Here is a 57,288-nt window from a genome sequence, read left to right on the forward strand (position 1 = left end):
GACCATCGACCGTACGCCGCGGGCCCGGGCCCGGGGGGGGGGGGGCCACCCACGGAGAATCTAGGACGATCACGCGCGGTAAGGAACTTGCCGTTACGCCACGTTGACGGACTGAACCGGGCAGGGCGTGCTTGCCCTCAGCCGCGCACCACGTCCCTGAGGGAACGGAGCGTCGGCTCGTCCTTGACGCCCGCGAGGAGCAGCGTGGTGACGGGGCTGTCGCGCCAGAGCTGGAGGCGCTCCTTGATCCGGCCGATCGGGCCGAGCAGCGCGATGGAGTCGGCCAGCTCGCTGGGGACGGCGGCGATGGCCTCGGCGCGGCGTCCGGCCAGGAAGAGCTCCTGGACGCGGGTGGCCTGCTCGGCATAGCCCAGCCGGCCGATCAGGTCGAGATGGAAGTTGCGGTCCTTGGCGCCCATCCCGCCGATGTAGAACGCCAGCGGGATCTTGGCGAACTCCAGCGCGGCCTCGACGTCGTCGGTGACGATCGTGGTGACCGTGGCGGCGATCTCGAAGTCGTCGGGGCGGCCGGCCAGGGATTCGCCGAACAGCGGCTCGATCTGGGACGGGTCCACGAACAGGGGGAGCCAGCCCTGGGTCCGCTCGGCGGCCAGCGCGATGTTCTTGGGGCCCTCGGCGCCCAGGTAGATCGGGATCTCCGGCCGTACCGGATGCACGATCGACTTCAGCGGCTTGCCGAGGCCCGCGCCGCCCGGGTAGGGCAGCGGGTAGTGCGGCCCGTCGTTGGTCACCGGCTCCTCACGGGCCCACACCTTGCGCACGATGTCGAGGTACTCGCGGGTCCGGGCGAGCGGCTTGGGGAACGGCTGGCCGTACCAGCCCTCGACCACCTGCGGCCCGGACGCGCCGAGCCCGAGGATCACCCGGCCGCCGGACAGTGCGTCGAGGGTGAGCGCGTGCATCGCCGTCGCGGCGGGCGTGCGCGCCGACAGCTGCACCACGGCGGTGCCCAGCTTGATCCTGGACGTACGGGCCGCGTACCAGGTCAGCGGGGTGAACGCGTCGGAGCCGTAGGCCTCGGCCGTGAACACGCAGTCGTAGCCGAGCCGTTCGGCGGCCAGCACCGTCTCGGTCTGGTCCTCCGGATCGCGCTGCCAGTATCCGGTGTTGATGCCCAGCTTGAGTTCCGCGGTCATCGCTCGCCCCTCCGCTCGTCGACGCCGTGCTGTTCGTAGGCGCTGTGCTTGTTCATGGGCGCCTGCTGTTCATCGGCGCTGTTCCTAGGCGCTGTCGTGCCTAGGCACTGTTCGTTCCTGAGCACTGTGCCCAGCAGGCATCGCGATACTAGAACACGTTCTAGTTCGGGGGAAGGGCGGGAAGGGTGGGAAGGACGAAGGCCGCGGCGTGTCCGCCGCGGCCTTCTGGATGCGTCCCCGCCTTGGTGTCCGTCAGATGCGCTTGAGGGTCACCAGGAGACTCCGCCACTCGGTCGGCGTGAACATCAGCGCCGGACCGTGCGGGTCCTTGGAGTCACGTACGGCCCGGTGCTCGGCGTTGAGCGCCGCGACTTCGACGCACTGGTTGCCGCTCCCGCTGTAGGAGGACGTCCGCCAGCGGGCTTGGGTGAGGTCGCGATCGGGGTGGTTCACGGGCTGCTCCTTGCTGCCTCGGCGATGAGGTGCGCGGAATCCTCGGGGGGAAGGGCGGCCGCCGCGACGCGGTCGAAGCGGTCCCCATGTGTTGCTATTTCCTCGGCGCTTTCGAGATAAACGTCGCCCATGGTGCCCTCTACGTAGGCGATATCAGGGTCTGCGGGGTTCGGAAACGAAAGTATCGTGAAACGTCCGTCAAGTCCGGCATGTGCCCCTGTGTCATACGGGAGTACCTGAATGTCGATCCGCGGCCGGGCGGCGAACTCGGCCAGCGCGGCCAGCTGGGCCCGCATCACCGGCCATCCCCCGATCGGGCGGTGCAGCACGCCCTCGTCCACGATGAGGTGCACCCGGGGCGCCTCGGCCCGGTCCAGCAGCGCCTGCCGGGCCTTGCGGGCGTCGATCCGTCGTTCGATCTCGGTCGGCCCCGGCAGCATCCGGCCCGCGGTGATCACCGCACGGGAGTAGTCCTCGGTCTGCAGCAGCCCGTGGACGAGCTGGGTGTCCCAGGCGCGGATCTGGGACGCCTCGTCCTCCAGTGCCACGTAGCTGCCGGTGAACACGTCCGCGTAGGCCGTCCACCAGCCGCGCTGGCCCGCCTCCCGGGCCAGGTTGATCAGGGCGTCCCGCCCGGGGCTGGGGAAGCCGTACAGGTCGAGAAGGTCGGCGATATCGCCGGGTTTGGGACGGGTCTGCCCGGTCTCCAGCCGGGAGACGGTGGCCCGGGACCAGTCGAGCCGGTCCGCCACCTCCTGCAGGGTCAGTCCCTGCGTCTCGCGCAGCCTGCGCAGTTCCCGGGCCAGCCGGCGTCCACGGACGGTGGGGCGATACGTCATGAGCCGAGAGTCTCCCGATTCGGTCGGTTCCGTTCAAGGCATATGACCATGCCGGTAACGGCAATCTCGCAAAGCGTGTTGCAAGGATGAGAATCTCACGCGAAGGTGGATTCATGTGACCGCTCGGAGACATTGCGTTACCCACCAGACGCGTGCAGTTCCACCACCGGGTGACGGGGCAGTTCGCAACCGCGCACCATGGACAGCCACGCGGGAGGATCCCGTGCAGACCTCGCCAGAGACGGCAGGCGGAGCCGAGGGCTTCGCCGCCGCCGACCACGCTTCCGACCGGACACCCGCCTACCTGGGCACCGCGGTGTCCGCTCCACCGGCACCGTGCGCTCCACCGACACCGTCCGCTCCACCGGCATCGTCCACGCCGGCCACCCCGTGTACCGGTACGCCGGCCGCGTTCACGTCCGGCTTCGTACCCCGGGGCCTGGCCTGGACGCTGCCCGCGGGCCCGGGCTGCGCGAGCCACGCCCGAAGGGTCCTGGCCGAGGCGCTGGCCGAGGCGGGCGTGGACCGGTCGGTCATCGGTGACGCCCAGCTGATGGCGAGCGAGCTCGCCACCAACGCCCACCAGCACGCCCGCGACCACGGCCCGCATGAGCTCTGGCTCTACACCGGGCCGCCCGGTGAGACCCGGTGCGCGGTCTTCGACCGGCATGTGTCGGCCCGGCTGACGGGCTACTCGTGGACGTCGGGCGACTTCGGCCGCGGGCTGAGCATCGTCCAGGAGCTCTCCGAAGGGCGCTGGGGGATGCTGCGGGCGCTGTCGCGGCGTACTCCCAGAGTGCAGGGCAAGGCGGTGTGGTTCACCATCCCGGGCCAGGTCCGGCTTCCGGTGCACCTGCTCGGCCGCCCCGCCGGCTGAACCTCACACGCTTCCGGCGTCGGTCCTGGCCTGCCGGGCGACCTCAGGCCGGGCGACCTCAGGCTGGGCGATCTCAGGCTGGGCCTCCTCGACCCGCGCCTGCTCAGGCTGGGCCTGCTCGGTCCGGGCCTGCTCTACGGCGGGGGCGATGTCGGTGAGGAGCGTCAGGAGCGAGCGGGCCAGCAGCGTGTGCACCTGGCCGCGGTCGAGGGTGCTCTCCTGCAGCCACTGCCGGGTGGCGGCGTCCGCCAGGCCGGAGTACGAGCGCAGTACGGCGCGGACCGTGTCGTTCGGGTGCGTCACCCGCAGCACGGTGAGCATGTGCTCGACGGTGAGGTCGCGGGCGCGGTGGATGATGTGCAGCAGTTGCGGGTCGCGGCCGAAGCCCTCGGCGTCCACGGCGGCGAACCAGGTGGTGGCGTTGGCCTCGGCGGCGTCCAGGAAGAGCCCGACGCACATGTCGACGGCGTCCGCCAGCGGCTGCGACTCGTCCGGCGGCGGGGCCTGCACCGCGATCGAGTGCGACAGGCCGCGGACGACCTCCAGGAACAGCTCCCGCTTGGTGCCGAAGTAGTAGTGCAGCAGCCCGCGCCGTACACCGGCCTCCTCCGCGATGGCGGACGTGGAGACGTCGGCGTACGGGAGTTCGGTGAACATCCGCCGCGCCACGCCGAGGATCTGGTCGCGTCGCTCGTCTCGGGGCAGCCGCTGGTAGCGGGGGGTCCGGTCGGGACGGGGGAGGGACGGGGCCACCTGTACAGCCTATGCCGCGGTACGGCGCGCACGGCACCGCTGTGCAGAGCCCGCAGGCCGCCTCGTGCATTGTCCCTCGCTGCGCTGTCACCCTGCCGCGACTTGGGCGGTCCCAGGCGATATGCCATTCTGTGCAGGCGACGGAAGCGGAGGAACCCGGTGCGAATCCGGGGCTGTCCCGCAACTGTGACCATGGGGAGCTTCCCCTCGCGTTCGGCCACGGCGTCCCGTACGGGACGCTGGAAGGCCGAGGGGGAGTGGCGATCCGGGAGCCAGGAGACTCCGGCCGTCGCGGGGGACGCGGGTGACCGCCGGCTCGAGACGGCTCGGGTTCGTCCCTCTGCAGGACCGCCACGGGCGTGGATACCCGAGGGAAGGACGATGAGGCATGCCCTGTCTGATGGGCCGATGAGCCGCGCGCGAGGCGCCGCGGCGCGCTACCCCTTTTCCGCCGTCGTCGGGATGGACGACCTCAAGCTGGCATTGCTGATCAACGCGGTGTCGCCGGGTGTCGGCGGCGTGCTGGTCCGGGGCGAGAAGGGCACCGCGAAGTCGACGATCGTCCGCGCGCTGGCCGATCTGCTCCCCTCGGTCCAGGTCGTGGCGGGCTGCCGCTTCGGCTGCGCGCCGCGCGATCCCGACCCCGGCTGCCCGGACGGCCCGCACCCGGTCTTCGACGACGATGACGACGAGGTCGAGGGCGAACGGCCCGAGGGTGAACGGGCCGGGGGTGCACGGGGCGAGAGTGCACGGGGCAAGAGCGCGCGGGCGCAGCCGGTCGAACGGCCCGGGGCCGAGGAGCGGCCGGCCCGCCTGGTGGAACTGCCCGTCGGGGCCTCCGAGGACCGGCTCACCGGCTCCCTGGACATCGAGCGGGCGCTCACCGAGGGCGTGAAGGCGTACGAGCCCGGCCTGCTGGCCGCCGCCCACCGCGGGGTGCTCTACGTCGACGAGGTCAACCTGCTGCACGACCACCTGGTCGACCTGCTGCTGGACGCGGCCGCGATGGGCGAGTCGTACGTGGAGCGCGAGGGCGTGTCGATCCGGCATGCCGCGCGCTTCCTGCTGGTCGGCACCATGAACCCGGAGGAGGGCGAGCTGCGGCCGCAGCTGCTCGACCGGTTCGGGCTGACCGTCGAGGTGGCGGCCACCCGCGACCCGGCGGAGCGGGCCGAGGTCGTCCGGCGGCGGCTGGACTTCGAGGAGGACCCGGTCCGGTTCGCGTCGGGCTGGGCGGTCGCCGAGGCCGAGCTGGCGGCCCGGATCTCCGCCGCTCAGTCCCGGCTCGCGCGGGTGGAGCTCGGCGACGCCGCGCTCCGGCAGATCACCGCGGTCTGCGCCGCGTTCGAGGTGGACGGCCTGCGCGCCGACCTGGTCACGGCGCGGGCCTCGATCGCGCTGGCCGCCTGGCACCGGCGCACCGTGGTCACGGCCGAGGACGTACGGACGGCGGCCCGGCTGGCGCTGCCGCACCGCCGCCGCCGCGACCCGTTCGACGCGCCCGGCCTGGACGAGGACCGCCTGGACGAGATCCTCCAGGAGCACGCCGGCCCCGGGGACGGCGGTCCTTCGGAGCCTGAGCGGCCCGAGGAGCCCGAGCCGCCGCAGGACGATGACGGACCCGATGACGACGGCCCCGGCGACGGCGGCGGGGACGGCGACGGCCCGGGTGGCGGCAAGCCCGACGGCCCCGGCGGCGACGCGGTGCTCAGCGTGCTCGACGCGCTGCTGAGCGGGCGGCCGGTGACCGACTCCGATGGCGCCCGTCCCGCCGACGAGCGCCACACTCCGGCGGATCCCAGTGATCCCAGTGATCCCAAGGAAGGCAAGGAAGGCAAGGAAGGCAAGGAAGGCAACGAGCCCGCCGAGAGCGAGCCCGCGCCGGCGGACGCCGCGTTCAAGCCTCGCCTCTTCACCGTGCCCGGGATGGGTGCGGGCGCGCCCGGCCGCAGGTCCAAGGCCCGCAGCCCGTACGGGCGGGTCTCCGGGGCCCGGCCCGGCTCGCGCGGCCTGCACCTGAACGCGACGCTGTACGCCGCGGCCCCGCACCAGCACGCGCGCGGCCGTACCGGTCCCGGGATCGTCGTCGCGCCGCCCGACCTGCGGGAGGCGGTACGGGACGGGCGCGAGGGCAACCTGGTGCTGTTCGTCGTCGACGCCAGCGGCTCGATGGCCGCCCGGCGGCGGATGCGCGCGGTGAAGGGCGCGGTGCTCAGCCTGCTGCTGGACGCCTACCAGCGCCGCGACAAGATCGGGCTGATCACGTTCCGGGGCACCGGCGCGGAGCTGGCGCTGCCGCCGACGTCGTCGGTCGAGGCCGGCGCGCGGCGGCTGGAACGGCTGCCCACCGGCGGCCGTACGCCGCTGACCGCCGGCCTGCTGCGCGCCGCCGAGACGCTGCGGGTCGAGCGGATGCGCGATCCGGCCCGCCGGCCGCTGCTGGTCGTGGTCACCGACGGCCGCGCCACGCACGGCCCCGATCCCAGCGCGGCGGCCGGGCTGCTGGCCGATGTGGCGTCGGTCGTCGTCGACTGCGAGTCGGGTCCGGTACGGCTCGGGCTGGCGGCCGAACTGGGCGTACGGCTCGGTGCCGAGACCGTACGGCTGGAGGATCTCGGCTCTGACGAACTGGCCGGGGTCGTCCGGGCCTCCAGGAAGGTGGCGTAGCGATGCCGCAGGGCAAGCCGGAGTACGTGCCCGAGGACGGGCTGACGACCAGGCAGCGCCGCAACCGGCCGCTGGTGATCGTCCACACGGGTCCGGGCAAGGGGAAGTCGACCGCCGCGTTCGGGCTGGCGCTGCGCGCCTGGAACCAGGGCTGGGCGGTCGGGGTGTTCCAGTTCGTCAAGTCCGCCAAGTGGCGGATCGGCGAGGAGCGGGCGCTGCGCGTGCTCGGCGAGAGCGCCGAGGGCGGCTCGGTGACCTGGAACAAGATGGGCGAGGGCTGGTCGTGGATCCAGCGTCCGGGCACCGAGGCCGACCATGAGGCCGACGCCCGCGAGGGCTGGGAGCAGATCAAGCGCGATCTGGCCGCCGAGGCGTACCGCTTCTACGTCCTGGACGAGTTCACGTACCCGATGAAGTGGGGCTGGATCGACGTCGAGGACGTCATCGCGGCGCTCAAGGACCGGCCCGGCGACCAGCATGTGGTGATCACCGGCCGGGACGCCGATCCGCGGCTGGTGGAGTTCGCCGACCTGGTCACCGAGATGGGCAAGGTGAAGCACCCGATGGACGGGGGCCAGAAGGGTCAGAAGGGCATCGAGTGGTGAGCGGTCCACGGATCGCCGCTCCCCGGCTGGTGGTGGCCGCGCCCGCCTCGGGCAGCGGCAAGACGACCGTCGCGACCGGCCTGATGGCGGCGCTCACCGCGCGCGGGACGGCCGTGTCGCCGCACAAGGTCGGGCCCGACTACATCGATCCCGGCTACCACGCACTGGCCACCGGCCGCCCGGGCCGCAACCTGGACCCGTGGCTGACGTCCCCGGAGCTGATCGTTCCGCTGTTCCTGCACGGGTTCCAGCAGGGGCCGGTGGGCGCGGGCGTGGCGGTGGTCGAGGGCGTGATGGGCCTGTACGACGGCGCGGCCGAGCAGGGCGAGTTCGCCTCGACCGCGCATGTCGCCAAGCTCCTGGACGCGCCCGTCGTTCTGGTGGTCGACGCGTCGGCGGCGGGACGTTCGGTGGCGGCGACCGTCCACGGGTTCCGTACGTACGGCGACATTCGCCTCGGCGGGGTGGTCCTCAACCGGATCGGCTCGGACGGGCACGAGCGGATGTGCCGCGAGGCCGTCGAGGAACTGGGCGTTCCGGTGCTGGGCGCGCTGCGGCGCCGCGACGACATCGAGACGCCGTCCCGGCACCTCGGGCTGGTCCCGGCGGCGGAGCGCAGCGCCGAGGCCGTCGCCACGGTCGAACGGCTGGGCGCGCTCGTCGCCGCCTCGTGCGACCTCGACGCCCTGATGGCGCTGGCCCGTACCGCTCCCGACCTGTACGCCGAGCCCTGGGACCCGCGCGAGCAGGTCGTCCCCGTTCCGGAGCGGCCGCGGATCGCGGTGGCGGGCGGACCGGCGTTCACGTTCGGGTACGCGGAGAACGAGGAACTTCTCGCGGCGGCCGGCGCCGAGGTCGTCCGGTTCGATCCGCTGCGCGACGAGCGGCTGCCGGACGGGACGCGCGGCGTCGTCATCGGCGGCGGTTTCCCCGAGATGTACGCCTCCGGCCTGTCGGCGAACGAGCCGCTGCGCCGCGACCTCGCCGCGTTCGCCACCGCCGGTGGCCCTGGCGGAGGCGGCGGGCCGGTGTACGCGGAGTGCGCCGGCCTCCTCTACCTCGCGAGCGAGCTGGACGGCAAGCCGATGTGCGGTGTCCTGAAGGATGTGACGGCGACCATGGCCCCGCGCCTGACCTTGGGCTACCGGTCCGCCGTGGCCGTCTCCGACTCGATCGTCGCCCGTACCGGGGAACGGGTGCGGGGCCACGAGTTCCACCGCACCGTGACCGAGCCGGGCCACGGCGACACGGCCGCCTGGCAATGGACGACCTCCGGCCCCCAAGGTTTCGTGCAGGGCCGTTGCGTCGCCTCCTACCTGCATCTTCACTGGGCGGGGGAACCCGCGTTCGCCGAGCGGTTGACCCGGGGAGCGGCCACATGACCGGCCATGTGACAGGCCGGACGCCCGGCTTCGAGGGGTCCGGCTTCGACCAGCGGCTGAGCCTGGCGGGCGAGCGCGTGGCGCTGCGCCCGTTCCGGCCGGACGACGCGGGCGTGCTCGGCACGGCGATGGCGGCCGGCGAGGAGTTCCTGCCGCCGATCGTCCCGCCGCCCGGCGAGGCCATGGACTGGTGGCTGCGCACGGGGGTCCACGACATCGCCCGTTCGGGCATGGGCCTGCACAGCGTGGTCGAGGACGCCGCGACCGGCGAGCTGAGCGGCGCGATCGGGATCTTCCGCGTCGACGCGCCCGCGCGGGCGGCCGAGGCCGGGTACGGGATCCGGCCCGGCGCGCGCGGCCGCGGCCTGGCCACCGACGCGCTCCGCACGCTCGCGGGCTGGGCGCTGCGCGACGGCGGCCTCAACCGGATCGAGCTGCGTATCGACGTCACCAACCACCCCTCGATCCGGGTCGCGGAGAAGGCCGGGTTCCAGCGGGAGGGGATCCTGCGCGCTGCCGGGAGCACAGCCGAGGGCGAGGCGGCGATCGACCAGCACGTGTTCAGCCTCCTGGCCTCCGACCTGGAGGAACGCGAGCGCGGCACGCCGGCGAAGCGGCTGGTCGGCGTCGGTGTCGGGCCCGGCGATCCGGAGCTGGTGACCGTTCAGGGCATACGAGCCCTGCAGGAGGCCGACGTCGTGCTGGTGCCGGTGATGGCGCTGGACGAGGAAGGCCGCGCCGAATCGGTCGTCCGCGCGTACACCGGCAAGGCCGAACGGGTCGTGTTCGCCCTCAACGACCGGGGCGGCGTCACGTCCCGGCGCGCCAAGGCCTGGGACGCCGCAGCCGAACGTGTCGTACGCGCCTTCGACGAGGGTGCCGGGACCGTCGCGTTCGCGACCATCGGCGACCCCAACGTCTACTCGACGTTCACCTACCTGGCGCAGACCGTACGAGAGCTGCGGCCGGAGACCGAGATCGCGACCGTGCCCGGCATCACCGCCATGCAGGACCTGGCCGCCCGTTCGGGCACCGTGCTCGCCGAGGGCTCGGAGTCGATCGGGCTGGTCCCGCTGACCGGCGGCGTCGAGGCGTTCCGGACCGCGCTGGAGACCGGCGACACCGTCGTGGCGTACAAGTTCGGCTCTGTCGCGGGCGAGGTGATCGAGGTGCTCAAGGAGGCCGGACGGCTCGACGGTGCCTGCTACGGCGCGCGGCTCGGCCTGCCCGGCGAGGAGATCCGGCCCGCGCGCGAGCTCGCCGGGCCCGTTCCGCACCTGTCCACCCTGCCGTACCTGTCGACATTGATCGTGCCGGGCCGCCGTACGGCTCGTGGAGGGAGACTCTGATGGGCCCTCAGAAAACGGGCAGGGTGCTGTTCGTGGGCGCCGGGCCGGGGGCGGCCGACCTGCTGACGTTCCGTGCGGCTCGCGCGATCGCCGCCGCCGATGTCGTGATCTGGGCGGCGAGCCTGGTCCATCCGGACGTGCTCGAGCACGCCCGCGCGGACGCCGAGATCGTCGACTCGGCGCGGCTTCCGATGGAGGGCGTCCTCCCGTACTACGAGCGGGCGGTCGCCGAAGGGCTGACCATCGCCCGCATCCACTCGGGCGATCCCGCGCTGTGGGGCGCGCTGCAGGAGCAGCTCGACCGCTGCAAGGAGATGGGCCTGGAGACCGAGGTCGTCCCGGGCGTCTCCGCCTTCAGCGCGGTCGCGGCCGTGGTGGAACGCGAGCTGACCATTCCCGAGGTGGCGCAGTCGGTCGTGCTGACCCGGCTCGGCGGCGGCAAGACGCCGATGCCTCCGGGGGAGGAGGTACGGGAGTTCGCGCGGCACGGGACGACGATGGCGCTGTTCCTGTCGGCGGCCCGTTCCGGCCAGCTGCAGGAGGAGTTGCTGGCGGGCGGCTACCCCGAGGACACCCCGTGCGTCGTCGCGTACCAGGCCACCTGGCCGGACGAGCTGATCGTACGGTGCTCGCTGGGCGAGCTGTCGGCCACGATCAAGGCGCACAAGCTGTGGAAGCACACGCTCGTGCTGGTCGGCCCGGCGCTGGCGGCGGGCGGTACCCGTTCGCACCTCTACCATCCGGGGCACTTCCATGGTCACCGGCGTGCCGAGCGGTCGGCACGGCAGCGGCTTCGGGAGGCTCGACGCCCATGAGCGAAGATGCGGACTCGATGAGCGAAGAGCACGGGACACGGGTGCTGCACGGCGGCGGTCCGCTGGGACGTGCCGCGCCCAAGATGCTGCCCAAGCTGCCCGCCGCCTGCTTCGTCCAGGCCACCGACCTCAAGGACGCGGTACGGCAGGCGGCCGAGGACGGCGTCATCCAGCTGATCCTTTTCGCCACGGCGGAGTCGCTGGATCAAGCCGACGTGCAGGCCCCGCTGGCCGAGATCACCACGGACATGGGCGGCAGTCCCCTACGAGCAGCGGAGACAGGTTCGATCCGGGCCGCGTACGAGCAGTGGGACGAGGCAGGCCTCCTCGGCAAGTGCGGAAGGGAGCTGTGCCGCCGGGTGGCCGACGACCTCGAACGCACCGCCGGCGCGGCCTTCGCGGCGCAGGTGGTCCTGCTCGATCCCGCCGCCGAGCGGATGATCGGCATGTACGGGCGGCTGCGGCGATGAGCACCGCCCTGCTGACCGTCCTCGGCCATGACGGGTCGCCGCCCACCGGCGAGGCCCGCGAGCTGCTGGAACGCGCCGCGCTCGTGGTCGGCGGCGGCCGCCATCTGGCCGCCCTTCCGGTGCCCGCGAGCGCCCGTACGCTCGTCATGGGCGAGCTCCGCACCGCCCTGGACGCGATCGACGCCGAGCTGGAGAAGGACGGCCGGGTCGTGGTGGTGGCCAGCGGCGATCCCGGTTTCTTCGGCATCGTCCGGGCCCTGCGCGAGCGCGGGCACCGGCCCCGCGTCCTGCCGGCGATGTCGTCGGTGGCCACCGCGTTCGCGCGTGCCGGGCTGCCCTGGGACGACGCGCTCGTGGTGTCCGCGCACGGCCGCGAGCTGCGCCGCGCCGTCAACGCCTGCCGCGCGCATCCCAAGGTCGCGGTCCTGACGGCACCCGGTTCCGGGCCCGCCGAGCTGGCCCGCGAGCTGTTCCCGCAGACGCCGCGCACGTTCGTGGTGTGCGAGGACCTCGGCGGCCGGAACGAGCGGGTCGTGCACGTCCGTCCGGCCGAGGCCACCACCCGTCCCTGGCGCGACCCGAACGTCGTCCTCGTGCTCGACCCGCGCCGCTCCAACGGCGAGCGCGGCTGGATCGCCGGGACGAGGCCGGGCCCGGACGGCTGGGCGCTGCCCGATGCCGCGTTCCGTCCCGGCGGGATCGGGACGGCGCCCGAGGTGAGGGCGTTCGTGCTGGCCAGGCTCGCTCCCCGGGTCGGCGACATGATCTGGGACGTGGGCGCCGGCGGCGGTGAGGTCGCGATCGAGTGCGCCCGTTTCGGTGCCGCCGCCGTCGCCGTCGAACGGGACCTGGCGGCCTGTGAGCGCATCCGCGGCAACGTACGGGAGCATCGCGTCAAGGTCGCGGTCTCGCGCGGGCGGGCCCCGGCCGTACTGGATCACCTGCCCGAGCCCGACGCGGTCTACGTCGGCGGGGGCGGCCCGGACGTCGCGCGGGCGTGCGCCTCGCGCGCGCTGCGGAGCGTCGTGGTCGTGGTGCGGGAGCCCGGACGGGTCCAGGCCGCGATCGACGCGCTGGAGAGGGAGTCCCTGACCACCGGCGCCGTGCAGCTACATACGACCCCGTTTAAACAGGGCAAACAGAGCAAACAGGGCAAGCAGGACCAGCGGGAGGAGACGCCGCCCGTGTTCGTCGTCTGGGGTGACCGGGAGGCCGCGATCCCCGATACCCGCCGTAAGGGACCGTCCGGCAAGACGGTCGTGACGATCACGCAGCTCTCGTCCGGCGAAGGGAGCCTGCTGTGATCGGCGTCGTCGCGGCGACCGCGGGCGGCCGGAACGCCGCCGCGGCGCTGGCCGCCGCCTGGCCCGGCGAGGTGCTCGCGTTCACCGAGCAGAAGGCGGGCGAGGGGCTGCGCGAGGCGTGGAAGGCCTGCGACGCGATCGTCAGCTTCCTGGCGGTCGGCGCCACGGTACGGGTGCTGGCGCCGCTGCTGGAGCACAAGACCAGCGATCCGGCCGTGGTCTGCGTGGACGAGGGCATGCGGTTCGCGGTCGCGGTCCTGGGCGGCCATCACGGCGCGAACCTGCTGGCCAGGCGGCTCACCGGGGTCCTCGGCACCGAGCCGGTCGTCACCACCGCCAGCGATCGGACGGGCGTCGCCCCGCTCGACTCGTACGGCGCGGACCTCGGCTTCACCGTCCACAATCCGGACATGCTCGCCCACGTCGGCGCGGCGGTGCTCTCGGGAGAGCCGATCTCCCTGGAGGGCACCGACCACTGGCCGCTCCCGGCCCTGCCGCCGAATGTCGCCCTCGACATGAACGGCGACGCGGCGGACGCCTCGACCGGGATCTTCGTGACCGACGGCGCCGAGATCGAGTGCATGTGCCACGAGTCGTGGTTCGGCAACCGGCTCGTCTACCGGCCGCCGTCGCTCGTGGTCGGGGTGGGCTCGGCGCGCGGCGTGACGGCCGGGGAGGTCGGCCGGCTGATCGATGTGACGCTCGCCGGCGCGGGGGTCTCGCCCGAGTCGGTCCGGTGCCTGGCGACCGTGGACCTCAAGGCCGACGAGGCGGGCATCCTGCGGGCCGCCGAGGAGCGAGGCTGGGAGGTCGTCACGTTCCCGGCGGAGGTACTGGCCGGTGTCGACGTGCCCAACCCGTCCGAGGTCGTACGGGACGAGGTCGGCACGCCGAGCGTCGCCGAGGCGGCGGCACTGCACGCGGCCCGCTCGTTCGGCAAGAGCGCCGAACTGGTCGCCGAGAAGCACAAGTCGGCCAACGCCACGGCCGCCGTCGCGCGGCTCGCTCCCCGGGGGCGGCTGAGCATCGTCGGCCTGGGGCCGGGCGCCCGCGACCTGCTCACCCCGCGCGCCGTCGAGGCGCTGCGGCGGTCCTCGGTGGTGGTGGGCCTCGACCAGTACGTGGACCAGGTCCGCGACCTGCTCCGTCCCGGGACGAGGATCGTGACCAGCGGCCTGGGCCAGGAGGAGGAACGCGCCCGTACCGCCGTGCAGGAGGCGGCGGCGGGACGCGCGGTGGCGCTGGTCGGGTCGGGGGACGCGGGCGTGTACGCGATGGCGAGCCCGGCGCTGGAGTTCGCCACCGACGACGAGTTCGCCATCGACGTCGACGGGGTCCCCGGCATCACCGCCGCCGCGGCCGCGTCCAACCTGCTCGGCGCCCCCCTCGGGCACGACCACGCCTACATCTCCCTCTCGGACCTGCACACCCCCTGGGAGATCATCGAACGGCGGGTGCGCGCCGCCGCCGAGGGGGACTTCACCGTCTGCTTCTACAACCCGCGCAGCCGGGCCCGTGACTGGCAGCTGCCCGAGGCGCTGCGGATCCTGGCCGGGCACCGCCCGCCCGGCACCCCGGTCGGGCTCGTCCGCAACGCCTCCCGCCCGGACGAGACGGTCACGGTCACCACGCTGGCCGGGGTGGACCCGGGCGCGGTCGACATGTACACCGTGGTCCTGGTGGGATCGAGCCGCAGCCGTACGGTGGCCGGGCGATTTATTACTCCCAGGGGGTACCGATGGAGCTCCGAGCCGATCGAGCCGAAGGAACAGACCGAGCCGGAAGTACCGGACGAACAGAGCGAGGGGTGCCCGTGAACGCCCGCCGTCCCCACCCCATCGAGGAGCGGTCGTACCAGATCCTGCGGTCGCGCGTCGATCTCAGCCCGATGCCGCCGCTGTGGCGGGCCGTCACCGAGCGGGTGATCCACGCCAGCGCCGACCTGGAGTACGCGGTGGACCTGCAGACCCGCGAGGAGTACCTGGAACGGGGCTGGGACGCGCTGCGCGCCGGGGCCCCGATCGTCGCCGACGTCGGCATGGTCGCGGCCGGGATCACCGCCCGCGAGTCGATCTGCCATGTGAACGATCCGGCCGCGGCCCGGATGGCGCGGGCCGCGGGCATCACCCGTTCCGCCGCCGCCGTCCGGCTCTCGTACGCCGAGGTCGGTCCCGGCGCGGTCTGGGTGGTCGGCTGCGCCCCCACCGCGCTGTTCGAGATCATCAACCGCCGGGTGATGCCCGCCCTGGTCATCGGGCTGCCGGTGGGCTTCGTCGGTGCCGCCGAGTCCAAGGAGGCGCTGCGGGCCAGCGGCCTCCCGCAGCTCAGCAACGTCTCCGAGAAGGGCGGCTCGGCGGTCGCCGCGGCCGCCGCCAACGCGCTGCTCTACCTGGAGCCGCCCGGCCACGAGCCGTTCACCTACCAGCCGGCCGACCACGAGGCCGCCAACCACGGGCTGACCAACCACGGGCTGACCAACCACGGGCTGACCAACCATGAGGCCGCCAACCACGGGCCGGCCGGTCAGCAGCCGCCGGACCAGGTGCAGCCGCGCCACGAGGGGGACTACTGGTGAGCGCCCGGGCCAGACCGGCGCTGCTGGTCGCGGGGCACGGAACGCGCGACACCGACGGCGTCGCCGACTTCGGTCGGTTCATGGAACGGCTGCGCGCCCGCATGCCGGTGACCGTGGCCGGCGGGTTCATCGAGCTGTCCCCGCCCCCGCTGACCGAGGTCGTCTCGGGCCTGTACGGGGAGGGGCACCGGCATGTGGTGACCGTCCCGCTCGTCCTCGTCGCGGCCGGGCACGGCAAGGGCGACATCCCGGGCGCGATGGCGCGCGAGATCATCCGCCATCCGGGCCTGTCGTACACCTACGGGCGCCCGCTCGGGCCGCATCCCACCCTGCTCGCCCTCCTCGAAGAGCGCATGCGGGCGGCCCTCGGCTCCACTCCGGTGGACGAGACCACGGCGGTCCTGCTGGTGGGGCGCGGATCGACCGATCCCGACGCCAACGCCGAGGTGCACAAGGTCGCACGGCTGTTCTGGGAGGGACGCGGCGCCGCCGGCCCGGCCCAGGCAGGCGGGCTGATGGGCGTGGAACCGGCGTTCGTGTCCCTGGCCCACCCGAGCGTGCCCGAGGGTTTGGAACGGCTTCGTAAGCTGGGTGCTCGGCGGATCGTCGTCCTCCCGTACTTCCTGTTCCGGGGCGTCCTGCCGGACCGTGTCGCCGATGCGGCACGGTCGTACGCGGCGGACCACGCGGAGGTGGACATCCGCCGCGCCGAGGTGATCGGAGACTGCGACGGGCTCGCCGGCGTGGTGATCGAACGGTACGAGGAGGCCCTCGCGGGGGACATCCGGATGAACTGCGACACCTGCGTCTACCGGATCGCCATGCCGGGCTTCGAGCACCGCGTGGGCGCGCCGCAGACACCACACGACCATCCGGAAGACCCCGCCGACGGCCATGGACACGGCCGCGGTCATGAACATGGACACGGACACGCGCATGCACACTGACATTCCGCCCCCCGAACATCCCGCTCAGCAGTTCGACCTGCGCCATCACGGCGACGTGGAGGTCGGCGGTGGACTGATCGACTTCGCCGTCAACGTCCGTACCGGTACCCCTCCGGACTGGCTGGCCGACCGGCTGCGGGCCTCGCTCAGCGGCCTGGCCGCCTACCCCGATCCCACCCCCGCCCGCCGCGCCGTGGCCCGCCGGCACGGCCGCGCCGCCGCCGAGGTGCTGCTCACCGCCGGCGCCGCCGAGGCGTTCGTGCTGCTCGCCCGGGTGCTCACGCCGCACCGCGCGGTGGTCGTCCACCCGCAGTTCACCGAGCCCGAGGCCGCCCTGCGCGCCGCCGGCCACGACGTCGAACGGGTCGTCCTCGGCGCGGACTTCACCCTCGACCCGGCCGCCGTCCCGCAGGACGCCGACCTGGTCGTGATCGGCAACCCCACCAACCCGACCTCGGTCCTGCATCCGGCCGCCGCCGTGGCGCGGCTCGCCCGCCCCGGCCGCACGGTCGTGGTGGACGAGGCGTTCATGGACTGCGTGCCCGGCGAGCCGGAGAGCCTGGCCGGACGGCTGCCGCCCGGCGTGGTCGTCATCCGCAGCCTCACCAAGACCTGGGGGCTGGCCGGGCTGCGCGCGGGCTACATCCTGGCCGAGCCCCGCCTGATCGCCGAGCTGGCCGGGGCGCAGCCGCTGTGGGCGGTCTCCACGCCCGCGCTCGTCGCGATCGAGGAGTGCTCCGCGCCGGCCGCCGTCGCCGAGGCGGACGCCTGGGCCGCCGAGATGTCCGCCGAACGCGACCGCCTGGCCGCCGAGCTGGCCGGACGCGGGCTCTACGTCGTCCCCCAGGCGCGCGCCTCGTTCCTGTGCGTGCGGGTCCCGGACGGGCTCGGCATCAGGGCCCTGCTGCGGCAGCGCGGCTATGCCGTCCGGCGCGGCGACACGTTCCCGGGCCTCGGAACCGACTGGCTGCGGATCGCGGTACGCGACCGTACCGCCAACGACGACCTGCTGAAGGTGCTCGGTGACCTGGGCATCTGAGGCCGCAAAGGGAGACAGCGTGAGCTTCAGCGTGATCGACGAGACGATCGCCGCCATCCGGCCCCTGGACGAGGCCGCGATGCGCGACGCCCGCGAGCACCAGGCCAGGCTCACCAAGCCGCCCGGCTCGCTCGGCGTGCTGGAGGAGGTTCCGGTACGGCTCGCCGGGCTGACCGGCCAGTGCCCGCCGCCGCTGCCCGAGCCCGCCGCCGTCGCGATCTTCGCCGCCGACCACGGCGTGCACGCCCAGGGCGTCTCGCCGTGGCCGCAGGAGGTCACGGCGCAGATGGTGGCCAACTTCCTGGCCGGCGGCGCGGTGGTCAACGCGTTCGCCGGGCAGGTCGGCGCCACCGTCAGCGTCGTGGACGTGGGCGTCGCCTCCGACCTGGACGAGGCGCCCGGCCTGCGCCGCCGCAAGATCGCCTACGGTACGGCCGATCTGACCCAGGGCCCCGCGATGACCGCCGAGCAGGCCCGGGAGGCCATGACGGCGGGCATCGAGGTCGCCCGCGAGCTGGTCGCGTCCGGGGCCCGCTGCCTGCTCACCGGCGACATGGGCATCGCCAACACCACCGCCTCCGCCGCCCTGATCGCCGCGTTCACCGGCCTGCCGCCCGAGCAGGTCACCGGCCGGGGGACCGGCATCGACGACGCGACCCACGCCCGCAAGGTCGAGGTCGTACGGACCGCGCTGGCCCGCCACGGGCTCGACCGCGGGCCCGCCCGCGACGGCGCCGACCCGCTGGCCGTGCTCGCGGCCGTCGGCGGCCTGGAGCACGCCGCGCTCGCCGGATTCGTCCTGGCGGCGGCGGCGCTCCGGGTCCCCGTGATCCTGGACGGCGTGATCGCCGGAGCGGCCGCGCTGGTCGCCGCCGCGCTCGCCCCCGACGTCCTCGGCGCCTGCGTGGCCGGGCACCGTTCGGCCGAGCCCGGACACTCGGCCACCGTCGGCCACCTGGGCCTGCGCCCGCTGGTCGACCTGGAACTGCGGCTGGGCGAGGGCACCGGTGCCCTGCTGGCGTTGCCGCTGGTCCAGGGGGCGGTACGGGTCCTGCACGAGGTCGCCACGTTCGACTCGGCCGGGGTGAGCGCCAAGCCGCCGGAGCAGGATCACGGCATGATCACGGAATGAGTCACGCTCGGCTATCGACTGGGCGGAGGCCCTCTCCATGCACCCGCCGACCCGAGTACCTTTGGTCTCCACAGAAGTCTTCACAGAACTGGTTCGCAAAGACACGTGCCCGTCAACCGCCCTCGTGAACAGCCGCCCAGCGAACGACTCCGCAGCGAACGACCAGCCGGTCCCGATCGAGAGAACACCGACGTGCCCCCGTACCTCCTAGGCCTGCGACTCGGCGGGCGACGCGTGCTCGTCGTCGGCGGCGGCCGGGTCGCCCAGCGCCGCGTACCGGCGCTGCTGGCGGCCGGGGCCGACGTCGTCCTGGTCGCTCCCGAGATCACGCCCTCGCTGGAGGACCTGGCCGGTACGCACGAGATCGTCGCGGCCGGGGAGATCGCCGCGAGCGAGGCCGCCCCGCCGCGCGACCGCGCCGCCGCCGGCGGCCGGCTGACCTGGCTGCGCCGCCCGTACGAGAAGGGCGACTGCCGGGGCGCCTGGCTGGTCCAGGCCGTGACCGACGACGCCAAGGTCAACGCGGCCGTCGCCGCCGAGGCCGAGGCCGGCCGCGTCTGGTGCGTCCGGGCCGACGACGCCGACGCGTCCGCCGCCTGGACGCCCGCGACCGGCACGGTGGGCGAGACCACCGTCGGCGTGCTGGCCGGCGGCGACCCGCGCCGGGCCGCCGGGATCCGCGACGCCGTCGTCGACGGGCTGCGCGACGCCACCCTCGAAGCGCGGCACTCGCGGCACAAGCCCGTCGGGGTCGCGCTGGTCGGCGGCGGGCCCGGCGACCCCGGCCTGATCACCGTGCGGGGACGGCAGCTGCTGGCCCAGGCCGACGTGGTCGTCACCGACCGGCTGGCCCCCCGCGAGCTGCTGGACGAGCTGGCCGCCGACGTCGAGGTCGTCGACGCCGCCAAGATCCCGTACGGGCGTACGGTCACCCAGGAGCGCATCAACGACTACCTGGTCGAACACGTCCGGCAGGGCAAGTTCGTGGTCCGCCTCAAGGGCGGCGACCCGTTCGTGTTCGGGCGCGGCGCCGAAGAGGTCCTGCACTGCGCGAAGCACGGCATCCCGGTCACCGTCGTCCCCGGAATCACCAGCGCGATCGCGGCGCCGTCCGCCGTCGGCATCCCGGTGACCCACCGGGGCGTCACGCAGGAGTTCCACGTGGTCTCCGCGCACGTCGCGCCGGACAGCGCGGCCTCGACGGTCGACTGGCCGTCGCTCGGCCGCGCCCAGGGCACGCTCGTCCTGCTGATGGCGGTCGAACGGATGACCGTCATCGCCGATGCCCTCATGCGCTATGGTCGGTCCCCAGATACGCCGGTCGCCGTGGTCCAGGACGGCACCCTCCCGGGCCAGCGGGCGCTGACGGCCACCCTGGGCACGGTGGCCGACGAGATGAGCGCCGCCGGGGTCCGGCCGCCGGCGATCGTCGTCGTGGGCGACGTGGTGAACGTGGCACGAGAGATCGACATGATTCGAGCGGACATGGGACGGGATCCGTGACACCCCCGGCAGAGCAGAGTGCGGTGCACGACCAGGAGAAGGCGACGGACCGCGACGACAAGGACGGCGACGGCTCCGGCCGTGGCGGCACCGACCGTGCCGGTACGGGCCGTGGCGGCACCGGCCGTGACGGCTTGAACCGTGACGGCACGGGCCGTTCCGCGGCCGGTGGCGACTCGGGCGGCATCACGGTGCGGCAGGGCGAGCTGATCCGTGCCCTGGACGCGCTGCGCGAGCAGCTCGGCGCGTTCGAGTTCCTGCTGGACGTCCCCGGCGTCGACGAGGCCCGCGAGGCGCGGCAGGAGATCCGGAACCAGCTCGACGACTACGTGCTGCCCCGGATCCAGGCGGCCGGCACCCCGATGCTGGTGGTGCTCGGCGGTTCCACCGGCGCGGGCAAGTCCACACTGGTCAACACCCTTGTCGGGGCGCGGGTCAGCGCCACCGGCGTGCTCCGGCCGACCACCAGCAGCCCGATCCTGGTGTGCCATCCCGACTTCACCGACTGGTTCCTGACCGGGCCGATGCTGCCCGGCATGGGCCGGGTCCGCGGCCCGGCGCCGGACGCCATCGCCGGTGACCAGCTGGTCATCATCGGCAGCGACGCGCTGCCGCCCGGCCTCGCCCTGCTCGACAGCCCCGACTTCGACTCGGTCTTCGAGGACCACTACGAGTTCGCGACCAAGCTGATGGCCGCCGCCGACCTCTGGCTGTGCGTCACCACCGCCGCCCGCTACGCCGACGCCCAGGTCTGGGACATGCTGCGGCGCGCCAAGGACAACGGCGCCACGATCGGCGTCGTCCTGTCCCGCGTCCCCCTGGGGGCCCGGTCGGGGGCGGTCGACAAGGAGAGCCCGGCGGACCTGTCGGGCCCGGCCGGACCCAAGAGCGCGGGCGGCAACGAGATCGTCGCCCACTTCGGCGAGATGCTCGAGGAGCACGGCGTCGGCGACGCCCGCCGGTTCACCGTTCCCGAGACCCGCGTCGAGGACAGCCGGCTGCCTGAGGAGGCCGCCGAGGACATCCGCGACTGGCTGGTCGGCGTCGCCGAGAACGTCGAGGACCGCACGATCGTCATCGGCGACACCCTGGCCGGCGTCCTCGACAGCTTCCGTACCCGCGTCCCCGAGCTGGCCAAGCAGGTCGAGCTCCAGGTCGAGAAGCGCGCCGAGCTGGCCCGCGAGGTCGAGTCCGCGTACGGCACGGCCCTGGCCGAGCTGGACGAGGCCACCCGCAACGGCTCGCTGCTGCGCGGCGAGGTGCTGGCCCGCTGGCAGGACTTCGCCGGCACCGGCGACCTGCTGCGCTCGCTGCACGCCCAGCGCGGCCGTCCCGGCCGCCGCGCCAGCAAGCGCCACCGCAGCCCCGCCCGGGTCCGGGCGCTCAAGGCCGCGCTCCGCAGCGGGCTGGAATCGCTGATCGTCTCCTCCGCCGAGCACGGCGCCGAGCAGGTCATCGTCCGCTGGCGCGACCACCCGGCCGGCCGCCAGGTCCTGGCCGGCCCCGCCGCCGGGCTCGGCCACGCCTCGCCCGAGCTGTCCCGCCGCGTCACCCGCGCGGTCAGCTCCTGGCAGGACCACGTCCAGGAGCTGATCCGCACCGAGGGCGTCACCAAGCGCTCGGTCGCCAAGCTGGTCTCGTTCGACTCCGAGGCGGTCTCGCTGGTCCTGATGATCGGCCTGCTCGGGTACGGGACGTCCGACGTCGCCGTCGAGGGCGGCAACAGCGCCGTACCGCAGCGCCTGCTCAAGGCCCTGTTCGGCGCCGAGTCGCTGCGCGGCATGGGCGCCAAGGCCCGCGCCGACCTGCGCAGCCGGATCGGGATGCTGTTCGACGAGGAGTCGATCCGCTACGGGCAGGCCATCGACGCCGCCGGGATCCCCGACGAGACCGTTCCGGTCCAGCTCTACCAGGCCACCTACAACCTCGAGGTCGCCCGATGACCACCTCGGCCATGTCCAGACAAGCCCCGGTCGAGGGTCCCGGTGTGGCCGGGCGCCTCGACGGTCTGGAACGGCTCGTCCAGTACGGCACCGGCCGCCTGGACGCCGACCTGCTCGACGACGCCGGGACGCTCCTGCACCGGGCCGGCCAGCGGCTGCGCCTGTCGGGCGACCACACCGTCGTCACCCTCGCCGGCGGCACCGGCAGCGGCAAGTCCTCGCTGTTCAACGCCGTCTGCGGGCTGGAGCTGTCGTCCACCGGCATGCGCCGTCCGATGACCTCCAAGGCGCACGCCTGCGTCTGGGGCCTGGACGGCGCCGGCCCGCTGCTCGACTGGCTCGAGGTCGACAAGCGGCACCGCTACGCCCGCGCCAGCGCCCTCGACCTGGAGCGCGCCGACTCGTCCCTGCACGGCCTCGTCCTGCTGGACCTGCCCGACCACGACTCCATCCAGGCCGTCCACCGCGCCGAGGTGGACCGCTTCGTCACCGTCGCCGACCTGCTGGTCTGGGTCGTCGACCCGCAGAAGTACGCCGACGCGGCCCTGCACCGCAACTACATCGTCCCGTTCGCCCGGCACGCCGGCGTCACCCTGATCGTGCTCAACCAGATCGACCGGCTCCAGCCCGGCGAAGTGGACGAGTGCGTCACCGACCTGCGCCGCCTGCTGGAGGCCGAGGGCCTCACCGATCCCCGGATCGTCACCACCTCCGCGATCAGCGAGGACGGCGTCAGCGGCTTCCGCGACGTCCTGGTCGACACCGTCGCCGCCCGCCGCGCCCGCGACTCCCGGCTCGACACCGACATCGACAAGGTCGCCGAGCGCTTCGCCGACCACCGCGGCGACACCCCGCCGCCCGCCGGCATCGAGACCGGCCGCCGCGCCGACCTCGTCCAGTCCCTCACCGACGCCGCCGGGGCCCCCGCCGTCGCCGAGGCCATGGAGAGCGCCTACGAACTGCGCGCCGCCGACTTCGTCGGCTGGCCCATCAGCGCCCTGATCACCCGCCTGCGCAGCGACCCGCTGCGCCGGATGCGCCTCACCGAGCTCCGCGAGGAGCTCCGCAACGCCTTCACCGGCCCGATCGGTGCCCAGCAGGGCGACGTCGACAACGCACTCCAGGGCGTCACCGACGGCGTCACCACCGACCTCCCCGCGCCCTGGGCGCGTTCCGTCCGCGCGGCGGCCCGTACCAACGCGGGCGAGCTGCCCGAGGCCCTCGGGGTCTCCCTGATGGAGGCGCTGCCCACGTTCAACCAGGTCCCCGGCTGGTGGTGGCTGGTCAAGACCTGGCAGTACTTCCTCGTCCTGATCAGCGGTCTGGGCCTGCTCTGGATCGTCCTCCTCACCGCCTACAGCCTGCTCGACACCGCCGGCACCAACGCCCTCCTGAGCGAGGCCGGACTGATCCCGTACGTCGCGATCCTCGTCGTCTGCACGCTGGGCATGGGCGCCCTCACCGCCTCGGCCTGCCGCAACCTGGTGGCCCTGTCCTCGGCCAAGCACGGCGAGCGCATGGAGCAGCACATGCGCGAACGCATCGAGCAGGTCGCCGACGAGAAGGTCCTCCGCCCCGTGGCCGACGAGCTGGCCGTCTACACCCGCTTCCGCGACGAGGTAACAGAAGTCCTCCGCTGACCCACCGGGCGCTGGGTCGTCCACGCTGGGTCATCCACGCTGTGTTATCCACAATCTGGCGACCCCCTTCTCCGGCCGCACGCCGTGCCCGCATCGTTGAACGCATGAACGAAGCGCAGATCACCGTGATCGGCTGGATCGCCGCCGAGCCGTACTACACCGTCACCGGCAACGGCACCCCGTTCCTCTCGTTACGCGTCGGCTTCACCCCGCGCCGCTACGACCGCCAGACCGGCCAGTGGCAGGACGTCGAGACGATGTTCCTGACCGTCAACTGCTGGCGCACCCTCGCCGACAACGTCAACGCCTCCGACCTCAAGCGCGGCCAGCCCGTGGTCGTCACCGGCCGCCTCCGCATCCGCCAGTACGAGAAGGACGGCCAGTGGCGCTTCGCCGCCGAGATCGAGGCCACCACCCTGGGCCACGACCTCAACCGGGGCACCGCCGCCTTCCGTCCCATCCAGCGCGGCACCGCCCTGAGCGAGGAGGACCGCCGCGAGGCCCAGCAGGTAGCCGACCAATGGGCCCTGGGAGGCCCGCTCCCCGACGAGAACGACGAGTCCACCGAAACCGAAGCCGCCTGACCCGGGCCCGGCCGGCACCCCCGGCCGGGCACCAGCCCGATGCAATACAGGCTGAGGTAGATCCAGGGAACGCACTGGAGCGCCTACACGCACACGGCACCAGCCTGCGCGGGCCGTATGCAGGTCGCTGGGGAGGGGGAGGGGGTGGGGAAGGGGGACTGCCGGCTCTGGGCGGCCGGCAGCGGGGGCCCGGGGCGCGGGGTTTGGGGACCGCCGGGTGCTGTGGGAGCTTGGGAACGGTGGTGCTAAGGCTTGTCTCAAAGTGGCCTCGGCCACCGCGCGAGCGCGTTACCTGGCCGGTGGGGCGATGCCGGAGGCGAGCCTCACCGGGCAGATCGCGAAGCGATGTCGCGCTCGCACAGGCCCGGTCAGGTGTGAGCCGCCAGGCGAGCACCGTGGGCCGGGACTTTGAAACACTGCTCAGGTCGATCCTGGGCCCCGGGGTGGCGGGGGCGGGCGGCGCCCCCGTGCCGTCGGGGTTGCGGCTGTCTTAAATCCAGGAAACGCCGCGCATGATGTATTCCCCCTCTGGATGTGCTGACGTCAGCGATTTCGCTGGTCCTGCGGTGAGTCCTCCGCTCGGGGACCCACATGTGCGATATCGAAGGTACCGGTTTCCAGCCCACTCCGCACACGTTGCAATTATCGTGTTACACAACGTGAGGCGTAGGGGGGAAGGATGACGGCTGTGCAGTCGTCCGCCGAGGATCGCGGTGGGGAGCTGGCCCGGAGGCCCCGGCGACGGGCGGTTCCGATGCGTCCGTCCCTGCTGGCCGTCTATGTGCCGCTGGTCGTGGCCCTGCACCTGGCGCTGATCGTGGCCGGGCTGCTGAGCACCGTTCCGCGCGCAAATGATCTACTGACTTTTGCCGCGCTGGTGGCGTGCGGGGCGGTCTGCATCGAGGCGACCCGGCGGCTCGGGGTGCCCGCGGGGGTGGCCCGGGACATGCTGTCGGCCTGGTGGCTGCCGGTCGTGCTGCTGCTTCCACCGGTGTACGCCCTCCTGATGCCCGTCCCGTTGCAGGTGCTGCTGCAGTTCCGGGTACGGCGCACGCTGCTGTACCGCCGGATGCTGGTCATGTCGGCGTTGGGCGTGGCGGGGGCCTGCGCCTCGCTGGTCTTCCATCTCGTGGTGCCCGAGCCGCTGGCCCAGCCGCTGTGGGTGCTCGACGGCTACCCCGACGTTCTGGTGGGGGTGGGCTGCGCCGCTCTATTCACCGTGCTGAACGCGATCCTGGTGGCGGTCGCGGCCCATGCCGCCAACCCGGGAGGCCGCTGGCGGGACGTCCTGTGGAATCGCGAGAGCCTGCTCCTGGACGTCGTCGAGTTGTGCGTGGGCATGCTGGTCGCGATCGCGTGCACCCTGTCGCTGGGGCTGCTGCTGCTGGCGTTGCCTCCGGTCGTGCTCCTGCAGCGGAGCCTGATGCACCAGCAGTTGCAGGCGGCGGCCCGTACCGACTCCAAGACGGGGCTGCTGAACGCGGCGGCGTGGCAGCGGGAGGCCGACACCGAGCTGTCCAGGTCCCAGCGCACCCATGATCCGCTGGCGCTGCTGCTGATCGACATCGACCACTTCAAACGGGTCAACGACACCCACGGGCACCTGGTGGGTGATCAGGTCCTGGTGGGCGTGGCCAGCACGCTGTGCGGCCAGCTGCGGGACTACGACGTGGTGGGACGGTTCGGCGGCGAGGAGTTCGTGGTGCTGCTGCCCGGGGCCGACACGGTGGAGGCCTGCCGGGTGGCCGAGCGGCTGCGGGGCCGGGTACGGAGGCTGGCGGTGCCGGCCGAGGACGGCACGGTCGCGGTGACGATCTCGGTGGGGGTTGCGCTCTTCCGGATGCACGGGGAGGATCTGATCGAGCTGCTGGCCGCGGCGGATCTCGCGCTCTACCGGGCCAAGCAGTCCGGGCGTGACCGGGTCTGCCTGCCCGCCGTCGACGGGCCCAAGGCCTCGGAGGGCTGAATCCGGGCCGGGCGCCGGGCCGGGCGCCGATCCGCGCTGCAACGAATGGTGTCCGCGACCCCCTAGTCTTGACGATATGGCGGAGTACATCTTCACGTTTCAGCGCGTGCGCAAGGCGCACGGTGACAAGGTCATTCTTGACGACGTCACCCAGAGCTTCCTGCCCGGGGCGAAGATCGGTGTCCTGGGTCCGAACGGCATGGGCAAGTCGACGCTGCTGCGGATGATGGCCGGTGTGGAGCAGCCCTCCAACGGCGATGCCCGTCTCATGCCCGGCTTCACGGTGGGCCTGCTGGCGCAGGAGCCGACGCTCAACGAGGACAAGACGGTCCTCGGCAACGTCGAGGAGGGCGTCGCCGAGACCAAGGCCCTGCTCGACCGGTTCAACGCGATCGCCGAGCAGATGGCGACCGACTACTCCGACGAGCTGATGGAGGAGATGGGCAAGCTGCAGGAGCAGCTCGACCATCGCAACGCGTGGGACCTCGACAGCCAGCTGGAGCAGGCGATGGACGCCCTGCGCTGCCCGGCGGGCGAGCTTCCCGTGAAGCAGCTGTCGGGTGGTGAGCGGCGCCGGGTCGCGCTGTGCAAGCTGCTGCTCCAGCATCCCGACCTGCTGCTGCTCGACGAGCCCACCAACCACCTGGACGCCGAGAGCGTGCAGTGGCTGGAGCAGTACCTGGAGAAGTACGAGGGCACGGTCCTGGCCGTCACCCACGACCGGTACTTCCTCGACCGGGTGGCCGGCTGGATCTGCGAGGTCGACCGCGGCCGGCTGTACGGCTACGAGGGCAACTACTCGGCCTATCTGGAGAAGAAGGCCGAGCGGCTCAAGGTCGAGGGCAACAAGGACGCCAAGCGCAAGAAGCGCCTCGAGGACGAGCTGGAGTGGGTCCGGTCCAACCCCAAGGCCCGGCAGACCAAGAGCAAGGCGCGGCTGGCCCGCTACGAGGAGATGGCGTCCGAGGCGGCCAAGACCCGCAAGCTGGACTTCGAGGAGATCCAGATCCCGATGGGGCCGCGACTGGGCACCACGGTGATCCGGGCCGAGGAGCTCACCAAGGGCTTCGGCGACCGGCTCCTGATGGAGAAGCTGTCGTTCAACCTGCCGCCGAACGGCATCGTCGGCATCATCGGCCCGAACGGCGTCGGCAAGACCACGCTGTTCCGGATGATCGTCGGTGAGGAGCAGCCCGACTCCGGGGTGCTCAAGGTCGGCGATACCGTGCAGATCTCGTACGTCGACCAGGGCCGCGGCGGGATCGACCCGGCCAAGTCGGTGTGGCAGGTGGTCTCGGACGGGCTCGACCACATCAGGGTCGGCCAGGTCGAGATGCCGTCCCGGGCGTACGTGGCGGCGTTTGGGTTCAAGGGTCCCGACCAGCAGAAGGCCGCCGGGGTGCTGTCGGGCGGCGAGCGCAACCGGCTCAACCTGGCGCTGACCCTCAAGCAGGGCGGCAACGTCCTGCTGCTGGACGAGCCGACGAACGACCTGGACACCGAGACGCTGAGCTCGCTGGAGAACGCGCTGCTGGAGTTCCCGGGCTGCGCGGTCATCACCTCCCACGACCGGTGGTTCCTGGACCGCATCGCCACCCACATCCTGGCGTGGGAGGAAGGCTCGAACTGGTTCTGGTTCGAGGGCAACTTCGCGGACTACGAGAAGAACAAGATCGAGCGGCTGGGCGCCGACGCGACCCGCCCGCATCGGGTCACGCATCGCAAGCTGAAGCGCGCCTGATTCTTCTTCGGGGCGTCGCATCCGGTGTCCGGGTGCGGCGCCCGGGTAGAGGCGCCCGGTGAGGCGATCGGCCGGACGGGTACCATCGGCGCGACCCCCGAGCCCCCTGCCGTCGAACCCCCAGGCGAGGACATGACCGACAACGCCCTGCCCCCGGCCGAGTACCGCCATGTCTACGAGTTCCACCTCCGTTTCGGTGACATCGACTCCCAGGGGCACGTGAACAACGTGAAGTTCCTCGGCTACCTGGAGGACGCCCGGCTGGAGATGTTCCACGGCGACCCGGTGCGCAAGGGCGAGCAGCCGGTCCGGGGCATGGTGATCTCCCGGCACGAGATCGACTACCGGTATCCGCTACTGCCGACCGTCTACCCGATCCGGGTGGAGACCTGGGTCACCCAGGCCCGCGCCGCCTCGTTCAAGCTGGCCTACGAGGTCCGGGACGACGACCACGTCTACGCGGAGGCCATCTCGACACTGGTCGCGTTCGATGTGGAGGCCAACCGGCTGCGCCGCTTCACCCCGGAGGAGCGCGAGTTCATCGGCCGGTACGTCGCACCGTCCGGCTGACGGCGCCGGCCGCACGGCGGCGCTGGAATTGTTCGGTATTCACCGCACCGACCTGGGGTGACGATCTCCTCTTACGGGGAGTAATCAGGGAGGAACTCCCCTCAGCGAGGTGATCGATGTCCCCCTATCTCGCCGCCTGGATCCTCTGGATCATGATGTTCTTCGCCATCGAGCTGCCCGCGGTGTTCAACCGGCAGCAGGGCGACACGCTCTCCGAAGTCATCTGGAACATCTTCGCCATCCGCGGCAAGCCCGTCGGCTGGCAGCTGCGCCGGCTGGCCCTCCTGGTGGGCCTGGTCTGGCTGGTGGCCCATCTCGTCACCGGCGGCTGGGTCTGATAGCTGATCCACCGGGCGTCACGGATCGGTAACAAGCGGCACCGCTGTCCGTTTTGGCTGCACATTTCCCCCTACATTCCTCGCGAATGTGGCGATCCCACTGAAGGGGGAAAGATGCGGCGCGTCTCACGCGGAGCGATGGCGCTCGTGCTTGCCGCGGGACTGTCCGGTGCCGGCACCACGGCATGGGCGGCAGGTCCCACGGCGACGGAGGCGGCGGCGGAGGACATCGCCGCCGAGCTGAAGGCGATCCCCGGCATGAAGGTCGAGGAGAAGGCCTCGACCCTGCCGGGACAGCGGTGGTTCTGGCTGACCTACCGGCAGCCGGTCGACCACCGGCACCCGAAGGGGCAGTGGTTCGAGCAGCGGGTGCTGCTCCAGCACAAGTCGGCCGACCGGCCGATGGTGCTCTACACCAGCGGTTACAACACGCCGACGACGATGTTCAGGTCGGAGCCGACGGCACTGGTCGACGGCAACCAGATTTCGGTGGAGTACCGCTACTTCACCCCGTCCAGGCCCGAGCCCACGGACTGGACGAAGGACACGATCTGGCAGGCGGCCACCGACGAGCACCGGCTGATCGGGGTACTGAAGAAGATCTACAAGGGCCGGTGGATCTCCACCGGCGGCAGCAAGGGCGGCATGACCGCCGTCTATCACAAGCGCTTCTACCCGCGTGACGTCGACGGCAGCATCGTGTACGTGGCGCCCAACGACGTCGACAACGACGACGACAGCCGGTACGACAAGTTCTTCGCGACGGTCGGTACCGACGACGAGTGCCGGGCCCACATCAAGAGCCTGGCGCGGGAGCTCCTCAAGCGGCGCCCGGCGATGCTGGAGAGGTTCAAGGCCGCCGCCGCCGAGAACGGTTGGACGTTCTCCATCCTGAAGACCCCGGACCGGGCGTTCGAGAACTCGGTGATGGACCTCGAGTGGGGCTTCTGGCAGTACATGCTCCAGTCCGACTGCCCGACCCTGCCCGCCCTGGACGCCTCCGACGACACGCTCTACGCGACCCTGGACGCGATCGCCGGGCTGTCGTTCTACACCGACCAGGGGCTCGCGCCGTACATCCCGTACTACTACCAGGCCGGTACGCAGCTCGGCTGGGGTAAGCCACAGTTCTGGAACCTGCGGCCACTGCTGCGCTACGAGGACAGCTACCAGCCCCGGACGTACGTGCCGCGTGACATCCCCATGCGGTTCGACAACGGCAGGGCGATGCGGGACATCGACCGCTGGGTGCGCAACCACGGAAGCCGCCTGATGTTCCTGTACGGCGAGAACGACCCGTGGGGGTCCGAGCGCTTCCGCCTGGGCCGGGGGAGCAGGGACTCGGCGGTGTACGAGGCGCCGGGCATGAACCACAGCGGCAGGCTCATCGACAAGCTGCCCGCCGGCCAGCGGTCCGAGGCGATCGCTGATCTGCTCCGCTGGGCCGGCGTCGAACAGCGCGCCGGGGTGCTCTCGACGACGCCCTCGGACGCGACCGACCCGATGCTGCAGAAGCGCCCGCCGCTGTAGCCCATCGCGTCAAGCGGGCCGCGCTCCTCGCCAAGGCGATCAGGCGAGGAGCGCGGCCCTCTTGACGATCAGAGCGGCTCGCGATGGTGCTCAGCTCGGGGCGTTGACCATGCTCTTGGCGGCCATGGTGAAGTACTTCCAGAGCATCTGCTCCAGATCGGCGGGCAGGCCCAACTCTTCCACGGCCACGCGCATATGGCGCAGCCAAGCCTCGCGTTCGGGCTCGCCGATGACGAACGGAACGTGCCGCATCCGCAGGCGCGGGTGGCCGCGCTGCTGGCTGTACGTGCTGGGACCCCCCCAATATTGGACGAGGAAGAGCGTCAGCCGGTCTTCGGCCGGTCCGAGATCTTCCTCCGGATACATCGGGCGGAGCAGAGGGTCATCCGCGACGCCCTCGTAGAAGCGGTGGACCAGGCGCCGGAAGGTCTCCTCGCCGCCGACCGCTTCGTAAAAGGTCACCTGTTCAGCCATAGCGCTGTCCACCCTATGCGACGGTCCGGGGGTTTCGAGGAAGATCGTCCGCCTTGGCTGCCGGGGATCGCTCGGTCTCCGGAGATGCTCGATCCACAAGGATCATGGGGCGGCCGGGCTGGCCACCGCGACGCCCGCCTCGTCGAACGCCTTCTTGACCCGCTCGCGCAGCTCGCGGGCGACGTCGGCCTGCCGGCCCGGGGCGGTCTTCAGTACGATCCGGACGATCACGGCGCCGCCGTCCAGGGCCTGGACGCCCCAGACCGAGGGCTCCTCCAGGATGATCTCGTCCCAGGTCGGCGCCACCGCCAGCGCCTCGGCGGTCTTCTGCATGATGTCCTTGACCTTGTCGACGTCCTCGGCGATGTCGACCGGGATGTCCAGGATCGTGCGGCCCCAGTTCTGCGACTCGTTGCCGACCTTCTTGATCTCGCCGTTGGGCACGTACCAGACCACGCCGTTGATGTCGCGCATCCGGGTGACCCGCAGGGTGACCGCCTCGACGGTGCCCTTGGCGGTGCCCACGTCGATCACGTCGCCGACCCCGTACTGGTCCTCCAGCAGCATGAACAGCCCGGCCAGGAAGTCCTTGACGATGTTCTGCGCGCCGAAGCCCACCGCCATGCCGACCACGGTGGCGCTGGCCAGGACGGGGGTGAGGTTGAGGCCGATCTGCCCCAGCACGCTGAAGAACGCGATGCCCAGGATCACGATCGAGGCGATGCTGCGCAGCACCGAGCCCATCGTCTTGGCCCGCTGGGCGCGCCGCTGGTTGAGCAGCGCCGGGCTGCCGTCGAAGACGGTACGGCTGTGCTCGCGGATCCTGGCCGACATCGTGCTCTCGGCCATCCGCAGCGTGACCCTGGAGATCATCCGGTGCGCCATCGCCCGCAGGATCAGCGCGATCACCAGGATGACGACGATCCAGAACAGCGCGTTCAGCGGCCCGTCGAGCCAGTTGCGGAAGAACCGGGTGAAGCCGGTGTTGTTGGAGATGTTCCAGACCATCCGGCAGGCCACGCTGGGGTTCTTGCTCGCGCAGGCCGCCTCGGGCGTGCCCTCCTGAACCCAGGGCAGCACCTGGGCCACGGGCGGCCCCTGGACGGCGGGCAGCGCGTGCGCCCAGGTGAGCACGGGTGCAAGGGTGAGTGACATGGGGGCAGACCCTCCCCGGCCGGTTCGTGGGTGTCGCGTCGACTCGCCGTGGACCTGCGGCGGTACGAGCCCGATCGTAGGGGACGGTAACGATCGGTCCGTACACGCCCGGCGAGCGGCGACCCGGCCGGGGAGGGGCTGGTCAGGGGGCTGGGGCAGAGGGGATGCCCCGCCCACCCGGGGGGAGAGGTCAGAGGGATGCCCCGCCCGCCCGTGTCCCGGTCCCCGAACCCGCGTGGATCACCGGCCGGTCATGACCGGTGATCGGACGGGGTGGCCGAGGGCCGCCCGGGAGCACGGGCAGGTGGGACCGGTGGTCCATGGCGGACGTTCCCTCCGGAACGCCCGCCATGGGCACCGGGCGAGCGTGTCCCGTACGGCCGGCGGCTGCCGCGCCGTTCCGGCCGCGACCGCACGGGACACGCCCGGCTTCTATGAGTGGCCCGCGGGCCACTCCACCGCCGTTTCCGGCGGGCGAACATGGGTGTTTCGGGAATCCGGCCGGCGGCCGCGGCAGCCTTCCCCGTATGGAGCCTCCCTGTACGGAGCCTCTCCGTGCGGTGCTTCCCCGTACAGGGGCTGCAGCACGTGCGCGAGCTTCACGGCGGCACCGCCCGGGTCGTCCACCCGATGCATGCGCTCACCCCAGGACCACCAGTAGTAGTGGTCGTGCGACTCGGGCGCGGGGGCGCAGGTGACGTCCTCCGCGAGGCTCGCCGCGTCGGGATTGACCACCCGCAGGAAGGCCGGCCCGGAACGGGTCCTGACCACCCGGCCGACGAGCCCGCGCGTGTCGAGCTCGTGCTCCAGCTCCTCGAGATAGCCCATCCGTCTCTCGGTGACCACCTGCGCACCCCCTCCATCACGAGGAACAGTTCACGTTCCGTGCACGGCCCGCCCGGCCGCGCCCGGTCTGATGATCCAACTCTCTGGATCCACTCCGTTACACGCCGCGAGAATTGCAACTCTCACACCCTCCGGTCAAGAAGGCCTTCCGACGCCCGGTGGACGCCACCCCCTCCACGGGAAGAGGATCCCCCTCCTTGGAGGAAGAATCTCTACCCTGGTACTGCCGGGCACCCCCGGAGCACCGGCGTTTCCCGGGAATGGCTTGGCCGGTCCCGTTGTCAGAGTTACGCTGCGTGCGCAAGAGATTATCTGTCGTGGCCATCTAGAGAACCGGTCGCCGTGACCGGAAACGGGTAATTCAACCCATTTCCGGCCCCAGCGGTGAGGAGGCCGGAACCGATGTCGGACGCCCCCCGGAAAGAAACCGACATTGCGCGCGGAATACGTGCGCGGGGTCTGGCCCGAGGGCGATGTGCCGTAGAGATCGCGGAGCAGATCCACGATGAATGCGGGCCGCTCTTCGGTACGAGCAGGGTCAAGTCGCACCGGCTCTCGCATGGTGTGGCCCTGTCCGACATCGTCGCCCAGGTCAAGGCGCTGTACGAGCTCGAAGGCAAACCCCTGCCCCGGCTGGGGGAGACCCTGCTGTCGGCGTACGAGAGCGGCTACAAGAGACCAGGGCCCGAATACCTGCACTATCTGTGCTCCGTCTATCGGGTGGAGCCCGACGAGCTCGGCTACCAAAGCCCGTGCATCTGCGGCCGCGGTCATGCGGCCGGCCTGGCCGTCCCCGCAGCGGGGCGGGACCGGGCACCCGAACGGGCACCGGAGCGACCGCTCGCGCCGGTCCCGGACCAGCCCCTCGTGGGCATGGTCGTCCCGCAGCCGGACGACCGCCAATGGATCAATGTCAGTGAACTTCGGGGCCCCGACCGCGCCGGCGGCCCCGTCTCCATCGATGTGGGAGAGGAGGACATCGTGCTTCGCAGAACCCTTCTGCAGCTGCTGGCCGGAGCGGGCGTGGCGCTCGACGGCCAGTTCCTCGGTGCCGTCGACAATCTTCGCCGGAAGATGGACGACACCCTGGTCAGCGCCACGGTCTCGCCGACGATGCTGGACCAGTGGGAGGAGACGACCCTCGGCTACGGCCGGCAGTACCAGGCGACCCCGTCCTTGCGGATGCTGTGCGACGTGCTGCTGGACTTCAGCGAGGTCCGGCGGATGGCCGACAAGCGGCAGCCGGTCGAATTGCAGGAGCGGCTGTGCCGGATCGCCGCGCAGCTGTCCGGGCTGTCCGGGCTGATAATGATCAATCTGGGCGACCACCGGCTGGCCCGCTCGTTCTTCCGTACGGCCCGTACCGCCGCGGACGAGACCGGCGACCGGCACCTGCGCGCCTGGGTGACGGTGCGCGAGTCGCTGGTGCCGATGTACTACGGCGACCCGCGCGAGGCGTTGCATCTGGCGCGCAAGGCCCAGGACCTGGCCGGCCGGACCCCCGGGGTGGCGGCCGCCATGGCACCCGCGGTCGAGGCGCGCGCGCTCGGCCTGCTGGCGATGCGCGGCCGCGGTGACGCCGCGCCGAGCGCGCGCCGCGCTCTGGTGCGCGGCCGGTCGGTGTTCGACCAGCTCAGCGCCGAGCAGACCGGCGACCTGGCGTTCGGCTTCACCGACCGGCAGATGGCCTTCTACGAGGGTGACACCTTTACCAACCTCGGCGACCACCGGCATGGCGACGAGGTACTGAGCCGGGCGCTCACCCTCTACTCGCCGTCCGACCGGGTCGACCGCACGCTCGTCCGGCTCGACCGGGCGACCTGCCAGCTGCACGCCGGCAACCCCGACGCCGCCCTGCACGCGGGCCGGGACGCCATCCTCGACCTGCCGAACGAGCACCGCTCCGACATCCTCGTGCACCGCGCCCGCCAGATCGGCGCCGCCGTCAACGCCAAGCATCCCGGCTATCCGGGGCTCAAGGACTTCTACGAGGCGCTGGCCGGCCCGCACGTGCAGAGTCCCACCACCGGCCCGGCGCCGGCCGTTCCCCCGGCCGAGCAAGTCTGACCGGCATGGAACCGCGTGACGGCGCGCCCCGGAACGGGGGCGCCCCGGGGGACGCGGAGCGATCCCCGGGGTATTCGGAACGTTCCGAGCACGGCGACGGCACCCGCCAGGGCAACGGGCGCGCGGCCCGCACCCTGGTCCGGCTGTGTGCCGAGCCGCCGGCCTGGAGCTTCGGCGACCTGTACCTGCGGCGCTACCACGCCGCCGACCACGGCACCGTCCTCGAACTGCATCGGGAGGGGCTGGCCCAGGTGGGCCTGCGCCCCGGCGACGGCGTCTACTACGACCACGACTTCTTCCGGATGGAGGACATCTATCTCCGCAACGACGGCGAGTTCATCGTCGGCGAGCTGAACGGCCGGATCGTCGCGATGGGCGGGCTGCGCCGGGCCGACCTGGTCCCCGCCGGCCATGCCCGCGTCCGCGGCGGCTACGTCATGGGCGGGCCGCCGCTCGACGCCGTGGAGATGGTGCGGCTGCGCGTCCGTCCCGCCGTGCAGCGTCGCGGCTACGGCGCCGCGGTGGTCGAGGCGCTGGAGCAGCGGGCCGCCGAATACGGCTACCGCATCCTGCGCGCCGACACCACCGAGCTCCAGGGCCCCGCCCTCCAGCTCTACCGCCGCTTCGGCTGGACGGTGACCCGGCGCGAGACGATCGGCGGCATCGTCAACGTCTACCTGCAAAAACCGCTCACCTGATCTTCATGCCGGTCACCGGCACCGTGGGCCGGGACTTCAAGGTCTGGCGGCGCCGACGAACTGCATGGCGGGGTAGCGGCGCCGCCTGATGTCCCCGAGCCCTGCCGTACGGAGGAATCCGGTGATCTCGCCGTCCCCGAACAGGCGCAGCCCGGCGACGTCGGCCAGCGCCCGGCCGCCCAGCCGGCTCAGCGGCAGCGACGGGCGCCGGCTGGTCAGGATGACCAGCCGGCCTCCGGGCCTGAGCACCCGCACCATGCTGTCGAGCGCCCGCCAGGGGTCCTCGAACAGGTACAGCGCGCCGAAGCAGCAGACGGCGTCGAACGACTCGTCCCGGAACGGCAGATCCACGGCGTCGCCGCGGACGTAGCCCACCTTCGGATCGTCGGTGTCGGCCGCGGCCCGCGCGAGCATGCCCTCGGCCAGGTCGAGCCCGGCGACCAGGCCCCCCTCGCCGACCCCGGCGGCCAGCGAACGGGTGACGTTGCCGGGACCGCACGCCACGTCCAGCACGGTGGCGGCGGGCCGGTCGGCGGCACCGGGACGTCCCAGGCCGAGCCAGGACCGCGCCAGCGTGCGCTCCTGCTCGGTGCCGGGCCCGATCGGCCAGCCCTTGGCGAGGTTGAAGCCGACCGGCCGCCAGATCCGCTCGTAGATCTGCGGCAGGAACGCCGACTCCATCACCCGCTGCGCGATCGTCGGCGGCGGATCCTCGCCCGGCGGAAGCAGATCGAGGTAGCCGGCCGAGAAGTCCGGTACGGCCGGCGGCACGTCCAGCAGGTCCAGGATCCGTTCCCGCACGGCACTGCCGCTCAACATGGAGACGTTCACCCCGCTATTCGACCACCCGTCAATTGCATCCGCCCAGTCTTGCCGCTCAATGTGACAGACGTTACGCGCGCCCATTCCCCAGCGAGGACGCGTCAAGCCCCTAGACCATGCACCCCGGCCCGCAGCCTCAGCCGGTGGGGACCTGAGGCGTGCGAGCGCGTCCGAAGGCAGGTTCGAGCGAAGCGAGAACCTGATCGCGGAGCGAGCCGTCAAGGCGAGTTCGGAGCGATGCCAGCGCTCGCCGCTTTGCCCGCCGAAGGAGGGCGTTCCACGCCCGACGCCAAGGGCGAAGCAATAGGTACTGCGCAGCTCGCTAAAGCAATAGACCGGTGTTTGCGGCGATGAAGGAAAGGGTGTCGGTCATCAGGTTGACGGAACGGGTCACCGAGCGGGCGTCGTGGCCGACCTCGGACTCGTTGCGGAGCAGGATCGGGGCTTCGCCGGACGTGGCGTGCTGGAGGGCCGCGCACATCTTGCGGGCGTGCAGCGGGTCGACCCGGGTGTCGCTGTCGAAGATCGTGAAGAGGGTGGCCGGGTAGGCGACGCCCTTGCGGACGTGGTGGTACGGGGAGTACGCGAGCAGCCAGCCGAGTTCGGTGGGGTCCGCGACCGTGCCGTACTCGTCGTTCCAGGTCTGGCCGAGGCCGAACCGCTCGTACCGGACCATGTCCAGGAGCGGCGCCGAGCAGACCACCGCGGCGTAGAGGTCGGGGCGCTGGGTGAGGGCCGCGCCGACCAGCAGGCCGCCGTTGGAGCCGCCGGAGACGGCCAGCCGGTCGGGCGTGGTGAGGCCGTTGGCGATCAGCTTCTCGGCGGCGGCGTGGAAGTCGTCGAAGACGTTCTGCTTACGCTCGCGCATCCCGGCGCGATGCCACTCCTCGCCCTCCTCCGACCCGCCGCGCAGGTTGGCGATGGCGTAGACGCCGCCGGCCTCGACCCAGGCCAGGATGCTCGCGGAGTACGCGGGGCTGAGCGAGATGTTGAAGCCGCCGTACCCGTACAGGATCGTGGGGCGCGGGCCGGGGGCCGAGCCGGGGCGCGACAGCACCAGCATCCGGACCTCGGTGCCGTCGTACGAGGTGTAGGTGACCTGGCGGGAGTCGATCTCCGGGACCTCGACGGTGCCGGGCGCGGCGGCCCAGACGGTGACCTCGCCGGTACGGGCGTCGAAGCGCAGGACGCCGCTCGGTGTGACGTTGTCGGTGTAGCCGAACCAGGCCTCGTGGCCGCCTTCGGGGCGTTCGATGAGGCCGCCGGTGGTGCCGAGGCCGGGCATCGGCACCGTGCCGGTCCGCTCGCCGGTGGCCAGGTCGTGCACGCTGATCTCGCTGATCGCGTGCCGCGTCCAGCCGGCCAGCAGGACGGGGCGCTCCAGTTCCGGGCCGTCCAGGATCGCGAAGTCGGTGAGGACCGCCTCGGGGTCCTGCGGGATCAGGTCGCGCCAGGTCTCGTACGAGGGGTCGGCCGGGTCGGTCACGCAAAGCCGGGAGCGCGGCGCGTCCCGGTCGGTGAACACGTAGGCGCGGCCGTCGCGGCCCACGTGCAGGCCGGTCTCGGCGTCCACGCCTTCCTGTACGGGGCGCAGCGCGGGCCGTTCGGGGCTGGACGCGGCCAGGTCGGCGATCCACAGGTCGTTGCGGGGCGCCGTGCCCTGCGAGGCGGAGATCGTGAGCCAGCGGCCGTCGCGGCTGACGCCGACGCCGTAGTAGTTGGTCTTGTCCCGGCCCTCGCCGAAGATCAGGACGTCCTCGGTCTCCGGGTCGGTGCCGACCCGGTGCAGGTAGACCCGCCGGTGGTACTGCTCCTCGCCCTCGGGCACGGAGCCGGGCGGCAGCCGCCGGACGTAGTAGTAGGCCTCGCCGCCCGGCAGCCACGAGGCGGCGGAGTAGCGGCCCCGGTCGATCGGGCCCTCGATCCGCTCGCCGGTGGCCACGTCCAGCACGTACAGCAGCGACTCCTCGTCGCCGCCCTGCGAGATCTTGTACGCGAGCCGCCGGCCCTCCTTGTCGGGCTGCCAGCCGTCCAGCGTGGTGGTGCCGCCGGGGTCGAGCGCCATCGGGTCGACCAGGACGCGTTCGGTCCCGGCCGGATCCACCGTGTAGAGGACGGGGTGCTCCTGGCCGGCCGTGCGCCGGGTGAAGAACCGCCGCTTGCCGCGCCACACCGGCGATCCCACGCTGCCCGCGCCGAGCAACCCGGTGAGCCGCTCGCGCAGCCGGTCGCGCCCGGGAAGATCATTGATCCGCTGCCGGAACAGCTGCTCCTGCGCGGCCAGCCATGCCCCGGTATCGCCGCCCTCGCGGTCCTCGAGCCACCGGTACGGGTCCGCGATCTGGTGACCGTGCAGGTCCTCGACGATGTCCTCGCGCTGGGCGGGCGGGTACGGCGGTCGGCTCATGATCTGCACTTTATGCGGCTCCCGTCCTTGCCCGGGTCCTCCCTACGGCCGATTCAGGACGCTCCTTCCCGACTTGTCGGGAACTTTTCCGACTCGTGGCCGGCGATCGGCCATTCGACCTGGCCACGGATCCGTGTCGCGCGGTGTATGCGCAGGTCATCTTGGTAGTAGTGGTGGGACAGCGGATTCGATCAACGGGGGATTGATCATGAAACGCATCGTCCGAGGGCACCGTGTGCCCGCCCGCCTCGCCGTTCTGGCCGCCGCCACGGGGGCCGCGGCGCTGCCGTTCGCGGCCCCGCCCGTGCAGGCCGCGCCGCCGGCCGGGGAGGTGGAGTTCAGCTACGCCGATCCGGAGTTCGCCGAGACCGGGAACCAGGTCACCTGGCGCTGGACGGTCCGCAACACCGGCCGTGAGCCGGTGGACGGCCTCGTCCTCACCCACACGCTGACCCCGCGCCTCAAGGTGGCCTCGGTCAGCGCGCCGTGCCGGGTGCAGAAGCAGACGATCAAGTGCGACTACCGCGCGCTCAAGGCGGGCGGGGAGGAGCGCGGCATGCTCGTGGCGCAGCTTCCGAAGAACCACTCCGGTTCCGTCGAGATCAAGGGCCGGGTGATCTGGCGGCACGGCGACGCACCTGTCACCGACACGACCAAGCCGGACGCCACCACCAAGCCAGACGCCACCAAGCCGGACGGTACTACCAAGCCCGACAGCACCACCGAACCCGACAGCACCACCAAACCCGACAGCACCACCAAACCCGATGGGACGACGGCGCCGGGCGGCGATCAGACGGCCACGCCCAATGAGGGCAACGCCACGGGTGCCGTGCCGCCCGAACGGGACGAGGGCCCGGAGCCGAGGCCGAACGCGAACGCCGTTCAGGAAGGGCGCTGACCGGCCGCCCGCCAGCAGAGATCAAGGTCCGGCACGTTCAATTCGCAGCCCTTGGGGGGATTAATGGGGTAGCGGAGCGCCTCCTCAGGCGCCACACTGATTTCGGGCTGGTACGCCCCTGAGGAGGTCCTCATGGCGGGTTCACAGGTGCCGGAGATCATACTCCGGCCTCGGTGGGAGGCGCGTCCGCGCGCGTCCGCCGAGGCGGAGCAGAGCCCGGTGGAGGGCGCCCGATGAGACAGGTGCTCCTCCTGAACGCCACGTACGAACCCCTCACGACGCTCTCCCTGCGCCGCGCCGTCTGCCTGATCCTGCGGGAGAAGGCGGAGGTCGTGCACACCGACGCCTCGGGCGCGGTACTCCATTCGGCCGCGATGTCCATCGAGGTCCCGTCGGTCATCAGGCTCCGCCGGTACGTACGGATCCCGTTCCGTACCCGCGTGCCGCTGACCCGCATGGCGCTGATGCGGCGCGACAACTTCCGGTGCGCCTACTGCGGCCGCCGTGCCGAGACCATAGATCACGTCCAGCCCCGCAGCCGCGGCGGCAAGCACGTCTGGGAGAACTGCGTCGCCTCCTGTATGCCGTGCAACCACCGCAAAGCCGACCGTCTCCTGGAGGAGATCGGGTGGGACCTCAAGGTCACGCCCGGTGTCCCGCGTGGCGCGCACTGGAGACTGATCGGCATCGTCCACGACGGCGACCCCCAGTGGGCCGCCTATGTCAGCGAGCCGGCGGCCTGAGCACCGGCCGGCTCATCCGTTCCGTACCGTGGCACGCCGCCGTATCCTGGTGGCGTGCCACGCTATGACTACCGCTGCCGCGCCTGCGGGACGAACTTCGAGCTCTCCCGTCCGATGAGCGAGTCGGCGGCCCCCGCCGCCTGCCCCGACGGCCACGACGACACCGTCAAACTGCTGTCCACCGTCGCCGTCACCGGCACGGCCCGCGGCGGAGCCTCCGCGCCCCCGCCGCAGCCCGCGGGCGGCGGAGGCGGATGCTGCGGAGGCGGCTGCTGCAGCTGACTTGGGCCGTCCGCCCTTACTGGGAGAGCTGCGAGATGTCGCGGGATGCCCCGGTTGATGCTGAGGTGGTCATCGCCGCGTAGGCCCTGAGGGCGGCGGTGACCGGGCGCTGGCGGTCGCGCGGGCGGTAGCCGCCGAGGTCGGCCAGCAGCTTCTCGCGGCGGGCGGCCAGCTCGTGCTCGGGGACGTCCAGGGCGAGCGTGCGGCGCGGGATGTCGATCACGACCGGGTCGCCGTCCTGGGCCAGGGCGATGTCGCCGCCGGCGGCCGCCTCGGGGGAGGCGTGGCCGATGGACAGGCCGCTGGTGCCGCCGGAGAACCGGCCGTCGGTGACCAGCGCGCACGCCTTGCCGAGGCCGCGGCCCTTGAGGAAGCTGGTCGGGTAGAGCATCTCCTGCATGCCGGGGCCGCCCTTGGGGCCCTCGTAGCGGATCACGACGACGTCGCCCGGCTTGACCTTGTCGCCGAGGATGCCCTCGACCGCGTCCTCCTGGCTCTCGAAGACGACCGCGGGACCGGTGAAGGTCCACAGCTCCTCCTCGACGCCGGCGGTCTTCACGATCGCGCCGTCGGGGGCGATGTTGCCGTACAGGACGGCCAGGCCGCCCTCGGCGGTGTAGGCGTGCTCGGCGTCGCGGATGCAGCCCTCCGCGCGGTCCAGGTCGAGCGACTCCCAGCGCGCGCTCTGGCCGGAGGCCTGGGTGGTACGGACACCGCCCGGCGCCGCGTGGAACATCTCGACGGCCTCGGGCAGCACGTTCGGCGAGCGCACGTCCCAGGCGTCCAGGTACTCGGGCAGGGACGGGGAGTGGACCGAGTGCGCGGAGCGGTGCAGCAGCCCGGCGCGGTCGAGCTCGCCGAGGAGGGCGGGGATGCCGCCCGCACGGTGGCAGTCCTCGACGTGGTACTTGCCGGTGGCCGGGGCGAGCTTGCAGACGCACGGGACGCGGCGGGAGAGCTCGTCGATCTCCTTGAGCCCGAAGTCGACGGCGCCCTCGTGCGCGGCGGCGAGCAGGTGCAGGATCGTGTTGGTGGAGCCGCCCATCGCGATGTCCAGGGCCATGGCGTTCTCGAACGCGTCCCTGGTGGCGATGTTCAGCGGCAGGACCGAGTCGTCGTCCTGCTCGTAGTACCGCTTGGCGATCTCCGAGACGGTACGGCCCGCGTCCGCGTACAGCTTCTTGCGGGCGGTGTGGGTGGCCAGCACGGTGCCGTTGCCCGGCAGCGCCAGCCCCAGCGCCTCGGTGAGGCAGTTCATGGAGTTGGCGGTGAACATGCCCGAGCAGGAGCCGCAGGTCGGGCAGGCGGCCTCCTCCATCTCGGCGAGGGTCTCGTCGGACACCGAGTCGTCGGCGGCGGCGATCATCGGGTCGATCAGGTCGAGCTTGTTGCCGTTCAGGACGCCCTCGAGGGGCTTGCCGGCCTCCATCGGGCCGCCGGAGACGAAGACCGTCGGGATGTTGAGCCGCATCGCGGCGATCAGCATCCCCGGGGTGATCTTGTCGCAGTTGGAGACGCAGATCAGGGCGTCCGCGCAGTGCGCGTTGACCATGTACTCGACCGCGTCGGCGATCAGCTCGCGGGACGGCAGCGAGTAGAGCATCCCGCCGTGCCCCATGGCGATGCCGTCGTCGACCGCGATCGTGTTGAACTCGCGGGGGACGCCGCCGCCCTCGCGCACCCCGGCGGCCACCATGTCGCCGACCTCGCGCAGGTGGACGTGGCCGGGCACGAACTGGGTGTAGCTGTTGGCGACCGCCACGATCGGCTTGCCGAAGTCCTCACGCTCTACGCCGCTGGCGCGCATGAGGGCGCGCGCGCCCACCATGTTCCTGCCGTGGGTGACCGTACGTGACTTGAGCGGGGGCATCTGTGACCTCTCCAACCTGTGACGTGCTCTGGATCGATCCTACGACCGCGTCCGTGTGCTCGCGGGCGGGCGCCGATCGGCCTTGCCGGGTCTGTGTGCAGCGGCGGATCGCGGCGCTGCCGCCGGCTCAGCAGAGGTCGTGTGGGGCCGGCCCGTATCGATCGATGGTATCAACCGTCCAGCATGCGGAAACGCCGGGCGCGTAAGGAGCGTCCCGGCGTTGGTGGCTGAGTCTGGTGGGGCCGATGCGAAGGGCGGTCTGTGGCCTGAGGAGCTGGCCTGAGGGGCTGGAGTGACCCTGGGGGGCGCGCGAGGCGATCGCGGAGAGTGGAGTGGCACCCCGTTCGCTGCGGAGACGGGGTGCCCCTCTCGTACCGGTCCGATGGGGCCGGTCGTCGGGGGGCTCGTCGTTGAGCCTGGTCGCTTCATGATCAGCGGCAGTGCTGGATCACAGGCAGTGCGTGATCAGGCGGCCCGGGAATGTGGGCCGCCCCTGAGCGGCCCTACTTCTCGTTGTCGGCGTACATCTTCTTCTTGGACTTGGTCATGTCGAGCCGGCCGGTCTCCGCGTCCCCGGAGCCGAGCTGCCCGGTGCTGTCGGGGTACTTGGGCGGCAGCGCCGTCTGCGCGGCCTGGTAGATGCGCACGATGTCGGTCTCGGTGAGGACCTTGGGACGGCGGCGCAGGTAGCCGCGTGCCCGGTTGCCCGCGTAGACGTCGACGTCCCGGACCCGCATGACCTTCCACGGGATGGACGGGCCGTAGATCGCCACCGAGGGCTGGACCGGTACCTCGAACCCGACCCGGCCGGCGATGATCTTGCTGGCCTGCTCGGCCTCCCAGCGCGCCTCGTCCAGCCGGTCCTTCTTGTTGAACGGGCCGTGGAAGAGCTTGCGGTGCGAGAGCGTCCGCACCGGGAGCCGCTTGTCCCACTTCTCCGAGTCGATGGCGTAGACGCCGCTCGGGCCGATGACCAGGTGGTCGATCCGGCCGTCGCTGACGCCGTCGTCGTCGCGCGGGACGGCCCGCGCGTGCAGGACGTGGTAGCCGCCCTTCTCCAGCGAGCGCAGCTGCTTCTCGGTGCGCCGCTCGGCGGCCGAGGACTTCTGCCACGCGGGGACGCACGAGTCCTTGCGGGACCGGCGGACCACGTCGGCCACGACGGCCGCCACCGCCACGGTGATCCCGATCCGCACGCCGGCCAGGACCGAGGCCGCCAGCCCCAGCGCGGCCGCCGCTCCGGCGCGCCACAGCCAGCGGCGCACCCGAGGGTCCTTGAGCAGCTCGTCGAACGACTCCCGTCCAGGCGGCCCGCCCTGCGGCATGCCGGTGGAGGTTTCCTGAGGCTGCCCCCGCGCCCCGGTGGTGTTGCCCCGCTCCATGATCGCCATGAGTGACGCTCCGTGTTCCTTTCGCATCGTGAGCATGATCCTCCGAGCGCAGAGTAATCATTTTCCGCGTTCGGAGACTAGCCATGCCGGGTTAATAGTTTTGTCGCCGCCGCGAGGGGGTTCGTTGGTGACTTGGCCGGGTACGGCCGTTCGCATCCCCTCTTTCGCGGTTCGTCGCCGTTGCCATCTTTGATGCTGCGGCATCCGCCGTCTAGCGTTCCGCGTTGTGACTCATACCCACGATCTCAGCGCTACCCGGCTGGCCGCCGCGATCCGCGCCCGCGAACTGTCCCCCGTCGAGGTGGCCGACCACCTCCTGGCCCGTATCGAACGACTGAATCCGCAGGTCGGAGCCTATGTGACGGTCACCGGCGAGCGACTGCGCGAGGAGGCGCTCGCGGCGGAGAAGCAGGTCATGGACGCGCCGGAGCCGGCCGCGCTGCCCCCGCTGCTCGGCGTGCCGGTGCCGGTCAAGGACTTGAACATGGTGACCGGTACCCGGATGACCTTTGGTTCCGTGGTCTTCACCGATCTGACCGGGTTCGCCGACGACAACGTCGTCCTTCTGCTGAGGCAAGCGGGTTCTGTCCTCCCGGGTAAGACCGCGACCCCCGAATTCGGCTTGCCCTGTTATACGGAAAGTGGCGTCGCGCCGCCCGCCCGTACACCCTGGGACCTGTCCCGCTCGGCGGGCGGCTCCAGCGGCGGGGCGGCCGCGGCGGTCGCCGCCGGGCTGGCCCCGGTCGCCCAGGGCAGCGACGGCGGCGGCTCGATCCGGATCCCGAGCAGCGCGTGCGGGCTCTTCGGCCTCAAGCCGACCCGCGGCCGGATCTCGCAGGGCCCGGTCATCCCGGACCTGTTCGGCCTGTCCACCAACGGCCCCATCGCCCGTACGGTCCGGGACGCGGCCCTGCTGCTGGACGTGATGGCCCGCCCGATGCCCGGAGACCTCTACCTGGCGCCTCCGGCGGAGGGATCCTTCCTCGCCCACACCGAGCGCCCGCCGGGCCGCCTCCGCATCGCTCGGAGCCGCGAACCGGCCGTCCCCGGCACCGAGGTCCACCCGGACTGCGTCGCGGCGTACGAGGAAGCCAGTCTCCTGCTGGAGGAGCTTGGCCACGAGGTCGTCGAGCTGCCCCAGATCCTCGGCCCCGATCTCGTCCCGCATTTCGAGACGCTCTGGGGCGTGATGGCCACCCTCACCCCCGTGGACCCGGCGCAGGAGCACCTCCTCCAGCCGCTCACCCGGTGGCTGCGCGAGCGCGGGCACGCCACGTCCGCTCCGCAGATCTTCGCCGCCCACGCGATGCTGCAGGCGGCGCTGCGCAGCGCGTTCCCGGTGATGAACGAGTTCGACGCGATCCTGCACCCCACGCTGGCCCAGCCTCCCGCTCCCATCGGCTACTTCCACGACCAGGAGCCGGCGGAGAACTTCGAGCGCCAGAAGCACTTCACCCCGTTCTGCGCCCCGTACAACGTGTCGGGACAGCCCGCCGTCAGCGTGCCGCTGCACTGGAACGCCGAGGGCCTGCCCATCGGAGTGATGCTCGCGGGCCGCCTCGGGGGTGAGGGCACCCTCCTCGCGCTCTCGGCGCAACTGGAGGAGGCTCGCCCCTGGAGCGACCGCAAGCCGCCCATCTGGAACGAGTGACACCGATCTGGAACGAGCCGCCAGGAGCGTAAGGCCGCGTACCGGGGTATTGCGTAAGGGGGACGGGAGCTTGCAGTGAGCTGCGGATTAAGGGGCAGGTTCAGAGCGTGGCGGATGCAGAACTGAACAGGCTGGCTCAAGCGCATCGCGTCGCGACGCGCTACCAGGACTGGCGTGGTCGTGACACCGAGGTCTCCGACGACACCTTGAAGGCGGTCCTCACGGCTCTGGGCGCGGACGTCTCCACGCCCACCGCCGTACGGGACACGCTGGCCCGGCTGGAGGAGGAACGGCGCACACGGCTGCTCCCTCCGATCCTCTTCCAGCGGGCGGGCCGTCCGGGTGCGGTACGGATCCCGTGGGGTACGCGTGGCGCGGACGAGGTCTGGCTGGACATGTCCACGGGCGGAAGCGTCGAGCTGCACGGCACGACGGTCCGTACACCTGAGGGGTTGCTGAAGCAGTACCACCTGCCTGCCGGCACCCCTGAGGGGTGGCATCGGGTACGTGTACGCGTGCGCAGCCAGTGGCGTGAGGTGACCGCGCCCTTGCTCATCACCCCGCAGCGGCTGGAACCGCCGTCCAGGGCGTGGGGCCTCACGACGCAGCTCTACTCCGTACGCTCGAAGGCCTCCTGGGGGATGGGGGACCTGCACGACCTGGCCGACCTGGCCGCGTGGAGCGGCAAGGACCTGGGGGCCGGGTTCATCCTCGTGAACCCGCTCCACGCGACCGAGCCGGTCAGCCCCATCACCCCGTCCCCGTACTCGCCCATGAGCCGCCGCTTCGCCAGCCCCCTCTATCTGCGGGTCGAGGACGTGCCCGAGTACGGCGCGCTCCCGGCGAAGGAACGCAAGCGCTTCTCCGCCAAGACCCAGGCCCACCAGACCCTGGACCGCGACACGGTGTGGGCGGCCAAGCGCGAAGCGCTGGAGGCCGTCTACGCCGTTCCGCGCAGCGCCGGCCGGCAGGACGCGTTCGAGTGGTACCGCCACCGCGAGGGGGCGCCCCTGATGGCCTTCGCCACCTGGAGCGCTCTCAGCGAGGAGCACGGCGCGGACTGGCGGCACTGGCCGGCGGAGCTGCGCGACGCGGACAATCCCACGGTCGCCTACGCCGCCAAGCGCCTGGCCGACCGCGTCGACTTCCACGCCTGGCTCCAGTGGCAGCTCGACGAGCAACTCGCCCAGGCGCAGAAGGTCGCCCGCGACTCGGGCATGCCGATCGGCATCGTGCACGATCTCGCGGTGGGCGTGCACCCGGGTAGCGCCGACGCCTGGATGTACCGGCCGATGTTCGCGCCCGGCATGAGCGTGGGCGCGCCCCCTGACGAGTTCAACCAGCGCGGCCAGGACTGGGGCCAGCCGCCCTGGCACCCCGAACGCCTGGCCGAAGCCGCGTACCTGCCGTTCCGGGGCATGCTCGCCGCGGCGCTGCGCCATGGCGGCGGACTGCGGCTCGACCACGCCATGCAGGTCTCCCGGCTCTGGTGGGTACCCGAGGGTGGCTCGCCCGCTGACGGCACCTACGTCTCGTACGACCGGGAGGCCATGCTGTCCACCCTCGTGTGGGAGGCGTCCCAGGCCGGGGCGGTGGTGGTGGGCGAGGACCTGGGGACCGTGGAGCCGGACGTACGGGACGACCTCGCGGACAGGGGCGTCCTAGGGACCTCGCTCCTGTGGTTCGAACGCGACGCCCTCGGCGAGCCGCGCAAGCCGGAAGTCTGGCGCGAGGCGTCGCTGGCCACCGTCGGCACCCACGACATGCCGCCCATCACCGGGGTCCTGCACGGCGACCATGTGGAGCTGCGCGATCGGCTCAACCTGCTCACCCGTCCGGCCGAGGAGGAGTTGGCCGAGCACCTGGAACAGCTGTCGGACTGGCTCCGCGTCCTGTACGAGGAAGGCATGCTCACCACGCCGCCAGAGGAGATCCTGCAAGCCATCCAGAACGAGAGCACCGCGCACGACGCCGACGTGACGGCGGCCCTGCACGCCCTCTTGGCCCGTACACCCGCCCGGCTCCTGGGCATCTCCCTCGCGGACGCCGTGGGGGAGCGCCGTACTCAGAACCAGCCGGGCACCACCGACGAGTACCCGAACTGGCGCGTACCGCTGGCAGACGCCAACGGCGACCCCGTTTTCCTGGAGGACCTCCCCGACCTCCCGCGGCTACGCGAGGCCTTGGCCCCGTTCATCTCCCCGCACCCCTGACCCCACTGAACGTAGGCGCCGCTCACGACAGGGCCGCGGTGAGGCGGATCGAGACCTCGTCCAGGAGGGTGTCGGGGGCGATGGTGGTGGCGGCGATCGCCGAGAAGAGCGCCGGGAGGCCCTGGAGCGGGTACGGGTCGTCGGCGGTGGCGGTCAGGATGGGGCCCGCCAGGGGGTGCCGCTTGAGGGACGAGCGGGTCCGTGCCCAGGCGTTCTGGACCTCCTCGGGGGACGGGACCCCGAACCCGTGGCCGACCGGGGCCGCGTGCCTGAGCTTGACCAGGGCGCCGTCGGTGAACTCGGCGGCGAGCTTGCAGCGCTCCACCAGGCGGGCGCGGACGTCGCCGTCCAGCCGGTTCATCACCGAGCACGGCGTGCGGCAGCGGGCCGCGCAGTCGCCGAGGGCCTGCGCCACCTGGCTGTGCTGCCGGTCCAGGTAGGCGCGCCACCCGGGCGGAGGCTCGGCGGCGACGCGCAGCGCGCGGTCGCAGGCGGAACGTTCAGGACGGGTGTGGTCGCAGTTGCGCGCCTCGCCGGGCTCCACGGCCACGCCGAAACGGCTGCCCGGGCCCGCGACCGACTCCTTCAGGCGGGCCGGATCGCCCGCGTGGCCCAGTACCGGCTCCCACGCCAGCAGGGCCGAGTACTCGGCGGCGATGTGGACGGCGGCGACCAGCGCGGCCATCTCGCGCCGCTCCCAGCGGATCGCGATGACCTCCAGGAGCAGCGCGTACGCGGGACGCAGGCTCGCCAGGGCGCCGCGGGGATGCTCCCGGGGACGCTGCGGCATCCGGCTGGACAGGGCCCGCCCGAGCAGGTCCTTGGGGACCTCGCCGACCTCCTCGGGCATCCCGAAGTCCTCGGCGTCCAGGTCCAGGACCCGCTGCCCGAACGCGCACAGCGCCGCCACATGGGTCGTCCCGCCGTCCAGGACCGCGGCCCCGGTCACGAGGGCCTCGATGTCCCCGAACGCGTGCCTGCGTGCCAGCTCCGTCAGTACGTCCCGTGCGGTCTTCACCTCCCCAGCCTGACACCTCACGGCCCGTGATCACGCAACTGTGCGCGCGATCACGGGCCGCGAGGCGAGGCGGGGCTCAGGCCGAGGCGGCGTCCTTGGCGCGGGCCCGCAGCGCGCGGGCGACCCCGTCACGGCCCTCCGACAGCAGCCGGGCCAGCGCGGCCGGCGGCGCGTGCTCGGCGATGTAGGCCTCGGTCCGGTCGATCGTGGACTGCTCCACGACCAGGAACGGGTAGGCGACCTCGGCGAACGTCTGGGACATGTCGCCGCTCCACTCCTTCCAGATCCGGCCGACCTCGGCGAAGTACCGGTCCACGTACGGGACCAGCAGCTCGGCCTGGTCGGGCTCCACGAATCCGCCCATCGTGGCCCGGAACACCGCGTTCGGCAGCTTCCCGCCGGTCACCGCCTCCCAGGCGGCGGCCTTGGCCTCGGCGGTCGGGATCGAGGCCCGGCAGGACGCGGCGTGCCGCTCGCCCGCTGCGGTCGGGTCGCGCTCCAGTTCGGCGTCGATCTCGGCCTCGGCGGCGCGCCCGGTCACCACCAGGCGGCGCAGCAGCGTCCAGCGCAGCTCGGTGTCGACCTTGAGCCCGGCGGGGACCTCCGAGCCGTCCAGCATCCCGGCCAGCACGTTCAGGTGCCGGTCGGTGGTGGCCGAGCCCGCGAACGCCTGGACGTAGGCGAGCTGGAAGTCCGAGGCGGCCTCGGCCTCGGTGGCCAGCTCGTACAGGGCGTCGGCGAGCAGCCGCTGCCCCTCGGCGCGCCAGGCCGGGTCGGCGTACTGCTGGATCGCGGTCCGAGTCTGCCGCAGCAGCGTCTGGGCGACCGAGATGTCGGTGACGCCGCGGATGCCGCTGATGACGAGCTTGACGTAGTCGCGGGTCGCCATCTCGGCGTCCCGCGTCATGTCCCAGGCCGCCGACCAGCACAGCGCCCGCGGCAGCCCGTCCTTGATGTCCCCGATGCCGGAGATCAGCGTCCGCTGCGAGTGGTCGTCCAGCCGGATCTTGGCGTAGGTGAGGTCGTCGTCGTTCACCAGCACCAGGTCGGGGCGCTTCTTGCCGATCAGCTCCTTGACCTCGGTACGGGCACCGACGATGTCCAGCTCGATCCGCTCCCGGCGGACTAGTTTGCTGCGGGGGGACGACCCCCCGCTCCCCCCGGCAACTGCTTCTGGCCCGCCGGCGGTGCGGTCGTACAGGCCGATCGCGACGCGGTGCGAGCGCAGCGTCGGGTAGTCGGCCTTGGCCTCCTGCAGCACGGTGAACGAGGTGAACTCGCCGTCGCCGTTGACCTCGTACGAGGGCCGCAGCGTGTTGACGCCCGCCGTCTCCAGCCACTCCTTCGACCAGGACGCCAGATCGCGGCCGGAGGTCTCCTCCAGCGCGTCCAGCAGGTCGGCCAGGACGGTGTTGCCCCAGGCGTGCCGCCGGAAGTAGCGCCGCACGCCCTCCAGGAAGTTGTCGCGGCCCACGTACGCCACCAGCTGCTTGAGCACGCTGGCGCCCTTGGCGTAGGTGATCCCGTCGAAGTTGACCTCCACCGCCTGGATGTCGGGGATGTCCGCCGAGATCGGATGCGTGGAGGGCAGCTGGTCCTGCCGGTACGCCCACCCCTTCATCAGGTTGGCGAACGTGATCCAGGAGCCCTTCCACTTGGTGGCCTCGGCCTGGCACAGCACGCTCATGTACGTGGCGAACGACTCGTTCAGCCACAGGTCGTCCCACCAGCGCATGGTGACCAGGTCGCCGAACCACATGTGCGCCATCTCGTGCAGGATCGTCTCGGCGCGGCGCTCGTAGGCGGCGTCGGTGACCCGCGACCGGAAGACGTAGTCCTCCAGGAACGTGACGGCCCCGGCGTTCTCCATCGCGCCCGCGTTGAACTCCGGCACGAACAGCTGGTCGTACTTGGTGAACGGGTACGGCCGGTCGAAGACCTCCTCGAAGTACGTGAAGCCCTGCCGGGTCACGTCCACGATGGCGTCGGCGTCCAGATGCTCGGCCAGCGACGCGCGGCAGTAGACGCCGAGCGGGATCACGGTGCCGTCCGGCCGCCGGAACTCGTCGGTGACCACGTGGTACGGGCCGGCGATGAGCGCCGTGATGTAGGTCGAGATGCGCGGCGTCGGCGGGAAACGCCAGACCCCGTTCTCGGTCGAGTCGGCGCCGGAGGCGCCTCGGGGGGTGTGGGGGGTCGTCCCCCCTCGGGGGGCGCTGTCGGGCCCTTCGTTCGTGACGACCTGCCAGTCCTCGGGCGCGGTCACCACGAACTCGAACGTGGCCTTGAGATCGGGCTGGTCGAAGCACGTGTACATCCGGTGCGCGTCGGCCGTCTCGAACTGCGAGTACAGGTAGACGCTCTGGTCGACCGGGTCCACGAACCGGTGCAGTCCCTCGCCCGAGCGGGAGTACGTGCAGTCGGCGACGACGCGCAGTTCGTTGGACTCGGCCAGGGAGGGCAGCGGGAGGCGGCCCTTCTCGGCGTCGTAGGTCGCGGGGTCGAGCGCGCTCCCGTTCAGCGTGGCCTCGCGCACGACGGCACCGTGCAGGTCCACGAAGGTCGACGCGCCCGGTTCGGTGCTGCCGAACCTGATCACGGTGGTGGAACCGAACCGTTCCTCACCCGTCGTGAGGTCGAGCTCCACCGTGTACGAGTCGACGGTGAGCAGCCGGGCCCGTTCCCGCGCCTCGTCGCGCGTGAGGTTGCCTGCCACATGTACTCCTTGGGTGTCCTGAAAGCTGTTGTTCCATGTCTACCAACCGGCCCGCCGTTCGCGGGGCGGTGGCGCGTCCATCGGTTCCGGTGTTGCGGATGTGAAGGGGCCGGGAGCGGCCACCTGATTCTGTCGGTTTCCCGCCCCGTCCGTACGGTCCTGGCGCCCGGGACCGGGCCGGGACCGGACCGGGAATGCGGCCGGGAATGGGGCCGCCCCTCCGCGGGTTGCCGCTGGTGAAGTACCGCTCATATCCCGTAGGAGGCTGACCTTGTCGTCCGAGGAATCGCGCACCCCTGTTGACTTCTGGTTCGACCCGCTGTGCCCGTGGGCCTGGATCACCTCGCGCTGGGTGCACGAGGTGGCGAAGCTGCGTCCCATCGAGCCGCGCTGGCATGTGATGAGCCTGTCCGTCCTGAACGAGGGCAAGGACATCCCGGAGAAGTACCGCGTGATGATGGACACCGCCTGGGGAGCGGTGCGCGTCTGCATCGCCGCCGAGCAGAAGTACGGCGCGGAGGTGCTGGGCCGGCTCTACACCGAGCTGGGCAACCGCTTCCACCACGAGCAGGCGCCTCACGAGAAGGCCACGTACACCGCCGCCCTGGAGGCGGCCGGCCTGGACCCGGCGCTCGCCGAGGCCGCCGACTCCACCGAGTACGACGAGGCCCTGCGCGCCTCCCACCAGGACGGCATCGACCGGGTCGGCCAGGAGGTCGGCACGCCGGTGATCGAGGTGGCCGGCAGCGCGTTCTTCGGCCCGGTGGTGACGCCGATCCCGCGCGGCGAGGCCGCCGCCAAGCTCTGGGACGGCGTCCTGGCGGTGGCGAGCACGGACGGCTTCTTCGAGCTCAAGCGCACCCGGGACAGGGAGCCGATCTTCGACTGACCGCCGGCCGTCGGAAGGGGACGCCACCCTCTCGCGACGGTAAGGCTATTGCGACAATCTTGCAATTGCCATCCCTGCGCCGCAAACTGGTCCAGACCCCTGCAGGGGCCTGCATTCCAGTAGGGATGGTGATGAGCGTGCACGTACCGGATGGGTTCATCGACGCGCCGGTCTCGCTCGCGGCGGGTGCGGTGGCCGTCGCGGGCGTGGCGGTCTCGCTGCGCGGCGCCCGCCGCGAGCTGGACGACCGCACCGCGCCGCTGGCCGGGCTGACGGCCGCCTTCGTGTTCGCCGCGCAGATGCTCAACTTCCCGGTGGCCTCGGGCACCAGCGGGCATCTGCTCGGCGGCGCGCTCGCGGCGATCCTGGTCGGGCCGTACGCGGGCGTCCTGTGCGTGTCGGTGGTGCTGCTGATGCAGTCGCTGCTGTTCGCCGACGGCGGGGTCACCGCGCTCGGCGTCAACGTCACGCTGATGGCGCTGGTCACCGTTCCGGTCGGGTACGGCCTGTTCCGGCTGCTGCTGAGGGTGCTGCCGAAGACGCGGCCCGCCGCGAGCGGGGCGGCGTTCGTGGCCGCCGCGGTCTCGGTACCGGCCTCGGCCCTGGCGTTCACGCTCATCTACGCCGTCGGCGGCACTACCGACGTACCGATCGGGACGGTCGCCACCGCGATGGTCGGGGTGCACGTGCTGATCGGTATCGGCGAGGGCCTGATCACCGGCCTGGCCGTTTCGAGCGTGCTGGCCGTACGGCCGGACTTGGTGTACGGGGCGCGCGGCCTCATCAAGCCGGTGCGGCTCCGCACCAAGGAGGCCGTGTGACCACCAAGCGCTTCTTCGCCGCGGCCCTCCTGGTGTCGCTCGTCCTGGCCGGGCTTGTCAGCTACTACGCCAGCTCCAATCCCGACGGACTGGAGAAGGTCGCCGGTGACAAGGGCATCAACGCCCAGGAGAAGGACCACGCGCTCAAGGACTCACCACTGGGCGACTACGGACTCAAGGGCGTCGACAACGCGAGGCTCTCGGGCGGACTGTCCGGCGTCATCGGTGTCGTGGCCGTCCTTGGCGTAGGCGGCGGCCTCTTCTGGGTTCTGCGGCGCCGGTCCTCCCAGGATTCCTAATGGGCGCAGGCCATGTGCACCGGCTCTACATCCCGGGCACCTCACCGGTGCACAGGCTGCCTCCCCAGTGCAAGCTCGTTGCCCACTTGGCGTTCGTCCTCGTCGTGGTGGCCACACCACGCGAACGGCTCTGGGCCTTCGCCGCGTACGCGGTACTGCTCGCCGCCGTCGCCACGGTCGCCCGCATCCCGTACGGGCTCGTCCTGCGCCGCACGATGATCGAGATCCCGTTCGTGGCGTTCGCCGTGCTCATGCCGTTCGTCGCGACCGGACCCAGGACGGAGTTCCTCGGCCTCCAGTTGAGCGAGAACGGCCTCTGGGGCGCCTGGAACATCCTGGCCAAGGGCACCCTCGGCGTGATCGCGTCCGTCCTCCTGGCCGCCTCCACCGAGCCCCGCCTGCTGCTGCTCGGCATCGAGCGGCTGCGGATGCCGCAGCTCATCACCCAGATCGCCGCGTTCATGCTCCGGTACGGCGACGTCGTCACCGCCGAGATGCGCCGGATGAAGACCGCCCGCGCTGCCCGCGGCTTCGAGGCGCGCGGCCTCCGCGACGCCGGCGTCCTGGCCCGTTCCATCGGCGCCCTCTTCCTGCGCTCGTACGAACGGGGAGAGCGCGTGCACCTGGCGATGGTCAGCCGCGGCTACGAAGGACGCATGCCCGTCCTGTACGACGTGACCGCCTCGCCCCGCCAGTGGTCCGCCGCCTCGGCACTGCCCCTGGCCGCCGCGCTGATCGCCGTCGCCGCTTGGATGTCCCCATGACCCCGTCCCTGGAAGTACACGGCCTGGCCTACGCGTACCCCGATGGCACCCAGGCCCTGTACGGCGTGGACGTCACCATCGGCAGGGGAGAGCGCGTGGCGCTGCTCGGCCCCAACGGGGCGGGCAAGACGACCCTCGTCCTGCACCTCAACGGCATCCTGCACGGCGGCCTGGGCTCGGTGCACGTGGGCGGCATGCTCGTCGACCCCAAGGACAAGAAGGCCCTGCGCGAGATCCGCCGCCGGGTCGGCATCGTCTTCCAGGACCCCGACGACCAGCTCTTCATGCCCACCGTCCGCGAGGACGTCGCGTTCGGCCCCGCCAACCTGGGCCTGCGCGGCCCGGAACTGGACCTCCGCGTCGAACGCGCGCTGCGAGCCGTCGGCATGCTGGACGTCGCCGGCCGCCCCCCGCAGCACCTCAGCTTCGGCCAGCGCCGCCGCGTCGCGGTGGCGACCGTCCTGGCGATGGAGCCGGAGATCCTCGTCCTGGACGAGCCGTCCTCCAACCTCGACCCGGCCGGCCGCCGCGAGCTGGCCGAGATCCTGCTCGGCCTCGACGTGACGGTCCTGATGGTCACCCACGACCTGCCGTACGCGGCCCAGCTGTGCCCGCGCTCGCTCATCCTCTCCGGCGGCGTCATCGCCGCCGACGCGCCGACCCCGGACCTCCTGGCCGACCCCGACCTCCTGTCGGCCCACCGCCTGGAACTCCCCTTCGGATTCGACCCGGCGGCCGTCCCGCCGCGCGTCTGACCCTCTTCGGGGATTCCGCTTGCTTCGCCATCGGTGGTCGGGAAGACTCGTTCCCCGAAATGGCAACGGTTTTCATATCCGAAACGGGGGCTTTCGTGAAGGTTGCGTTCGTCGGCAAGGGCGGCAGCGGCAAGACGACGCTGTCGTCGCTGTTCGTCCGGCATCTGGCCGCGCAGGGGCTGCCGGTGGTGGCCATCGACGCCGACATCAACCAGCATCTGGGCGTGGCGCTCGGGCTGGACGAGGCGCGCGCGGCCAAGGTCCCCGCGCTGGGCGACCGGCTGCCGGAGATCAAGGAGCATCTGCGCGGCGACAATCCGCGGATCTCCTCGGCCGCCGCGATGGTCAAGACCACCCCGCCCGGCGCCGGGTCGCGGCTGCTGCGGATCGGCGGCGACGACCCGATCCACGCGCTCGGCCAGGACGTGGACGGGGCGACGCTGCTGGCCACCGGCCCGTTCAACGACGATGACCTCGGCGTGGCGTGCTACCACTCCAAGACCGGTGCGGTGGAGCTCTACCTCAACCATCTGCTCGACGGCCCGGACGAGTACGTCGTGGTCGACATGACCGCGGGCGCCGACACGTTCGCGTCGGGGCTGTTCACGCGGTTCGACCTGATGTTCCTGGTGGCGGAGCCCACCCGGAAGGGTGTCGGGGTCTACCGGCAGTACACCGACTACGCCCGCGACTACGACGTCGCGATCACCGTCGTGGGCAACAAGGTCCAAGGCGAGGAGGACGTGGCGTACCTCCGCGAGCACGTCGGCGGCGACCTGCTGACCTGGCTGGGCCAGTCCGCCGCCGTACGGGCCATGGATCAGGGGCGCGGGCACGTCGCCCTGGAGGGGTCCAACGAGGCCGCGCTGGACCGGATGCTGGCCGCCGTCGACGCCCGCGAGCGCGACTGGGACAGGTTCCGGCGGCAGGGCGTGGAGTTCCACGTCAAGAACGCGCGGAGCTGGGCCAGCAGGGCCGTGGGGGAGGACCTGGAGGCCCAGGTCGACCACGGTTTCCGCTTCCCCGTCCCGGTCGCGGGCTGAGCCCGGCCCCGGCGCCGGGGCGGCCCGGAACACCTGGAACAATCGGCGCATGCGCGTGTTTCTTGGATGCGACCATGCCGGTTTCGAGCTGAAGGAGCACCTGCTCGCCTGGTTGAAGGCCGGCGGCCACGAGCCGGTCGACTGCGGGGCCTTCGAGTACGACGCCGTCGACGACTACCCGCCGTTCGTGCTGGCGGCGGCCGAGCGTACCGTCGCCGAGCCCGGCACCCTGGGCATCGTCATCGGCGGCTCGGGCAACGGCGAGGCCATCGCGGCCAACAAGGTCAAGGGGGCCAGGGCCGCCCTGGTCTGGAACGAGGACACCGCCAGGCTCGCCCGCGAGCACAACGACGCCAACATCATCAGCCTCGGGGCGCGCCAGCACGACGCCGACACCGCGACCGGGTTCGTGCGGCTGTTCCTGGAGACGCCGTACTCCCAGGAGCCGCGGCACACCCGCCGCATCGAGATGCTGGGCGGCTACGAGGACACCGGCGAGATCCCGGCGCCGTAGCGCCCTGCCGATCCACTGAGGGCCGATCCACTGAGGGCCGGTCTATTGAGGGCCGGGCTTGTGGGGGCCGCGCTTGTCCAGCCTGCGGCGCTCGTTCTTGGCGGCCTTGCTGCGCTTGCCCGGCTCGGCCTCGGGTCCTGGCGCGGTGGCGGGCCTGGGCGGCGGGGGTTCCTCGCCGTCCGGGCGCGGCCGTGACACCTCGCGTGCCCGCATCGCCGCGTCCGGTGTGATCCGCATGCCCGGCCGACCGCCCATGGCGCCGCCTCCCTCACCTCGACATTTCTACGATTCTCGCCCTTTACGGCCGCCGGGAAACCCCGGCGGGGCCGGCCACGGAACGTGATCGTCTCCCCTCCCGGGGCGACGCCGGAGACGCGTTCCGGGACTGGACCGTTGCAACCGGTGATCGGTGGCGCGGATGCGCGCCGGGCGGGGCGGATGCTCGATACAGTGCCGGAGTCATGCTGCAACGTCTGGTCCACTTCCTCCCGCCGCGAATCCGCGCGCTCCTGCGCCGGGTTCCCCTGCTCGTGCGGTTCTACCGGTGGCTCCGGATGGGCAAGCTCACCCGCGAGCGCAACATGTTCGTGGGGCTGGTGCTGCTGACGGTCGTCCTCGGCGTCGGTGCCACCGTGTCGCGGGCCTGGGCCCCGCCGAGCGCCCTGGTGCTGACCGTGCTCGGCGGCGGGCTGCTGCTGAAGGTGCGCGCCCTGCTGGCGCTGCTCGTCGTGGTCGTGATCATGGTCGGCTACAACAACTGGCACGATCCG

51 protein-coding genes and 1 riboswitch (1 of these 52 only partly in view) are annotated in these 57,288 nt (G+C 71.9%); of the genes, 37 read left to right on the forward strand and 14 right to left on the reverse strand.

Annotation, left to right across the window (positions count from 1 at the left end):
• Positions 1–137: 137 nt before the first annotated feature.
• The 3 genes from ACH34Q_RS31760 to ACH34Q_RS31770 all read right to left on the reverse strand — a co-directional run bounded on the left by ACH34Q_RS31760 (position 138) and on the right by ACH34Q_RS31770 (position 2,449).
• Complete coding sequence (locus tag ACH34Q_RS31760) at positions 138–1,157, reverse strand: LLM class F420-dependent oxidoreductase (protein WP_395986798.1); 1,020 nt, start codon at positions 1,155–1,157, stop codon at positions 138–140.
• Positions 1,158–1,409: 252 nt separating this feature from the next.
• Positions 1,410–1,610 carry a DUF397 domain-containing protein gene (locus ACH34Q_RS31765; RefSeq protein WP_395986799.1) on the reverse strand — a complete coding sequence of 67 codons (201 nt, stop codon included), beginning with the start codon at positions 1,608–1,610 and terminating at the stop codon, positions 1,410–1,412.
• A complete protein-coding gene (locus ACH34Q_RS31770) occupies positions 1,607–2,449 on the reverse strand; it encodes a helix-turn-helix transcriptional regulator (RefSeq protein ID WP_395986800.1) in 843 nt (280 codons plus the stop codon). Before ACH34Q_RS31770 ends, ACH34Q_RS31765 begins: the two co-directional genes overlap by 4 nt.
• A gap of 223 nt (positions 2,450–2,672) precedes the next feature.
• On the opposite strand from ACH34Q_RS31770, the gene ACH34Q_RS31775 reads away from it, so the two are divergent.
• Positions 2,673–3,326 carry an ATP-binding protein gene (locus ACH34Q_RS31775; protein ID WP_395986801.1) on the forward strand — a complete coding sequence of 218 codons (654 nt, stop codon included), beginning with the start codon at positions 2,673–2,675 and terminating at the stop codon, positions 3,324–3,326.
• 3 nt (positions 3,327–3,329) lie between these two features.
• On the opposite strand, the gene ACH34Q_RS31780 is transcribed toward ACH34Q_RS31775, so the two are convergent.
• Positions 3,330–4,079: a TetR/AcrR family transcriptional regulator gene (locus ACH34Q_RS31780; RefSeq protein WP_395986802.1), complete on the reverse strand. Its 750-nt coding sequence runs from the start codon at positions 4,077–4,079 to the stop codon at positions 3,330–3,332.
• 149 nt (positions 4,080–4,228) lie between these two features.
• A riboswitch (cobalamin riboswitch) is annotated at positions 4,229–4,362 on the forward strand.
• 125 nt (positions 4,363–4,487) lie between these two features.
• On the opposite strand from ACH34Q_RS31780, the gene ACH34Q_RS31785 reads away from it, so the two are divergent.
• From ACH34Q_RS31785 to ACH34Q_RS31885, 21 genes are all read left to right on the forward strand, one after another.
• The gene (locus ACH34Q_RS31785; protein WP_395986803.1) at positions 4,488–6,746 is read left to right on the forward strand and encodes a magnesium chelatase subunit D family protein; all 2,259 of its coding nucleotides are present in this window, start codon (positions 4,488–4,490) and stop codon (positions 6,744–6,746) included.
• 2 nt (positions 6,747–6,748) lie between these two features.
• Positions 6,749–7,351 carry a cob(I)yrinic acid a,c-diamide adenosyltransferase gene (gene cobO / locus ACH34Q_RS31790; RefSeq protein WP_395986804.1) on the forward strand — a complete coding sequence of 201 codons (603 nt, stop codon included), beginning with the start codon at positions 6,749–6,751 and terminating at the stop codon, positions 7,349–7,351.
• A gap of 26 nt (positions 7,352–7,377) precedes the next feature.
• Positions 7,378–8,733 (forward strand): cobyrinate a,c-diamide synthase, encoded by a 1,356-nt coding sequence (locus ACH34Q_RS31795; RefSeq protein ID WP_395986927.1) that lies wholly within the window; start codon positions 7,378–7,380, stop codon positions 8,731–8,733.
• Entirely contained in the window at positions 8,730–10,082 is a 1,353-nt protein-coding gene (cobI, locus tag ACH34Q_RS31800) for a precorrin-2 C(20)-methyltransferase (protein ID WP_395986805.1), read from the forward strand. The genes ACH34Q_RS31795 and cobI overlap by 4 nt, the downstream gene beginning before the upstream one ends.
• A complete protein-coding gene (gene cobM / locus ACH34Q_RS31805; protein ID WP_395986806.1) occupies positions 10,082–10,897 on the forward strand; it encodes a precorrin-4 C(11)-methyltransferase in 816 nt (271 codons plus the stop codon). The genes cobI and cobM overlap by 1 nt, the downstream gene beginning before the upstream one ends.
• Positions 10,894–11,367 carry a hypothetical protein gene (locus tag ACH34Q_RS31810; RefSeq protein WP_395986807.1) on the forward strand — a complete coding sequence of 158 codons (474 nt, stop codon included), beginning with the start codon at positions 10,894–10,896 and terminating at the stop codon, positions 11,365–11,367. Before cobM ends, ACH34Q_RS31810 begins: the two co-directional genes overlap by 4 nt.
• Positions 11,364–12,671, forward strand: coding sequence for a precorrin-6y C5,15-methyltransferase (decarboxylating) subunit CbiE (gene cbiE, locus ACH34Q_RS31815; RefSeq protein ID WP_395986808.1), 1,308 nt, complete (start codon positions 11,364–11,366; stop codon positions 12,669–12,671). Before ACH34Q_RS31810 ends, cbiE begins: the two co-directional genes overlap by 4 nt.
• Positions 12,668–14,488 carry a precorrin-3B C(17)-methyltransferase gene (cobJ, locus tag ACH34Q_RS31820; RefSeq protein WP_395986809.1) on the forward strand — a complete coding sequence of 607 codons (1,821 nt, stop codon included), beginning with the start codon at positions 12,668–12,670 and terminating at the stop codon, positions 14,486–14,488. Before cbiE ends, cobJ begins: the two co-directional genes overlap by 4 nt.
• Complete coding sequence (locus ACH34Q_RS31825; RefSeq protein WP_395986810.1) at positions 14,485–15,246, forward strand: precorrin-8X methylmutase; 762 nt, start codon at positions 14,485–14,487, stop codon at positions 15,244–15,246. The genes cobJ and ACH34Q_RS31825 overlap by 4 nt, the downstream gene beginning before the upstream one ends.
• A complete protein-coding gene (locus tag ACH34Q_RS31830; RefSeq protein WP_395986811.1) occupies positions 15,243–16,193 on the forward strand; it encodes a sirohydrochlorin chelatase in 951 nt (316 codons plus the stop codon). The genes ACH34Q_RS31825 and ACH34Q_RS31830 overlap by 4 nt, the downstream gene beginning before the upstream one ends.
• Positions 16,183–17,232, forward strand: coding sequence for an Rv2231c family pyridoxal phosphate-dependent protein CobC (gene cobC, locus ACH34Q_RS31835; RefSeq protein WP_395986812.1), 1,050 nt, complete (start codon positions 16,183–16,185; stop codon positions 17,230–17,232). Before ACH34Q_RS31830 ends, cobC begins: the two co-directional genes overlap by 11 nt.
• A gap of 19 nt (positions 17,233–17,251) precedes the next feature.
• Positions 17,252–18,364, forward strand: coding sequence for a nicotinate-nucleotide--dimethylbenzimidazole phosphoribosyltransferase (gene cobT / locus ACH34Q_RS31840; RefSeq protein WP_395986813.1), 1,113 nt, complete (start codon positions 17,252–17,254; stop codon positions 18,362–18,364).
• Positions 18,365–18,556: 192 nt separating this feature from the next.
• Positions 18,557–19,867 (forward strand): uroporphyrinogen-III C-methyltransferase, encoded by a 1,311-nt coding sequence (gene cobA / locus ACH34Q_RS31845; protein ID WP_395986814.1) that lies wholly within the window; start codon positions 18,557–18,559, stop codon positions 19,865–19,867.
• On the forward strand, positions 19,864–21,810 hold the full coding sequence (locus ACH34Q_RS31850; protein WP_395986815.1) for an AAA family ATPase: 1,947 nt from the start codon (positions 19,864–19,866) through the stop codon (positions 21,808–21,810). The genes cobA and ACH34Q_RS31850 overlap by 4 nt, the downstream gene beginning before the upstream one ends.
• A gap of 11 nt (positions 21,811–21,821) precedes the next feature.
• A complete protein-coding gene (locus ACH34Q_RS31855) occupies positions 21,822–23,450 on the forward strand; it encodes an ABC transporter (RefSeq protein ID WP_395986816.1) in 1,629 nt (542 codons plus the stop codon).
• 104 nt (positions 23,451–23,554) lie between these two features.
• A complete protein-coding gene (locus ACH34Q_RS31860) occupies positions 23,555–24,034 on the forward strand; it encodes a single-stranded DNA-binding protein (RefSeq protein WP_395986817.1) in 480 nt (159 codons plus the stop codon).
• A gap of 754 nt (positions 24,035–24,788) precedes the next feature.
• The gene (locus tag ACH34Q_RS31865; RefSeq protein ID WP_395986818.1) at positions 24,789–26,000 is read left to right on the forward strand and encodes a GGDEF domain-containing protein; all 1,212 of its coding nucleotides are present in this window, start codon (positions 24,789–24,791) and stop codon (positions 25,998–26,000) included.
• A 76-nt stretch (positions 26,001–26,076) separates the two neighbouring features.
• On the forward strand, positions 26,077–27,741 hold the full coding sequence (ettA, locus tag ACH34Q_RS31870; RefSeq protein ID WP_395986819.1) for an energy-dependent translational throttle protein EttA: 1,665 nt from the start codon (positions 26,077–26,079) through the stop codon (positions 27,739–27,741).
• Between the two features lie 132 nt (positions 27,742–27,873).
• Positions 27,874–28,311, forward strand: coding sequence for an acyl-CoA thioesterase (locus tag ACH34Q_RS31875; protein WP_395986820.1), 438 nt, complete (start codon positions 27,874–27,876; stop codon positions 28,309–28,311).
• A 116-nt stretch (positions 28,312–28,427) separates the two neighbouring features.
• Positions 28,428–28,649, forward strand: a complete 222-nt coding sequence (locus ACH34Q_RS31880; RefSeq protein WP_395986821.1) for a hypothetical protein — start codon at positions 28,428–28,430, stop codon at positions 28,647–28,649.
• Positions 28,650–28,787: 138 nt separating this feature from the next.
• The gene (locus tag ACH34Q_RS31885) at positions 28,788–30,179 is read left to right on the forward strand and encodes a S28 family serine protease (protein ID WP_395986822.1); all 1,392 of its coding nucleotides are present in this window, start codon (positions 28,788–28,790) and stop codon (positions 30,177–30,179) included.
• Between the two features lie 90 nt (positions 30,180–30,269).
• Here ACH34Q_RS31885 and ACH34Q_RS31890 read toward each other — a convergent pair whose 3' ends face one another.
• From ACH34Q_RS31890 to ACH34Q_RS31900, 3 genes are all read right to left on the reverse strand, one after another.
• The gene (locus ACH34Q_RS31890; RefSeq protein ID WP_395986823.1) at positions 30,270–30,641 is read right to left on the reverse strand and encodes a globin; all 372 of its coding nucleotides are present in this window, start codon (positions 30,639–30,641) and stop codon (positions 30,270–30,272) included.
• A gap of 114 nt (positions 30,642–30,755) precedes the next feature.
• Complete coding sequence (locus ACH34Q_RS31895) at positions 30,756–31,808, reverse strand: mechanosensitive ion channel family protein (RefSeq protein WP_395986824.1); 1,053 nt, start codon at positions 31,806–31,808, stop codon at positions 30,756–30,758.
• A gap of 432 nt (positions 31,809–32,240) precedes the next feature.
• The gene (locus ACH34Q_RS31900) at positions 32,241–32,654 is read right to left on the reverse strand and encodes a hypothetical protein (RefSeq protein WP_395986825.1); all 414 of its coding nucleotides are present in this window, start codon (positions 32,652–32,654) and stop codon (positions 32,241–32,243) included.
• A 564-nt stretch (positions 32,655–33,218) separates the two neighbouring features.
• Between ACH34Q_RS31900 and ACH34Q_RS31905 the strand changes: the two genes are divergently transcribed.
• Complete coding sequence (locus tag ACH34Q_RS31905; protein WP_395986826.1) at positions 33,219–34,721, forward strand: XRE family transcriptional regulator; 1,503 nt, start codon at positions 33,219–33,221, stop codon at positions 34,719–34,721.
• Between the two features lie 5 nt (positions 34,722–34,726).
• Positions 34,727–35,419, forward strand: coding sequence for a GNAT family N-acetyltransferase (locus ACH34Q_RS31910; RefSeq protein ID WP_395986827.1), 693 nt, complete (start codon positions 34,727–34,729; stop codon positions 35,417–35,419).
• Between the two features lie 36 nt (positions 35,420–35,455).
• On the opposite strand, the gene ACH34Q_RS31915 is transcribed toward ACH34Q_RS31910, so the two are convergent.
• Both ACH34Q_RS31915 and ACH34Q_RS31920 read right to left on the reverse strand, forming a co-directional pair.
• The gene (locus ACH34Q_RS31915; protein ID WP_395986828.1) at positions 35,456–36,250 is read right to left on the reverse strand and encodes a class I SAM-dependent methyltransferase; all 795 of its coding nucleotides are present in this window, start codon (positions 36,248–36,250) and stop codon (positions 35,456–35,458) included.
• 313 nt (positions 36,251–36,563) lie between these two features.
• Positions 36,564–38,648 carry a prolyl oligopeptidase family protein gene (locus ACH34Q_RS31920; protein ID WP_395986829.1) on the reverse strand — a complete coding sequence of 695 codons (2,085 nt, stop codon included), beginning with the start codon at positions 38,646–38,648 and terminating at the stop codon, positions 36,564–36,566.
• Positions 38,649–38,856: 208 nt separating this feature from the next.
• On the opposite strand from ACH34Q_RS31920, the gene ACH34Q_RS31925 reads away from it, so the two are divergent.
• The 3 genes from ACH34Q_RS31925 to ACH34Q_RS31935 all read left to right on the forward strand — a co-directional run bounded on the left by ACH34Q_RS31925 (position 38,857) and on the right by ACH34Q_RS31935 (position 40,574).
• The gene (locus ACH34Q_RS31925; RefSeq protein WP_395986830.1) at positions 38,857–39,549 is read left to right on the forward strand and encodes a hypothetical protein; all 693 of its coding nucleotides are present in this window, start codon (positions 38,857–38,859) and stop codon (positions 39,547–39,549) included.
• Positions 39,550–39,782: 233 nt separating this feature from the next.
• Positions 39,783–40,292: an HNH endonuclease gene (locus tag ACH34Q_RS31930; protein ID WP_395986831.1), complete on the forward strand. Its 510-nt coding sequence runs from the start codon at positions 39,783–39,785 to the stop codon at positions 40,290–40,292.
• Positions 40,293–40,346: 54 nt separating this feature from the next.
• Positions 40,347–40,574 carry a zinc ribbon domain-containing protein gene (locus ACH34Q_RS31935; RefSeq protein WP_395986832.1) on the forward strand — a complete coding sequence of 76 codons (228 nt, stop codon included), beginning with the start codon at positions 40,347–40,349 and terminating at the stop codon, positions 40,572–40,574.
• A 16-nt stretch (positions 40,575–40,590) separates the two neighbouring features.
• Here ACH34Q_RS31935 and ilvD read toward each other — a convergent pair whose 3' ends face one another.
• Both ilvD and ACH34Q_RS31945 read right to left on the reverse strand, forming a co-directional pair.
• The gene (gene ilvD, locus ACH34Q_RS31940; RefSeq protein WP_395986833.1) at positions 40,591–42,444 is read right to left on the reverse strand and encodes a dihydroxy-acid dehydratase; all 1,854 of its coding nucleotides are present in this window, start codon (positions 42,442–42,444) and stop codon (positions 40,591–40,593) included.
• Positions 42,445–42,947: 503 nt separating this feature from the next.
• Positions 42,948–43,835, reverse strand: coding sequence for a nuclease-related domain-containing protein (locus tag ACH34Q_RS31945; protein WP_395986834.1), 888 nt, complete (start codon positions 43,833–43,835; stop codon positions 42,948–42,950).
• A 226-nt stretch (positions 43,836–44,061) separates the two neighbouring features.
• Here ACH34Q_RS31945 and ACH34Q_RS31950 point away from each other — a divergent pair, with 226 nt between their 5' ends.
• Positions 44,062–45,486 (forward strand): amidase, encoded by a 1,425-nt coding sequence (locus ACH34Q_RS31950; RefSeq protein WP_395986835.1) that lies wholly within the window; start codon positions 44,062–44,064, stop codon positions 45,484–45,486.
• Positions 45,487–45,593: 107 nt separating this feature from the next.
• Entirely contained in the window at positions 45,594–47,699 is a 2,106-nt protein-coding gene (gene malQ / locus ACH34Q_RS31955; RefSeq protein WP_395986836.1) for a 4-alpha-glucanotransferase, read from the forward strand.
• 22 nt (positions 47,700–47,721) lie between these two features.
• Here the strand turns inward: malQ and ACH34Q_RS31960 are convergent, their stop codons facing one another.
• Entirely contained in the window at positions 47,722–48,717 is a 996-nt protein-coding gene (locus ACH34Q_RS31960) for a hypothetical protein (protein WP_395986837.1), read from the reverse strand.
• 76 nt (positions 48,718–48,793) lie between these two features.
• Entirely contained in the window at positions 48,794–51,433 is a 2,640-nt protein-coding gene (gene pepN, locus ACH34Q_RS31965; protein WP_395986838.1) for an aminopeptidase N, read from the reverse strand.
• Positions 51,434–51,704: 271 nt separating this feature from the next.
• Here pepN and ACH34Q_RS31970 point away from each other — a divergent pair, with 271 nt between their 5' ends.
• From ACH34Q_RS31970 to ACH34Q_RS32000, 7 genes are all read left to right on the forward strand, one after another.
• Positions 51,705–52,322, forward strand: coding sequence for a DsbA family protein (locus tag ACH34Q_RS31970; RefSeq protein ID WP_395986839.1), 618 nt, complete (start codon positions 51,705–51,707; stop codon positions 52,320–52,322).
• A gap of 131 nt (positions 52,323–52,453) precedes the next feature.
• Positions 52,454–53,143 (forward strand): energy-coupling factor ABC transporter permease, encoded by a 690-nt coding sequence (locus ACH34Q_RS31975; RefSeq protein WP_395986840.1) that lies wholly within the window; start codon positions 52,454–52,456, stop codon positions 53,141–53,143.
• A complete protein-coding gene (locus ACH34Q_RS31980; protein ID WP_395986841.1) occupies positions 53,140–53,442 on the forward strand; it encodes a PDGLE domain-containing protein in 303 nt (100 codons plus the stop codon). The genes ACH34Q_RS31975 and ACH34Q_RS31980 overlap by 4 nt, the downstream gene beginning before the upstream one ends.
• The gene (cbiQ, locus tag ACH34Q_RS31985) at positions 53,442–54,206 is read left to right on the forward strand and encodes a cobalt ECF transporter T component CbiQ (RefSeq protein WP_395986842.1); all 765 of its coding nucleotides are present in this window, start codon (positions 53,442–53,444) and stop codon (positions 54,204–54,206) included. The genes ACH34Q_RS31980 and cbiQ overlap by 1 nt, the downstream gene beginning before the upstream one ends.
• Positions 54,203–54,961: an energy-coupling factor ABC transporter ATP-binding protein gene (locus tag ACH34Q_RS31990; RefSeq protein ID WP_395986843.1), complete on the forward strand. Its 759-nt coding sequence runs from the start codon at positions 54,203–54,205 to the stop codon at positions 54,959–54,961. The genes cbiQ and ACH34Q_RS31990 overlap by 4 nt, the downstream gene beginning before the upstream one ends.
• Positions 54,962–55,056: 95 nt before the next feature.
• A complete protein-coding gene (locus ACH34Q_RS31995; protein ID WP_395986844.1) occupies positions 55,057–56,004 on the forward strand; it encodes an ATP-binding protein in 948 nt (315 codons plus the stop codon).
• A gap of 49 nt (positions 56,005–56,053) precedes the next feature.
• Positions 56,054–56,518, forward strand: a complete 465-nt coding sequence (locus ACH34Q_RS32000) for a ribose-5-phosphate isomerase (RefSeq protein ID WP_395986845.1) — start codon at positions 56,054–56,056, stop codon at positions 56,516–56,518.
• Positions 56,519–56,560: 42 nt separating this feature from the next.
• On the opposite strand, the gene ACH34Q_RS32005 is transcribed toward ACH34Q_RS32000, so the two are convergent.
• Entirely contained in the window at positions 56,561–56,773 is a 213-nt protein-coding gene (locus tag ACH34Q_RS32005) for a hypothetical protein (protein WP_395986846.1), read from the reverse strand.
• 206 nt (positions 56,774–56,979) lie between these two features.
• Here ACH34Q_RS32005 and ACH34Q_RS32010 point away from each other — a divergent pair, with 206 nt between their 5' ends.
• Positions 56,980–57,288: the 5' end (the start) of a PP2C family protein-serine/threonine phosphatase gene (locus tag ACH34Q_RS32010; RefSeq protein ID WP_395986847.1), read on the forward strand. It continues 807 nt past the right edge of the window; the window shows 309 of its 1,116 coding nt (coding positions 1–309); the start codon lies at positions 56,980–56,982; its stop codon lies off the right edge, out of view.

Source organism: Actinomadura sp. 9N407, from assembly GCF_044326315.1.
GTDB lineage: Bacteria > Actinomycetota > Actinomycetes > Streptosporangiales > Streptosporangiaceae > Spirillospora.

Excerpts from the sequence above, each read along its gene's own strand:
- ACH34Q_RS31760 (WP_395986798.1), bottom strand. The coding sequence starts at position 1,157 with ATGACCGCGGAACTCAAGCTGGGCATCAACACCGGATACTGGCAGCGC.
- ACH34Q_RS31770 (WP_395986800.1), bottom strand. The coding sequence starts at position 2,449 with ATGACGTATCGCCCCACCGTCCGTGGACGCCGGCTGGCCCGGGAACTG.
- ACH34Q_RS31785 (WP_395986803.1), top strand. The coding sequence starts at position 4,488 with ATGAGCCGCGCGCGAGGCGCCGCGGCGCGCTACCCCTTTTCCGCCGTC.
- cobO (WP_395986804.1), top strand. The coding sequence starts at position 6,749 with ATGCCGCAGGGCAAGCCGGAGTACGTGCCCGAGGACGGGCTGACGACC.
- cobI (WP_395986805.1), top strand. The coding sequence starts at position 8,730 with ATGACCGGCCATGTGACAGGCCGGACGCCCGGCTTCGAGGGGTCCGGC.
- cobM (WP_395986806.1), top strand. The coding sequence starts at position 10,082 with ATGGGCCCTCAGAAAACGGGCAGGGTGCTGTTCGTGGGCGCCGGGCCG.
- ACH34Q_RS31810 (WP_395986807.1), top strand. The coding sequence starts at position 10,894 with ATGAGCGAAGATGCGGACTCGATGAGCGAAGAGCACGGGACACGGGTG.
- cbiE (WP_395986808.1), top strand. The coding sequence starts at position 11,364 with ATGAGCACCGCCCTGCTGACCGTCCTCGGCCATGACGGGTCGCCGCCC.
- cobC (WP_395986812.1), top strand. The coding sequence starts at position 16,183 with ATGCACACTGACATTCCGCCCCCCGAACATCCCGCTCAGCAGTTCGAC.
- ACH34Q_RS31855 (WP_395986816.1), top strand. The coding sequence starts at position 21,822 with ATGTCCAGACAAGCCCCGGTCGAGGGTCCCGGTGTGGCCGGGCGCCTC.
- ACH34Q_RS31860 (WP_395986817.1), top strand. The coding sequence starts at position 23,555 with ATGAACGAAGCGCAGATCACCGTGATCGGCTGGATCGCCGCCGAGCCG.
- ACH34Q_RS31865 (WP_395986818.1), top strand. The coding sequence starts at position 24,789 with ATGCGTCCGTCCCTGCTGGCCGTCTATGTGCCGCTGGTCGTGGCCCTG.
- ettA (WP_395986819.1), top strand. The coding sequence starts at position 26,077 with ATGGCGGAGTACATCTTCACGTTTCAGCGCGTGCGCAAGGCGCACGGT.
- ACH34Q_RS31875 (WP_395986820.1), top strand. The coding sequence starts at position 27,874 with ATGACCGACAACGCCCTGCCCCCGGCCGAGTACCGCCATGTCTACGAG.
- ACH34Q_RS31880 (WP_395986821.1), top strand. The coding sequence starts at position 28,428 with ATGTCCCCCTATCTCGCCGCCTGGATCCTCTGGATCATGATGTTCTTC.
- ACH34Q_RS31885 (WP_395986822.1), top strand. The coding sequence starts at position 28,788 with ATGGCGCTCGTGCTTGCCGCGGGACTGTCCGGTGCCGGCACCACGGCA.
- ACH34Q_RS31895 (WP_395986824.1), bottom strand. The coding sequence starts at position 31,808 with ATGTCACTCACCCTTGCACCCGTGCTCACCTGGGCGCACGCGCTGCCC.
- ACH34Q_RS31910 (WP_395986827.1), top strand. The coding sequence starts at position 34,727 with ATGGAACCGCGTGACGGCGCGCCCCGGAACGGGGGCGCCCCGGGGGAC.
- ACH34Q_RS31920 (WP_395986829.1), bottom strand. The coding sequence starts at position 38,648 with ATGAGCCGACCGCCGTACCCGCCCGCCCAGCGCGAGGACATCGTCGAG.
- ACH34Q_RS31925 (WP_395986830.1), top strand. The coding sequence starts at position 38,857 with ATGAAACGCATCGTCCGAGGGCACCGTGTGCCCGCCCGCCTCGCCGTT.
- ACH34Q_RS31930 (WP_395986831.1), top strand. The coding sequence starts at position 39,783 with ATGAGACAGGTGCTCCTCCTGAACGCCACGTACGAACCCCTCACGACG.
- ilvD (WP_395986833.1), bottom strand. The coding sequence starts at position 42,444 with ATGCCCCCGCTCAAGTCACGTACGGTCACCCACGGCAGGAACATGGTG.
- ACH34Q_RS31945 (WP_395986834.1), bottom strand. The coding sequence starts at position 43,835 with ATGGCGATCATGGAGCGGGGCAACACCACCGGGGCGCGGGGGCAGCCT.
- ACH34Q_RS31975 (WP_395986840.1), top strand. The coding sequence starts at position 52,454 with ATGAGCGTGCACGTACCGGATGGGTTCATCGACGCGCCGGTCTCGCTC.
- cbiQ (WP_395986842.1), top strand. The coding sequence starts at position 53,442 with ATGGGCGCAGGCCATGTGCACCGGCTCTACATCCCGGGCACCTCACCG.
- ACH34Q_RS31990 (WP_395986843.1), top strand. The coding sequence starts at position 54,203 with ATGACCCCGTCCCTGGAAGTACACGGCCTGGCCTACGCGTACCCCGAT.
- ACH34Q_RS32000 (WP_395986845.1), top strand. The coding sequence starts at position 56,054 with ATGCGCGTGTTTCTTGGATGCGACCATGCCGGTTTCGAGCTGAAGGAG.
- ACH34Q_RS32005 (WP_395986846.1), bottom strand. The coding sequence starts at position 56,773 with ATGGGCGGTCGGCCGGGCATGCGGATCACACCGGACGCGGCGATGCGG.